The 57,671-nt window shown below is 67.1% G+C and carries 52 protein-coding genes, 1 tRNA gene and 1 pseudogene (1 of these 54 running past the window's edge); 28 read left to right on the top strand and 26 right to left on the bottom strand.

Annotation, left to right across the window (positions count from 1 at the left end):
- A partial coding sequence (locus CEX87_RS08860) for a DUF222 domain-containing protein (RefSeq protein ID WP_142301077.1) occupies nt 1-280 on the bottom strand: 280 nt, incomplete at its 3' end.
- Nucleotides 281-460: 180 nt separating this feature from the next.
- Between CEX87_RS08860 and CEX87_RS08865 the strand changes: the two genes are divergently transcribed.
- The gene (locus CEX87_RS08865) at nt 461-2,980 is read left to right on the top strand and encodes a sensor histidine kinase (protein WP_094286795.1); all 2,520 of its coding nucleotides are present in this window, start codon (nt 461-463) and stop codon (nt 2,978-2,980) included.
- Nucleotides 2,981-2,986: 6 nt separating this feature from the next.
- On the opposite strand, the gene CEX87_RS08870 is transcribed toward CEX87_RS08865, so the two are convergent.
- Entirely contained in the window at nt 2,987-3,850 is an 864-nt protein-coding gene (locus tag CEX87_RS08870) for an alpha/beta fold hydrolase (RefSeq protein ID WP_064399593.1), read from the bottom strand.
- 40 nt (nt 3,851-3,890) lie between these two features.
- On the opposite strand from CEX87_RS08870, the gene CEX87_RS08875 reads away from it, so the two are divergent.
- The 8 genes and pseudogenes from CEX87_RS08875 to narI all read left to right on the top strand — a co-directional run.
- A complete protein-coding gene (locus tag CEX87_RS08875; RefSeq protein ID WP_064399592.1) occupies nt 3,891-5,759 on the top strand; it encodes a propionyl-CoA synthetase in 1,869 nt (622 codons plus the stop codon).
- Nucleotides 5,760-6,102: 343 nt separating this feature from the next.
- Entirely contained in the window at nt 6,103-6,585 is a 483-nt protein-coding gene (locus CEX87_RS08880) for a DUF4383 domain-containing protein (protein ID WP_064419074.1), read from the top strand.
- An 86-nt stretch (nt 6,586-6,671) separates the two neighbouring features.
- The gene (locus tag CEX87_RS08885) at nt 6,672-7,094 is read left to right on the top strand and encodes a DUF4383 domain-containing protein (protein ID WP_064399590.1); all 423 of its coding nucleotides are present in this window, start codon (nt 6,672-6,674) and stop codon (nt 7,092-7,094) included.
- A gap of 125 nt (nt 7,095-7,219) precedes the next feature.
- Complete coding sequence (locus CEX87_RS08890; RefSeq protein WP_269845535.1) at nt 7,220-8,398, top strand: nitrate/nitrite transporter; 1,179 nt, start codon at nt 7,220-7,222, stop codon at nt 8,396-8,398.
- Nucleotides 8,395-12,090 carry a nitrate reductase subunit alpha gene (locus CEX87_RS08895; RefSeq protein WP_198957189.1) on the top strand — a complete coding sequence of 1,232 codons (3,696 nt, stop codon included), beginning with the start codon at nt 8,395-8,397 and terminating at the stop codon, nt 12,088-12,090. The genes CEX87_RS08890 and CEX87_RS08895 overlap by 4 nt, the downstream gene beginning before the upstream one ends.
- Nucleotides 12,087-13,754 carry a nitrate reductase subunit beta gene (gene narH, locus CEX87_RS08900; RefSeq protein WP_064399587.1) on the top strand — a complete coding sequence of 556 codons (1,668 nt, stop codon included), beginning with the start codon at nt 12,087-12,089 and terminating at the stop codon, nt 13,752-13,754. The genes CEX87_RS08895 and narH overlap by 4 nt, the downstream gene beginning before the upstream one ends.
- Nucleotides 13,751-14,404: a nitrate reductase molybdenum cofactor assembly chaperone gene (narJ, locus tag CEX87_RS08905; protein WP_064399586.1), complete on the top strand. Its 654-nt coding sequence runs from the start codon at nt 13,751-13,753 to the stop codon at nt 14,402-14,404. The genes narH and narJ overlap by 4 nt, the downstream gene beginning before the upstream one ends.
- Nucleotides 14,403-15,137 (top strand): annotated as a pseudogene (gene narI / locus CEX87_RS08910) (respiratory nitrate reductase subunit gamma); the annotation flags it as partial. The gene narJ and the pseudogene narI, both read left to right, overlap by 2 nt.
- 16 nt (nt 15,138-15,153) lie before the next feature.
- Here the strand turns inward: narI and CEX87_RS08915 are convergent.
- Nucleotides 15,154-15,822 (bottom strand): helix-turn-helix transcriptional regulator, encoded by a 669-nt coding sequence (locus CEX87_RS08915; RefSeq protein ID WP_064419070.1) that lies wholly within the window; start codon nt 15,820-15,822, stop codon nt 15,154-15,156.
- A 92-nt stretch (nt 15,823-15,914) separates the two neighbouring features.
- On the opposite strand from CEX87_RS08915, the gene CEX87_RS08920 reads away from it, so the two are divergent.
- From CEX87_RS08920 to dosR, 6 genes are all read left to right on the top strand, one after another.
- Entirely contained in the window at nt 15,915-16,367 is a 453-nt protein-coding gene (locus CEX87_RS08920; protein WP_094286797.1) for a DoxX family protein, read from the top strand.
- Nucleotides 16,368-16,531: 164 nt separating this feature from the next.
- Complete coding sequence (gene fdxA / locus CEX87_RS08925; protein ID WP_094286971.1) at nt 16,532-16,870, top strand: ferredoxin; 339 nt, start codon at nt 16,532-16,534, stop codon at nt 16,868-16,870.
- 63 nt (nt 16,871-16,933) lie between these two features.
- Complete coding sequence (locus CEX87_RS08930) at nt 16,934-18,343, top strand: WS/DGAT/MGAT family O-acyltransferase (protein ID WP_064399581.1); 1,410 nt, start codon at nt 16,934-16,936, stop codon at nt 18,341-18,343.
- Nucleotides 18,344-18,349: 6 nt separating this feature from the next.
- Nucleotides 18,350-18,802, top strand: a complete 453-nt coding sequence (locus CEX87_RS08935) for a pyridoxamine 5'-phosphate oxidase family protein (RefSeq protein WP_064399580.1) — start codon at nt 18,350-18,352, stop codon at nt 18,800-18,802.
- Nucleotides 18,783-19,787 carry an Acg family FMN-binding oxidoreductase gene (locus CEX87_RS08940; protein WP_094286799.1) on the top strand — a complete coding sequence of 335 codons (1,005 nt, stop codon included), beginning with the start codon at nt 18,783-18,785 and terminating at the stop codon, nt 19,785-19,787. The genes CEX87_RS08935 and CEX87_RS08940 overlap by 20 nt, the downstream gene beginning before the upstream one ends.
- Nucleotides 19,788-19,809: 22 nt before the next feature.
- Nucleotides 19,810-20,448, top strand: coding sequence for a hypoxia response regulator transcription factor DosR/DevR (gene dosR / locus CEX87_RS08945; RefSeq protein WP_064399579.1), 639 nt, complete (start codon nt 19,810-19,812; stop codon nt 20,446-20,448).
- Here the strand turns inward: dosR and CEX87_RS08950 are convergent.
- The 10 genes from CEX87_RS08950 to CEX87_RS08995 form a co-directional block, all read right to left on the bottom strand.
- Nucleotides 20,445-21,422, bottom strand: a complete 978-nt coding sequence (locus CEX87_RS08950) for an Acg family FMN-binding oxidoreductase (protein ID WP_064426357.1) — start codon at nt 21,420-21,422, stop codon at nt 20,445-20,447. The genes dosR and CEX87_RS08950 overlap by 4 nt on opposite strands.
- Before the next feature lie 106 nt (nt 21,423-21,528).
- A complete protein-coding gene (locus tag CEX87_RS08955; protein ID WP_064399577.1) occupies nt 21,529-22,470 on the bottom strand; it encodes a Ppx/GppA phosphatase family protein in 942 nt (313 codons plus the stop codon).
- A complete protein-coding gene (locus tag CEX87_RS08960; protein WP_064426358.1) occupies nt 22,463-22,960 on the bottom strand; it encodes a DUF501 domain-containing protein in 498 nt (165 codons plus the stop codon). Before CEX87_RS08960 ends, CEX87_RS08955 begins: the two co-directional genes overlap by 8 nt.
- Entirely contained in the window at nt 22,953-23,648 is a 696-nt protein-coding gene (locus CEX87_RS08965; protein ID WP_094286801.1) for an FtsB family cell division protein, read from the bottom strand. Before CEX87_RS08965 ends, CEX87_RS08960 begins: the two co-directional genes overlap by 8 nt.
- Nucleotides 23,649-23,662: 14 nt before the next feature.
- Entirely contained in the window at nt 23,663-24,952 is a 1,290-nt protein-coding gene (eno, locus tag CEX87_RS08970) for a phosphopyruvate hydratase (RefSeq protein ID WP_064399575.1), read from the bottom strand.
- 86 nt (nt 24,953-25,038) lie between these two features.
- Complete coding sequence (locus tag CEX87_RS08975; RefSeq protein WP_064419064.1) at nt 25,039-25,770, bottom strand: lytic transglycosylase domain-containing protein; 732 nt, start codon at nt 25,768-25,770, stop codon at nt 25,039-25,041.
- A 103-nt stretch (nt 25,771-25,873) separates the two neighbouring features.
- Nucleotides 25,874-26,944: a nucleoside triphosphate pyrophosphohydrolase gene (locus CEX87_RS08980; RefSeq protein WP_064399573.1), complete on the bottom strand. Its 1,071-nt coding sequence runs from the start codon at nt 26,942-26,944 to the stop codon at nt 25,874-25,876.
- A 168-nt stretch (nt 26,945-27,112) separates the two neighbouring features.
- Nucleotides 27,113-27,718 carry a hypothetical protein gene (locus CEX87_RS08985; protein WP_066807872.1) on the bottom strand — a complete coding sequence of 202 codons (606 nt, stop codon included), beginning with the start codon at nt 27,716-27,718 and terminating at the stop codon, nt 27,113-27,115.
- Nucleotides 27,719-27,975: 257 nt separating this feature from the next.
- The gene (gene mfd, locus CEX87_RS08990) at nt 27,976-31,611 is read right to left on the bottom strand and encodes a transcription-repair coupling factor (RefSeq protein WP_094286803.1); all 3,636 of its coding nucleotides are present in this window, start codon (nt 31,609-31,611) and stop codon (nt 27,976-27,978) included.
- A gap of 76 nt (nt 31,612-31,687) precedes the next feature.
- Nucleotides 31,688-32,293, bottom strand: coding sequence for a TetR/AcrR family transcriptional regulator (locus CEX87_RS08995; protein ID WP_064350709.1), 606 nt, complete (start codon nt 32,291-32,293; stop codon nt 31,688-31,690).
- Nucleotides 32,294-32,452: 159 nt separating this feature from the next.
- Between CEX87_RS08995 and CEX87_RS09000 the strand changes: the two genes are divergently transcribed.
- From CEX87_RS09000 to CEX87_RS09020, 5 genes are all read left to right on the top strand, one after another.
- Nucleotides 32,453-32,524, top strand: a tRNA-Gln gene (locus CEX87_RS09000).
- Between the two features lie 84 nt (nt 32,525-32,608).
- A complete protein-coding gene (glmU, locus tag CEX87_RS09005; protein ID WP_094286804.1) occupies nt 32,609-34,087 on the top strand; it encodes a bifunctional UDP-N-acetylglucosamine diphosphorylase/glucosamine-1-phosphate N-acetyltransferase GlmU in 1,479 nt (492 codons plus the stop codon).
- A gap of 98 nt (nt 34,088-34,185) precedes the next feature.
- Nucleotides 34,186-35,166: a ribose-phosphate diphosphokinase gene (locus tag CEX87_RS09010; protein WP_064399569.1), complete on the top strand. Its 981-nt coding sequence runs from the start codon at nt 34,186-34,188 to the stop codon at nt 35,164-35,166.
- Between the two features lie 12 nt (nt 35,167-35,178).
- Complete coding sequence (arsC, locus tag CEX87_RS09015; RefSeq protein WP_094286973.1) at nt 35,179-35,523, top strand: arsenate reductase (glutaredoxin); 345 nt, start codon at nt 35,179-35,181, stop codon at nt 35,521-35,523.
- Between the two features lie 32 nt (nt 35,524-35,555).
- On the top strand, nt 35,556-36,203 hold the full coding sequence (locus CEX87_RS09020; RefSeq protein WP_233151319.1) for an LpqN/LpqT family lipoprotein: 648 nt from the start codon (nt 35,556-35,558) through the stop codon (nt 36,201-36,203).
- An 81-nt stretch (nt 36,204-36,284) separates the two neighbouring features.
- On the opposite strand, the gene CEX87_RS09025 is transcribed toward CEX87_RS09020, so the two are convergent.
- Nucleotides 36,285-37,127: a hypothetical protein gene (locus tag CEX87_RS09025; RefSeq protein WP_094286808.1), complete on the bottom strand. Its 843-nt coding sequence runs from the start codon at nt 37,125-37,127 to the stop codon at nt 36,285-36,287.
- Nucleotides 37,128-37,242: 115 nt separating this feature from the next.
- On the opposite strand from CEX87_RS09025, the gene CEX87_RS09030 reads away from it, so the two are divergent.
- The 3 genes from CEX87_RS09030 to pth all read left to right on the top strand — a co-directional run bounded on the left by CEX87_RS09030 (nt 37,243) and on the right by pth (nt 39,518).
- Entirely contained in the window at nt 37,243-38,115 is an 873-nt protein-coding gene (locus CEX87_RS09030) for an oxidoreductase (RefSeq protein ID WP_094286810.1), read from the top strand.
- Between the two features lie 140 nt (nt 38,116-38,255).
- Nucleotides 38,256-38,933 carry a 50S ribosomal protein L25/general stress protein Ctc gene (locus CEX87_RS09035; protein WP_064399565.1) on the top strand — a complete coding sequence of 226 codons (678 nt, stop codon included), beginning with the start codon at nt 38,256-38,258 and terminating at the stop codon, nt 38,931-38,933.
- A 6-nt stretch (nt 38,934-38,939) separates the two neighbouring features.
- Nucleotides 38,940-39,518 (top strand): aminoacyl-tRNA hydrolase, encoded by a 579-nt coding sequence (pth, locus tag CEX87_RS09040; RefSeq protein ID WP_064419056.1) that lies wholly within the window; start codon nt 38,940-38,942, stop codon nt 39,516-39,518.
- Between the two features lie 2 nt (nt 39,519-39,520).
- On the opposite strand, the gene CEX87_RS09045 is transcribed toward pth, so the two are convergent.
- The 4 genes from CEX87_RS09045 to CEX87_RS09060 form a co-directional block, all read right to left on the bottom strand.
- A complete protein-coding gene (locus tag CEX87_RS09045; protein WP_416171894.1) occupies nt 39,521-40,240 on the bottom strand; it encodes a cutinase family protein in 720 nt (239 codons plus the stop codon).
- A 60-nt stretch (nt 40,241-40,300) separates the two neighbouring features.
- The gene (locus CEX87_RS09050; RefSeq protein WP_064426983.1) at nt 40,301-41,329 is read right to left on the bottom strand and encodes an epoxyqueuosine reductase; all 1,029 of its coding nucleotides are present in this window, start codon (nt 41,327-41,329) and stop codon (nt 40,301-40,303) included.
- 61 nt (nt 41,330-41,390) lie between these two features.
- Complete coding sequence (locus tag CEX87_RS09055) at nt 41,391-42,551, bottom strand: Rv3169 family protein (RefSeq protein WP_233151320.1); 1,161 nt, start codon at nt 42,549-42,551, stop codon at nt 41,391-41,393.
- Between the two features lie 9 nt (nt 42,552-42,560).
- Nucleotides 42,561-43,493 (bottom strand): metal-dependent hydrolase, encoded by a 933-nt coding sequence (locus CEX87_RS09060; protein ID WP_094286814.1) that lies wholly within the window; start codon nt 43,491-43,493, stop codon nt 42,561-42,563.
- A 120-nt stretch (nt 43,494-43,613) separates the two neighbouring features.
- On the opposite strand from CEX87_RS09060, the gene CEX87_RS09065 reads away from it, so the two are divergent.
- Nucleotides 43,614-44,186, top strand: coding sequence for a TetR/AcrR family transcriptional regulator (locus CEX87_RS09065; RefSeq protein WP_233151321.1), 573 nt, complete (start codon nt 43,614-43,616; stop codon nt 44,184-44,186).
- Here CEX87_RS09065 and CEX87_RS09070 read toward each other — a convergent pair.
- Nucleotides 44,161-45,003: an alpha/beta fold hydrolase gene (locus tag CEX87_RS09070; protein ID WP_064426985.1), complete on the bottom strand. Its 843-nt coding sequence runs from the start codon at nt 45,001-45,003 to the stop codon at nt 44,161-44,163. The genes CEX87_RS09065 and CEX87_RS09070 overlap by 26 nt on opposite strands.
- 82 nt (nt 45,004-45,085) lie before the next feature.
- Here CEX87_RS09070 and CEX87_RS09075 point away from each other — a divergent pair, with 82 nt between their 5' ends.
- Nucleotides 45,086-46,135, top strand: a complete 1,050-nt coding sequence (locus CEX87_RS09075) for a phosphotransferase family protein (protein WP_094286816.1) — start codon at nt 45,086-45,088, stop codon at nt 46,133-46,135.
- On the opposite strand, the gene CEX87_RS09080 is transcribed toward CEX87_RS09075, so the two are convergent.
- The 4 genes from CEX87_RS09080 to CEX87_RS09100 form a co-directional block, all read right to left on the bottom strand.
- A complete protein-coding gene (locus CEX87_RS09080) occupies nt 46,132-46,980 on the bottom strand; it encodes an ABC transporter permease (RefSeq protein WP_064399620.1) in 849 nt (282 codons plus the stop codon). The genes CEX87_RS09075 and CEX87_RS09080 overlap by 4 nt on opposite strands.
- 14 nt (nt 46,981-46,994) lie before the next feature.
- A complete protein-coding gene (locus CEX87_RS09085; protein ID WP_094286975.1) occupies nt 46,995-47,954 on the bottom strand; it encodes an ATP-binding cassette domain-containing protein in 960 nt (319 codons plus the stop codon).
- A gap of 114 nt (nt 47,955-48,068) precedes the next feature.
- Nucleotides 48,069-49,703: a fatty acyl-AMP ligase gene (locus tag CEX87_RS09090; RefSeq protein WP_064399555.1), complete on the bottom strand. Its 1,635-nt coding sequence runs from the start codon at nt 49,701-49,703 to the stop codon at nt 48,069-48,071.
- A 340-nt stretch (nt 49,704-50,043) separates the two neighbouring features.
- A complete protein-coding gene (locus CEX87_RS09100) occupies nt 50,044-51,018 on the bottom strand; it encodes a 4-(cytidine 5'-diphospho)-2-C-methyl-D-erythritol kinase (RefSeq protein WP_064399554.1) in 975 nt (324 codons plus the stop codon).
- A 79-nt stretch (nt 51,019-51,097) separates the two neighbouring features.
- Here CEX87_RS09100 and CEX87_RS09105 point away from each other — a divergent pair, with 79 nt between their 5' ends.
- Nucleotides 51,098-51,895 carry a serine/threonine-protein kinase gene (locus tag CEX87_RS09105; RefSeq protein WP_064399553.1) on the top strand — a complete coding sequence of 266 codons (798 nt, stop codon included), beginning with the start codon at nt 51,098-51,100 and terminating at the stop codon, nt 51,893-51,895.
- Here the strand turns inward: CEX87_RS09105 and rsmA are convergent.
- From rsmA to CEX87_RS09120, 3 genes are all read right to left on the bottom strand, one after another.
- Complete coding sequence (gene rsmA, locus CEX87_RS09110; protein ID WP_064399552.1) at nt 51,882-52,790, bottom strand: 16S rRNA (adenine(1518)-N(6)/adenine(1519)-N(6))-dimethyltransferase RsmA; 909 nt, start codon at nt 52,788-52,790, stop codon at nt 51,882-51,884. The genes CEX87_RS09105 and rsmA overlap by 14 nt on opposite strands.
- A complete protein-coding gene (locus CEX87_RS09115) occupies nt 52,787-53,914 on the bottom strand; it encodes a resuscitation-promoting factor (protein ID WP_064399551.1) in 1,128 nt (375 codons plus the stop codon). Before CEX87_RS09115 ends, rsmA begins: the two co-directional genes overlap by 4 nt.
- Before the next feature lie 90 nt (nt 53,915-54,004).
- A complete protein-coding gene (locus CEX87_RS09120; protein ID WP_064399550.1) occupies nt 54,005-54,853 on the bottom strand; it encodes a TatD family hydrolase in 849 nt (282 codons plus the stop codon).
- A gap of 24 nt (nt 54,854-54,877) precedes the next feature.
- Here CEX87_RS09120 and metG point away from each other — a divergent pair, with 24 nt between their 5' ends.
- Both metG and gdhA read left to right on the top strand, forming a co-directional pair.
- Nucleotides 54,878-56,461, top strand: coding sequence for a methionine--tRNA ligase (gene metG, locus CEX87_RS09125; protein WP_064419044.1), 1,584 nt, complete (start codon nt 54,878-54,880; stop codon nt 56,459-56,461).
- An 8-nt stretch (nt 56,462-56,469) separates the two neighbouring features.
- A protein-coding gene (gene gdhA, locus CEX87_RS09130) for an NADP-specific glutamate dehydrogenase (RefSeq protein WP_064399548.1) crosses the window boundary here: on the top strand, nt 56,470-57,671 show its 5' portion. The gene runs 148 nt beyond the window's last position; 1,202 of the gene's 1,350 nt are visible here — the first part of the coding sequence; its start codon is at nt 56,470-56,472; the stop codon falls past the right edge of the window.

Consider the following 57,671-nt stretch of genomic DNA (forward strand, 5'->3'; position numbering starts at 1 on the left):
GCGCTTCGGCCACCCGCCGATGCGCCTCAGCCTTAGAGATGCGCAACAACACCGTCAACGCCCCGGCCACGCTGGGCTCCCCCAACTCCGCCAACGGGGCCTGCTGGAGCCCGGCCACCATGCTGTGCCCCACCGCGGCTTGGCGCCGGGTGAACCTCTCCCACTGCGCGGTGACCCTCAACTGCTCAGCGGTGCTCAACGTGTCGAACGACTCGGCGATCAACCCGGACAGCTCGCGGTCCATCGCCGCGATCCGCTGGCTGACCCGTTCCACCGACATACTCGAACACTAGTTCGACCCACCGACAACCCAGCCCCATCTGTGACTACTGAAACCAAAGAGACGCAAGTGATTTCGCACGCCCCTAGGAGCTAAAGGGCCGGCGAACACAGGGGCGCGACCACTCAGCGACGACAAGGAGGTTTGAGCCACGCATTACACAACGTAAATTGGGAAGCGATGGGAATACTGGGACGAAAGACCGGGGACCTGCGCGTCTACCTCGGCGCGGCGCCCGGTGTCGGCAAGACCTACTCCATGCTCGCCGAGGCGCACCGCCGTCTCGAGCGCGGAACTGACGTGGTTGCCGCCGTAGTCGACACCCACGGCCGACGCAAAGTCGGCCAGCAGCTCGCGGGCATCGAGGTGATACCTGCGCGCGTCGTAGAGGACTCCAGCAGGCCTGGCACGCAGTACCAGGAGATCGATGTCACCGCGATCATGCAGCGGCGGCCCAAGGTCGTGCTCGTCGACGACTTCGCCCACACCAACGCCCCGGGCAGCAAGAACAAGAAGCGTTGGCAGGACGTCGAAGAACTGCTCAACGCCGGCATCACGGTGATCACCACCGTCAATGTCCAGAACCTGGAGAGCGTTTCCGACCTCGCCGCCCAGATCACCGGAGTCGAGGAACCCGACCGCATACCCGACGAGGTGGTGCGCGCCGCCGATCAGATCGAGTTGGTCGACATCACGCCGGAAGCGTTGCGGCGCAGGCTCGCTCACGGCAATGTGTACCCGCCCGAGCGTGTCGATGCCGCACTTTCGAACTACTTCCGACCCGAAAACCTCACGGCGCTGCGACAATTGACCCTGCTGTGGCTCGCCGATCAGGTCGACGCCGCGCTGGCCAAGTACCGCTCCGACAAGAAGATCAGCGATCGATGGGCACCCCGCGAACGTGTGGTGGTGGCGGTAACGGGCGGCCCCGAGTCCGAGGTCCTGGTGCGACGGGCGTCCCGCATCGCCTCCCGATCGGGCGCCGACCTCAGAGTGGTGCACATCGTCGACGGCGGCGGCCTCACGGCCATCTCGGATCAGCAGAAGAAGGCCGTGCGGGAACTCGCCGCCAGCTTGGGCGCGACCATGCATACGGTGGTCGGCGACGACGTCGCTTCCACTCTGATCGCCTATGCGCACGACATCAACGCCACACAGTTGGTGGTCGGAACATCTCGACGTTCGCGGCTGTCGCGCATGTTCGACGAGGGCATCAGCGAGGCCGTCGTCCAGCAGGCCGGCGGTCTGGACGTGCACATGGTCAGCCACGACCAGGCCAGCACCGGCATCTCGTGGTCCCGGCTCTCGCCACGACAGCGCCGGCTCACGTCATGGCTCGCCGCTATCGCAATCCCGGTCGCGGTCTGCGCGCTGACATTGCTGCTGCCGGAGGGGTTCCTGCACATCGGCGGCCCGGGCGCGCTGTTCTTCATCGGGGTGCTGGGCACGGCGATGCTCGGCGGGCTCGCCCCGGCCGTCACGGCCGCCGCCCTGTCCGGAGCGCTGATCACCTACTTCCTGGTGGCTCCGGCGAACGCGTTCTCCGTCCACGACAGCGACGGCTTTGTCGCGACGGTGATCATGCTGCTCCTGTCCGTCGCGGTCGCCGCCCTCGTCGACCGGGCCTCGAGACGGGCGCGAGAAGCGCGGCGAGCCAGTCAGGAAGCCACGCTGCTGGCGCTGTTCGCCGACGGCGTGCTGAACGAAGCGGACCTCGACAGCCTGCTGGAGCGGGTCCGCGAAACGTACTCCCAGCGCGCCGTGAGCATCGTGAGAAGCAAGACCGGCGAACTGCTCGCCCACACCGGCACCGACCCCTGCACCGACGTCGACGACGCCGACACACCCGTCGAGATCGACGACGACGAGTACTGGATGCTGTTGTCCGGACCGGCGTTGACGACGCGCGACCGCCGCGTCCTCAGCGGCGTCGGCAAGCAGGCCGTCAACCTGATCAGGCAACGGGAGTTGGCCGAGGCGAACAAGGCCGAGGTCGTCGGCCAAGCGGACAAACTGCAGCACGCGCTACTCACAGCGGTCAGCCACGACCTGCGCACTCCGCTGGCGGCCGCCAGGGCGGCGACGTCCCGGATCCGCAACAGCGACGTCGACTTCTCCGGCGACAACACCGCCGAACTCCTTGCCACGGTGGAGGAGTCCGTCGATCAGCTGACCTCACTGGTGGCCAACCTGCTGGACTCGGCGCGCCTGGCCGCCGGCGCAGTTCGACCGCAGATGGCGCGCGTCGAACTGGAGCACGTCGTCCAACGCGCGCTGCTCGGAATTCGCGCGGACACAGACGAAATCACCCGACCGGGCAGTGAACGGGTGAAGGTGGAGATCGACTGCGACGCGGCCCTGGCCGACCACGAACTGCTGGAGCGCGTCCTGGCCAACCTGATCGACAACTCGCTGCGCTACGCCGACGGCAGCCTGGTGCGGGTTACCGCGGGCCAGGTGGGTGACCGGGTGCTCATCGCCGTCGTCGACGAGGGTCCCGGTATTCCGCGAGGCAGCGAAGAGCAGGTGTTCGCCCCGTTCCAGCGGCTCAGCGACGACGACTCGATCGGCATCGGAATCGGCCTGTCGGTTGCCTCGGGATTCGTCGAGGCGATGGGCGGAACGATCTCGGCTTCCGACACCCCCGGCGGGGGCCTGACCGTCGAGATCGACCTGCCCGCCGCGCCGAACCAGGTGTGATGGCAACTAGGCCTGGGCGGTCTCCTCGGCCAGGGCGATCAGCGCCGCGCGCACCAGATCGGGTCTCTCGTCGACGATGAAATGACTGGCGTCGACCATCTCCAGTCGGTAGTCGTCGGCATCCGCGGTCTCCTCCGCTGCCAGAGATGGATGGACAGCCGCGTCATCGCGCCCGAACAGACACCGGATCGGCACGGTGGCGCGCGACGGCTTCGGCCCGCGGCCGGCGGCCGGTAACTCGCGGAGCAGGAAGCTTCGGTACGTGTCGCGCGCGGCCCGGGCCACCACCGGATCTCGGAATCGATCGGCGTACACCCGCGCGGTCTCCGGGTCCAACCGCGAGCCGGCCTTGAACAGCAGGTCGAGGAAGCCCGTGTGCCGCAGCACCGCAACGCCGAACGTGGCCAGCGGCACCTGGTACCAGAACCGCCACAGCTGTGGTGCGACGACGCGCGGGCCCACCCACGGGTGGGCCATGTTCGTCGCCAGGTAGCCGTCGAAACGCTCCGGCGCCGTCAAAACCATGCGGTACCCGACGTACGCGCCCCAGTCGTGGCCCACCAGCAAGACCCGGTCCAGACCCAGCGCGTCGAGCAGTGCCAGTACGTCGGCGGCGACGTCGTCCTTCTCCCACCGGTGCGGCGCAGGACCCGACCAGCCGTAGCCGGGCAGGTCCGGCGCGATGATCCGCAGTCCCGCGGGCGGGTTACCCAAGAGATCGCGGTACACCCAATGGTGTTGCGGCCACCCGTGCAGCGCGACGACCGGGCGCCCGTCGGCGGGGCCCGCCTCGGTGACGTGGAAGCGCACACCGCGGGCGGTGAGGTGAGAACGGCGCACTCCTTCGATCGGCGGAGGAGCAGAAGCCATAACGCGACTATAGGAACTGCCGTCGCGCTACCGTGCCGGTATGGCCGGATACCGAGCGCTGTTCGACGCCAGCATCGCTGATCCAGAAGGATTCTGGGCCGATGCCGCACGCGCGGTGACGTGGACACGTGAGCCGAAACAGATCCTCGACGACTCCAACCCGCCGTTCTACCGCTGGTTCGCCGACGGTGAGCTGAACACCTGCGCGAATGCGCTCGACAGGCACGTCGACGACGGCCGGGGCGATCAGCCCTCGCTGATCTACGACTCACCGGTCACCGGGACGCAACGCACCTACACCTTCAGCGAATTGCGTGATGCGACAGCGAAATTCGCCGGCGGCCTGCGCGGTCTGGGTGTCGAAAAGGGCGACCGCGTGGTGATCTACATGCCCATGATCCCCGAGGCGGTGATCGCCATGCTGGCGTGTGCGCGCCTGGGGGCGATCCACTCGGTCGTGTTCGGCGGGTTCGCCGCGCACGAACTCGCGGCGCGCATCGACGACGCGCAACCGAAAGTCGTCGTCTCCGCGTCCTGCGGTATCGAACCGTCCCGCATCGTCGCCTACAAGCCGATGCTGGACGCCGCACTCGAGATGTCCGAGCACCCGCCGCGCAACTGCGTCATCGTGCAGCGCGATCGGCAGCGCTGCGAGTTGGCTCCGGACCGCGACCTCGACTGGGAGGACGTCGCGGCCGCAGCGGCCGTCGACCCCGTGCCGGTGGCCGCGACCGATCCGCTCTACGTGCTGTACACCTCCGGGACCACGGGTAAGCCCAAAGGCATCGTCCGCGACAACGGCGGGCATGCGGTGGCGCTGCTCTGGAGCATGCGCAACGTCTACGACATCGAACCCGGCGAAGTCTTCTGGGCCGCATCTGATGTCGGCTGGGTGGTTGGCCACTCCTACATCGTGTACGGACCGCTGCTGCTGGGTGCCACGACGGTGCTCTACGAGGGCAAGCCGATCGGCACGCCGGATCCCGGTGCGTTCTGGCGGGTCGCGTCCGAGCACGGGGTCAAGGCACTGTTCACGGCCCCGACGGCCGTGCGCGCGATCCGCAAGGAGGACCCCGACGGCGAGCACATCGGTCGCTACGACCTGTCGAAGATGAAGTACTTCTTCCAGGCCGGCGAGCGACTCGACCCGGACACCTACGCGTGGTCGGCGCAGAAACTCGGTATCCCGGTCGTCGACCACTGGTGGCAGACGGAAACCGGGTGGGCGATCGCCGCCAACCCGATGGGTCTGGAACCCATGCCGATCAAACCGGGATCCCCGACGGTTCCGATGCCCGGCTACGACGTCAGGATTCTGCACGTCGACGGCTCGCCCTGCGCTGCCAACGAGGAAGGCGACATCTGCATCCGGCTCCCACTTCCGCCGGGCACCCTGCCCACCCTGTGGGGCGACGACGACCGATACAAGGCCTCCTACCTGTCCGAGCATCCGGGTTACTACCTCACCGGTGACGGCGGCTATCTCGACGAGGACGGCTACCTCTTCGTGATGGGCCGCATCGACGACGTCATCAACGTCGCCGGACACCGGTTGTCGACGGGATCCATCGAAGCCGTGCTGGCCACTCATCCGGCGGTCGCCGAATGCGCCGTCATCGGCGTCCGCGACGACATCAAGGGCCAGGTGCCGCGCGGCTTCGTGGTGCTCAAGTCGGGTGCTTCAGACGACGGGCTGGCCGAGCAACTCATCGAGTCGGTGCGCGAGAACATCGGCGCCGTAGCGTGTTTCAAACTCGTCGACGTCGTGCCCGCGCTGCCCAAGACGAGGTCCGGAAAGATTCTGCGCAAGACGATGCGGGGCATCGCCCACGGCCGCGAGGAGCCGTTGCCGTCGACGATCGAAGACCCAGCGGTGATCGAAGCGCTCAAGCCGATCCTGAAGAACTGAGCCGCCCCGGCGCTGCTCGGATCGGCCTATATTCGTTGGTGAGTGCGTGCCTGCCCGATGCACGCGGCTCACAACAAAGGAGTTGATTCGCGATGCGTACATCTGCGGTCAAGGCCAAGAGCGGCTGTACCTGCCACTGCCACAAGTGCGATCAAGGTCATCACTGCGGGAACCCACCCAACTGTTACATCAAGAAGTAGCCCGGCACCGGACGTGATCGGTCCAGGCGAGACCAGAAGCGCCTGAGCCGCGGCTTCCGCCCTGCCGATCTCGGTACGCGCGGCCACGTTTGCGCCGCCTTTCCGCGGGTAGCCCTGCGCTCACGCGAGGAAAGGAACTCATCATGGTCAGCAGCCACCCACCGGGCCCGACGGCCGCCTCCCGGTACGGCTCACATGTTCAGAAGGCTGCCCTTGCCGTCGGCGCAGTGTTCCTGTTGGTCGGCATTTTGGGCTTCATCCCGGGGATCACGACGAACTACGACACCATGACGTTCGCCGGCCACCACTCCGGGGCCATGCTGCTCGGGATCTTCAACGTTTCAATCTTGCACAACATCGTGCATCTGCTGTTCGGTGTGGCCGGCGTCCTGATGGCGCGCACGTTCGATGCAGCCCGCATCTACCTGATCGGCGGCGGCGTCATCTACCTGCTGCTCTTCCTGTACGGCTTGGTCATCGACCATGACAGCGCGGCGAACTTCGTGCCGTTGAACACCGCCGACAACTGGCTTCATCTGTTCCTCGGGGTCGGCATGATCGCGCTGGGCGTGCTGCTGTCACGCCGCCGCGACGCCAATACCGCGTTGAACCGGAACACGCGGTAGAGGTCCACGCCTCGCGCCGGTTAGCGACGGCCGCCGGCGGGTATCACCTGCGAGTCCGTCAATATCGGCTTGGACGGAGGCGAGGGATGGCAAGACCACCGAAGTACATGGCCGTGCAGGCGGCGGCGGTGATCGCCGGCGTCGCCCTGATCCTCCTCGGCGTCCTCGGGTTCATTCCGGGCGTGACCCAGGACTACGACCGGCTGGCGTGGGCCGACCACCGATCCGGAGCCAGCCTGCTCGGCATGCTCTCGGTGTCCGGGCTGGGCAACGTGGCCAACCTGGTGATCGGCGCGCTCGGGCTGCTGATGGCACGCACGTACGCGGCCGCTCGGGCGTACTTCCTCGGCGCCGGACTGGCTTACTTCGCGTTGTTCGCATACGGATACGCGGCGGCCAACGCGTTCGACTGGATGTGGTTCGGCCTGGGTGTCGTCATGTCGATACTCGGGCTGACACTCGCCGGTCAGCACGACCCGACCAAGCGCCGCAGGAGAATTCGCGCCTAGCGCGGGCCTGTACTACATCGTGTAGCAGCGCTTTACCCGAAAGCCACGCGGGCGCCTTCCACACGTGGTTGTCTGGGTGAGTGAGCACGGCGACTACGACGCCGCACACCGGCGCGCGGCGGGGCATCAACCTAGCGCTGGCCACCTGGGTCTCGGCCATCAACTTCTGGGCATGGAACATGATCGGCCCGCTGTCGACGACGTACGCGGGCGATCTGTCGCTGAGCAGCTCCGAGGCCTCGATGCTGGTGGCCACACCGATCCTGGTGGGCGCACTCGGCCGGATCGTCGTGGGTTCGCTGACCGACCGGTTCGGCGGGCGCGCATTGTTCATCGCGATCACGTTGATCTCGATTGTTCCGGTGCTGGCGGTCGGCGCTGCGGGCTCGGCAGGCTCCTATCCGATGCTGCTCGTGTGCGGCTTCTTCCTGGGCATCGCAGGCACGATCTTCGCCGTCGGGATCCCGTTCGCGAACAACTGGTACGAGCCGTCGCGGCGCGGGTTCGCCACCGGGGTCTTCGGGATGGGGATGGTGGGCACCGCGCTCTCGGCGTTCTTCACGCCCCGGTTCGTCGGCTGGTTCGGGTTGTTTTCCACCCATGTCATCATCGCGGTCGCGTTGGCGGTCACCGCGGGGCTGTGTCTGCTGTTGATGCGCGACTCCCCGACCTTCACCCCCAATACCGACCGGGTGATGCCCAAGCTGAAGGCGGCGGCCAAACTTCGCGTCACCTGGGAGATGTCGTTCCTGTACGCGATCGTGTTCGGCGGGTTCGTGGCGTTCAGCAACTATCTGCCCACCTACATCAAGACGATCTACCACTTCTCGGCCGTCGATGCCGGCGCGCGCACGGCCGGGTTCGCGCTGGCCGCGGTCCTCGCCCGTCCGGTCGGTGGTGCGCTGGCCGACCGGATCGCGCCGAAGTACGTCGTGCTGGGTTCCTTCGCCGGCACCGCGCTCATGGCATTGATCGCCATACTGCAACCGCCGCCGGACGTGTGGTCGGCCGTCACCTTCATCGCGCTGGCCGTGTTCCTCGGTATCGGCACCGGCGGCGTGTTCGCATGGGTGGCCCGCCGGTCGCCCGCCAAGTCCGTCGGCTCCATCACCGGAATCGTCTCGGCGGCCGGTGGTTTGGGCGGATACTTCCCACCGCTGGTGATGGGCTCGACCTACGACTCCGCCGAAAACGACTACTCGATCGGTCTGATCCTGCTCGTGGTGACCGCGTTGATCGCGTTCGCTTACACCGCACTGCGGCTGCACGCTCATGAGCCGCAACCGAAGGAGGCCACACAGTGACGATCACCCCGCCCCACATCGGCGGCCCGATCGAAGAACTGCTCGAACGCAGCGGCCGATTCTTCACTCCCGGTGAGGCTTCCGACGACGGGCGGACCATCCACCGCCGCGGCGGTCGCGAAGGCGACGTTTTCTACCGCGACCGCTGGAGCCACGACAAGGTGGTCCGCTCCACGCACGGCGTCAACTGCACCGGCTCGTGCTCGTGGAAGATCTATGTCAAGGACGGCATCATCACCTGGGAAACCCAGGAGACCGATTACCCGTCGGTGGGCCCGGACCGACCGGAGTACGAGCCGCGCGGATGTCCGCGCGGTGCGGCGTTCTCCTGGTACACCTACTCGCCGACGCGGGTCCGTTACCCGTACGCGCGTGGCGAACTCGTCCGGATGTACCGCGAGGCGAAGTCGCGTCTGTCGGATCCGGTCTTCGCATGGGCCGACGTCCAGAATGACCCCGAACGCCGCAGGCGCTACCAACGGGCAAGGGGTAAAGGCGGTCTGGTGCGAGTCAGTTGGGCCGAGGCGACCGAGATGATCGCCGCGGCCCACATCCACGCGATCAAGCAGTACGGGCCCGACCGGATTGCGGGATTCTCCCCCATCCCCGCGATGTCGATGGTCTCCTTCGCCGCGGGATCGCGATTCATCGAACTGCTCGGCGGCGTGATGACGTCCTTCTACGACTGGTATGCCGACCTACCCGTGGCCTCCCCGCAGGTCTTCGGCGACCAGACCGACGTACCGGAATCCGGCGACTGGTGGGATGCCTCGTATCTGATGATGTGGGGTTCCAACGTGCCGGTCACCCGCACACCGGACGCGCACTGGATGACCGAGGTGCGCTACCGCGGCACGAAGGTCGTCAGCGTCAGCCCCGACTACGCAGACAACACCAAGTTCGCCGACGAGTGGATGCCGTGCGCCGCGGGCACCGACGGTGCGTTGGCCATGGCGATGGGCCACGTCGTGCTCTCGGAATTCTTTGTCAAACAGCGCGTCCCGTTCTTCGTCGACTACGTCCGCAAGTTCACCGACCTGCCGTTCTTGGTCAAGCTCGAAGACCGCGACGGCAGGCTCGTCCCGGGTAAGAACCTGACCGCGGCCGACCTCGGCGGTGAAGTCGCGGCACAGGAGAACGCGGCCTTCAAACCGGTGCTGCTGGACGCGGCGACCGACTCCGTGGCCGTACCGCACGGCTCGTTGGGATTCCGCTTCGGCGACGACGGGGTCACCAAGTGGAACCTCGAACTGGGTGATCTCGTACCGGCGTTGACGGTGCTGTTCACCGAGGGCGGGGAGACAGCCGAGGTGGCGTTGCCGCGATTCGACACCTTCGACGGCCACGGCGAAACGCTGACCCGGGGCGTGCCGGTGCGACGGGTCGGTGAACACCTGGTGTGCACGGTGTTCGATCTCATGCTGGCCCAATACGGCGTGGCCCGGCCCGATCTACCCGGTGACTGGCCGACCGGCTATGACGATCCCAAGCCGTACACTCCTGCCTGGCAGGAGTCGATCACCGGAGTGGCTGCGTCACAGGCCATTCGGATCGCCACCGAGTTCGCCCGCAACGCCGAGGAGTCCGGTGGGCGGTCGATGATCATCATGGGCGCCGGAATATGCCAATGGTTCCACGGCGACGCCACCTACCGGGCGGTGCTGGCGTTGGTGTTGCTGACCGGCGCGATGGGTCGCAACGGCGGCGGCTGGGCCCACTATGTCGGACAGGAGAAGTGCCGCCCGGTGACGGGATGGTCGGCGCTGGCGATGGGCACCGACTGGTCGCGGCCGCCGCGACAGATGCCGGGCACCTCGTACTGGTACGTCCACACCGATCAGTGGCGCTACGACGGCTACCGGGCCGACGCGCTGTCCAGTCCGCTGAGCCGCGGCCGGTTCCGGGACCGCCACACCATGGATGTGCTCGCCGCATCGACGGCCATGGGCTGGAGCCCGTTCTATCCGCAGTTCGACCGCTCGAGCCTCGACGTCGCCGACGAGGCCCGCGCCGCCGGTCAGGACATCTCCACCTACGTCACCGAGAAGCTCGCCGACGGTGGACTCAAGCTCGCCGTCACCGACCCGGACAACCCGTCGAACTGGCCTCGGGTGCTGTCGGTCTGGCGGGCCAACCTGCTGGGCTCGTCGAGTAAGGGCAACGAGTACTTCCTGCGTCATCTGCTCGGCACCGACTCGAACCTACAGGCCGAGCCGACGCCGGAGGCGGTGCGGCCCAACGACATATCGTGGACCGACGACATCCCCGAGGGCAAGCTCGACATGTTGATGTCGATCGACTTCCGGATGACGTCGACGACGTTGCTGTCCGACGTGGTGCTGCCCGCCGCCACCTGGTACGAGAAACACGACCTGAACACCACGGACATGCACCCGTACGTGCACGCGTTCAACCCCGCCGTCGACCCGCCGTGGGAGACCCATTCCGACTTCGAGGCCTTCGGTGCGATCGCCCGGGTGTTCAGCGGGCTGGCGGCCAAGCATCTGGGGGTGCGCACCGACGTGGTGCTCGGCGCGATGCAGCACGACACACCCGGTGCGATGGCGTATCCCGGTGGTGTCGAGCAGAATTGGCGCACCGACGGGAGCATCCCGGTACCCGGTAAGACCATGGGTCCGATCGCCGTGGTGGAGCGTGACTATCCGGCGATCGCCCAGAAGTGGGCGGCGCTGGGGCCGCTGGTCGAGAAACTGGGGTTGACCACCAAAGGCGTCACCGTCCGACCCGACAAAGAGGTCGGCGAACTCGCGGCCAAGTTCGGTGTCATGAGTTCCGGTCGCGCAGAAGGCCGTCCGGCGATCAACACCGCGGAACGGATGGCCGAGGCGATCCTGGCACTGTCCGGCACCAGCAACGGACGGCTGGCCGTCGAGGGCTTCCGCGAATTGGAGCGCCGGACCGGGCGTCGACTGGTGCATCTGGCCGGTGGCAGCGAGGAGCGCCGCATCACGTTCGCCGACACCCAGGCGCGGCCGGTTCCGGTGATCACCAGCCCGGAGTGGTCGGGCAGCGAGACCGGTGGGCGTCGCTACGCACCGTTCACCATCAACATCGAGGAGCTCAAACCGTTCCACACGCTGACCGGCCGGATGCACTTCTACCTGGACCACGACTGGCTGGAGGAACTCGGTGAGCAGTTACCGGTCTACCGTCCGCCGCTGGACATGTCGCGGTTGTTCGGCGCGTCGGCGGTGGGTGACCACGACGGTGTGGGACTGACGGTGCGCTACCTGACCCCGCATTCGAAGTGGTCGATCCACTCGGAGTATCAGGACAACCTGTTCATGCTGTCGTTGTCGCGCGGCGGTCCGACGATGTGGATGAGCCCGGCCGATGCCGCGAAGATCTCGGTGCGCGACAACGACTGGGTCGAGGCGGTGAACCGCAACGGCGTGCTGGTGTGCCGCGCGATCGTGTCGCATCGGATGCCCGAGGGCGTCGTGTTCGTCTACCACGTGCAGGAGCGCACCATCGATGTGCCGCTCAGCGAGGCCACCGGGAAGCGCGGCGGTATCCACAATTCGCTGACCCGGCTGCTGATCAAGCCGAGCCATCTGGCGGGCGGGTACGCCCAAATGGCGTTCGCATTCAACTATCTCGGTCCGACCGGCAACCAACGCGACGAGGTGACCGTGGTGCGGCGTCGCAGCCAGGAGGTGGCGTACGAATGAGAGTCATGGCGCAGATGGCGATGGTGATGAACCTCGACAAATGCATCGGCTGCCACACCTGCTCGGTCACCTGCAAACAGGCGTGGACCAACCGGCCCGGCACCGAGTACGTCTGGTTCAACAACGTCGAAACCCGTCCGGGACAAGGTTATCCGCGGACTTACGAGGATCAGGAGCGGTGGCGTGGTGGATGGATACGCGACCGCAGGGGTCGGTTGAGGCTGCGCGACGGCGGGCGGCTGAGCAAGCTGTTGCGGATCTTCGCCAACCCCAAGATGCCCAGCATCAACGATTACTACGAGCCGTGGACCTACGACTACGAGAATCTGACGAACGCGCCGTTGGGTGAGCACATACCGGTGGCCCCGCCGCGCAGCTTGATCAGCGGTGAACCGATGAAGGTGGAGTGGTCGGCGAACTGGGACGACAACCTGGGCGGCTCACCGGAGATCGTGGCCGGAGATCCGGTGCTGCAGAAGGTGAACGAGCAGGTCCGCCTCGAACTCGAGCAGACGTACATGTTCTACCTGCCGCGGATCTGCGAGCACTGCCTGAACCCCTCGTGCGTCGCGTCGTGCCCGTCAGGGGCGCTCTACAAGCGTTCCGAGGACGGCATCGTGCTCGTTGACCAGGACCGCTGCCGCGGCTGGCGGATGTGTGTGTCCGGATGTCCCTACAAGAAGGTGTATTTCAACCACAAGACCGGCAAGGCCGAGAAGTGTACGTTCTGTTACCCGCGCATCGAGGTCGGGCTGCCCACGGTGTGCTCGGAGACTTGTGTCGGTCGGTTGCGGTATTTAGGCCTGGTGTTCTACGACGTCGACCGTGTGCTCGAGGCGGCGGCGACCGAGAAGGACACCGACCTCTACGAAGCGCAGAAGTCGATCATCCTGGACCCGCACGACCCCGAGGTCATCGCCGGCGCCCACGCGGAGGGCATTTCCGAGGAGTGGATCGAGGCCGCCCAACGTTCGCCGGTGTACGCACTGATTCACCGCTATCAGGTTGCGCTGCCACTGCATCCCGAGTATCGGACGATGCCGATGGTCTGGTACATCCCGCCGCTGTCCCCCGTGGTCGACGCGGTCGCCCGCGACGGCCATGACGGTGAGGCGCTCGGAAACCTGTTCGGCGCGTTGGAGGCGCTGCGCATTCCGATCGAGTACCTCGCCGGGCTGTTCACGGCCGGGGACACCGCGGTGGTCGAAGACGTGCTGCGGCGGCTTGCCGCGATGCGGTCCTATATGCGCGACATCAACCTGGGCCGGGAGACCCAGCCCCACATCCCGCAGGCGGTCGGCATGACCGAAGAGCAGATCTACGAGATGTACCGCCTGCTGGCACTGGCGAAATACGAAGAGCGCTATGTCATTCCGACCGCCTACGTCGCCGATGCCCACGCCCTCGAGGCGCAGGCGCTCGAAGAACCGGGCTGCTCGCTGTCGTTCGAGGGTGGACCCGGCATGTACGAGTCGGGTCCGTTCGGCGAGGCCAGTGGCGCCCCGGTGCCCGTCGCGGTGGAGAGCTTCCATGCACTGCACCACCGACAGACCAGTGAGGGCATCGCGGTCACCGAGTCGCGCCCGTCACGGGTCAACCTGCTCAACTGGGACGGCCGGGGGGAACCCAGCGGAATCTTCCCCGAGCGGAGCGCGGATCAATGAAATTGCTCAGGAGCAGACGGGAATCGACCCTCGAGCACCGCCTCGTGTGGCAGGCGGCCGCCTTGCTGTTGACCTATCCGGACGACCAGCAGGCCGAACGGCTGGCCACCGTCGAGGAACTGCTGACGCACGTTCCCGCCGCCCCGGCAGACCTGCTCGCGACCACCGTCGCGGCATTGCGCGACAGGGACCCGATGCAAGCGCAGGCCGACTATGTGGACACCTTCGACATGCGGCGCCGCACCACGATGTACCTGACGTACTGGACGGCGGGCGACACCCGCAACCGCGGCAACCACATGCTGGCGTTCGCTCGCACCTACCGGGAGGCGGGCGTCAGCCCGCCGGAACGCGAGGCCCCCGACTACCTGCCCGTGGTACTCGAGTTCGCCGCCACCGTCGACCCCGAGGCGGGGCGGCGCCTGCTCGTCGAGCACCGTGCCCCGATCGACTTGCTGTGTGATGCGTTGCAGCAGTCCGCATCGCCGTACGCATACGCCGTGGCCGCCATCTGCGAAACGCTTCCGGCCCGTACCGAGCAGGACATCCAACGGGCTCAGCGACTGGCCGCCTCGGGACCGCCCGCCGAATCCGTTGGTCTACAACCCTTTACATTGACCGTGCCGCCACGACGCGCACAAGGAGTTTGACATGTCGGGCTGGGTGATCTTCTGGGACGTGGTGCCGTACGTGACGCTCGCGATCGTCGCGGTCGGGATCTGGTGGCGGTACCGCTACGACAAGTTCGGCTGGACCACCCGTTCGTCGCAGCTGTACGAATCACGGCTGTTGCGCATCGGCAGCCCGATGTTCCACTTCGGCATCCTGGTGGTGATCGTCGGACACATCATCGGTCTGGTGATCCCCGAATCATGGACAGACGCAATCGGGCTCAGCGACCACGCCTACCACATCCAGGCGATGGTGCTCGGCGCGATCGCCGGCGTCACCACGCTGACGGGTATCGCGTTGCTGGTGTTCCGCCGCCGCACCACCGGACCGGTCTTCCTCGCCACCACCGCCAACGACAAGGTGATGTACCTGGTCCTGGTGATGGCCATCGTGGCAGGCCTGGCGTGCACCCTGATCGGTGCGACCCCCGTCGGCGCCGAACACGACTACCGACAGACGGTGTCGCCCTGGTTCCGGTCCATCTGGATTCTGCAACCGCGCGGCGACCTGATGGCCCAGGCGCCGCTGTGGTTTCACATCCACGTGATCATCGCGCTGGTGCTGTTCTGCCTGTGGCCGTTCACGCGGCTGGTCCATGTGTTCAGCGCACCCATCGGTTACCTGTTCCGGCCCTACATCGTCTACCGCAGCCGCGATGTCGTCGACAAGGGTGAGTTGGTCGGTTCGCGCCCGCACCGCCGCGGTTGGTGACCTGCGGGCGGCCATGTCAACCCGAGGCGCCGTGCACCAGCACGCAGCACCGGCCTTGTCGAGGACTGAGCTCCGCGCGCGCGTCGGGCGCTGAACTGCCATCGATCACACCCTCGACGAGCTGAAGGTTCAGCCCGCAGACCACCTCCAGGTGGTCCTTGGCCACCGAGTGAAACGGGCAGTTGCGCAGGGTGATACAGCCCTCGGCATCCGACTGGGGTAAGTATCCGCAGGCGCGCAGCGCGACCACCACGTCACCGTCGGCGTCGACCGCGGCTTGGCGCCCGGTTTCGCGGGCGGCCGCGCTCAGGGCCGAGCGCACCGCCCCTCCGGCGTCCTGCTCGATCGACGAGACCAACAGCCGAGCGAGCAGCAGATAGTCGCGCGGCGGAACGCTGACCACGATCTCGTCTGCGGTCCTGGCGTAGAGCTTGGCCGGCCGTCCGGCGCCGGGACCGCCACGGCCGGCGGGGCGCTGATAGCTGACCGCCAGCAACCCACCGTCGGCGAGTTTGTCCAAGTGATAGGCGGCCAGGGTGCGGCCGATGCCGACCGCCGCGGCGGCCGCCTCCCTGGAAACCGGCTCTTCGCGCTCAACGACGAACTCGTACAGCCGACGGCGAATCGGGTCGTCCAGGCTGGTCAACGCCGCCAACGAGGCAGGGTCGGCGAACTGCGGGGGCACGTCCAAACTCTATCACCAAAAACTCTTGACAAACTGAGGCGGAAGGTGTGCTCTAAAAGACATAACATTTATTTATAGAAAGGAACGGCGCCATGCCCACCTCGAATGCGCCATCAACCGACCACTCGAAGAGCCCGCTGCTGCGCGCCCGAACCGATCCCGTCTACGCGGCCTACCTGATCCTGCGGATCGGGTTCTCGGTGCTGCCGATCGTGATGGGCCTCGACAAGTTCACCAACGTGCTGACCGACTGGGAGGGTTACCTCGCGCCGTGGATCGTCGACATCAGCCCGTTCACCGCGCACCAGACGATGTTGGTCGTCGGCGTGGTCGAGATCGTGGCCGGCATCGTGGTCGCGGTCAAACCGCGATACGCCGCGTACGTCGTCGCCATCTGGCTCGCGGGCATCATCGTCAACCTGCTCACCTACCCCGGGTTCTACGACGTCGCGTTGCGCGACTTCGGCCTGCTGCTGGGTGCGTTGACGTTGGGCCGGCTGGCCTCGGTGTACGACGCGCCGCTGCACACCCCCGCTACGCGTTGAGTCAGGCGCCGCCGACGTTGGGCGTGGCACGAGCTGGGATGTCCGTCGAGCTCGTGCCCACGCTCGACCGCACCGGCTTCGGCGCTGCGCCAGGGACTTTGGTCCTCGAAGCAACAGGCTTTCGACCCGCGACGACCGCGTCCGGCTGTTCTTACGCTGGGGCCATGACCTATGTGATCAGCAGTGCGTGTGTGGACGTGATGCACAAGTCCTGTGTGCCGGAATGCCCGGTCGATTGCATCTACGAGGGCGCGAGGTCGCTCTACATCAATCCCGAAGAGTGCGTGGACTGCGGCGCGTGCAAGCTGGCGTGCGAAGAGGGCGCGATCTATTTCGAGACGGATCTGCCCGACGACGAGCACGGCCACCTCGCCGACAACGCCGCGTTCTTCACCGACGTCCTGCCGGGCCGCGATGCGCCCCTGGGCGCTCCGGGCGGCGCCGCCAAGCTCGGCCCGGTCGGCGCCGACGCACCCCTCGTCGCCGGCATGCCGCCGCGCTGACCACGGGCGAAGTAGGGACCTAAGGCCCTACTGCCACATCCGCCGGTCGCCGACAGTAAGGGTATGGAGCAGCTCACCACACTGGACGCGGGATTCCTACACGCCGAAGACTCCGACCCTCACGTGAGCCTCGCGATCGGGGCGATCGCCGTGCTCGCCGGGCCGATGCCCGAATTCGATTCGCTCGTCGCCGATCTCACCGAACGCGTGATGGCCGTTCCGCGCTTCCGGCAGATCCTGCGCACCCATCCACTCGACCTCGGCGCACCGGAGTGGGTGGAGGACGCGGGAGTCGACGCCTCCCACCACATCCGCCGGGCGGCGCTGCCCCGGCCCGGCGACGATACGGCGCTGTTCCGCTGGGCCGCCGAAGTGATGGAGCGGCGCTTGGACCGCGACCGGCCCCTGTGGGAGTGCTGGGTCGTCGACGGCCTGGCCCACAACCGCTGGGCGATCCTGATGAAGATCCACCACTGCATCGCCGACGGGGTCGCGGCGACCCATCTGCTCGCCCATCTGTGCGACGGACACGGCACCGAGACGTTCGCGACGGCACTCAGCGGCGCCCAACCGAAGCCGAAACCCTGGCGCCTGCCCGCTCTTTCGCTCAATCCAGTCGATTGGATGGCATCTGCGTGGCGTACGTCTCGCGACGTGACCACCACCGCGACCCAGGCGCTACACGGGGCCGTCGAGATCGCCGGCGGGCTGCTGCGGCCGGCCTCGCCGTCGTCGCTGACCGGTCCGGTGACCGATATGCGGCGCTACGCCTCCGTCGAGGTTTCGCTGCCCGACGTGCACCACATCTGTGAGCGGTTCGACGTCACGGTCAACGATGTAGCGCTGGCAGCGATCACCGACAGCTTCCGCACCATCCTGCTGCGCCGCGGCGAGAACCCCGGGCGCACGTCGCTGCGCACCCTGGTGCCGGTGTCGGTGCGGTCCGCCGATGCGGCGGGCGAACCCGACAACCGGGTATCGGTGATGCTGCCCTACCTCCCCGTCGAGAAGGACGACCCGATCCAGCAGCTGCAAACCGTGCACGCACGACTGGGCAAGTCCAAGGCGAGCGGACAGCGCGAGGCCGGAAACCTCTTCGTCACCGCGGCCAACGCGATTCCGTTCCCGCTGACGGCGTGGGCGGTTCGGGCCCTGACCCGGCTCCCCCAGCGGGGCATCGTGACACTGGCCACGAATGTGCCCGGCCCCCGCAAGCGGATGCGGCTCAAGGGCCGCGAAGTCATTCGGCTGCTGCCGATTCCGCCACTGGCACTTCGACTGCGAACCGGCATCGCGATCCTCAGCTACGCCGACCACCTGTCGTTTGGCATCATCGGCGACTACGACGCCGCGCCCGACGTCAACGAACTCGCCGACGGCATCGAGCGCGCCGTTACCCGACTGGCCGACCTGAGCAACGGACACTGGCGTTGCACGCCCGTCGGCACCCTCGCTCTGGTCCAAGGAGGCTGAAAGACGATGACCAAAGGTCAAGAACTGGAGACCCTCAACCGCAGGCAATGCCTGGACCTACTACAGGGCGTGCGGGTGGGCAGGCTGGTCTTCACCGAGGACGCTCTGCCCGCGGTGCAGCCGGTGAACTTCCGGCTCTGGCATGACGACGTCGTGATCCGGGTCGCGGGCGGACCGAAGTTGGCCGCCGCGACCGACAACCAGGTCGTGGCCTTCCAGGCCGACGAGCTCGACGCGGACCTGCGTACCGGTTGGAGCGTCACCGTCGTCGGGCACGCCGAACCGATCACCGACGTCGACGAACTGGTCGAGTTGTCAGGAACATTCCTGCAGCCGTGGGTCGACGGTCGCCGGGACCACTTCGTGCGGATCCGCACCGAGAAAATGACCGGCCGCAGGTTTCGCGAACGCGGCCTCCCGCAGTACCGGAGCACCGACCATGACGCCGTCACGTCTTGAGGCCGAAAAGGCTTCCACGCCCACGACGATCGACATCGAAGTCGTCGTCAACGCGGTCGAGTTGGCGTGCCGGGCCCCGTCGTTGCACAACAGCCAACCGTGGCGATGGGTGATCGGCACGACCACGATCGAGCTTCATGCCGACCGCTCCCGGGTGATCCGCTCAACCGACAACTCGGGGCGTGAAGCCCTGATCGCCTGCGGTGCAGCGCTCGACCACTTCCGCGTAGCGATGGCCGCCGCCGGCTGGGACACCTCGGTCGAGACGTTCCCCGACCCCGACAGGCCCGAGCATCTCGCGTCGGTGCGCGTCTGCGCCCCGGCACCCGTCACACCGAGCGCACGCGAGCGCGCCGACGCCATCCTGACCCGCCGCACCGACCGTCTGCCGTTCCGGGCGCCCGATGACAGCCTCGACGTCGTGCTGTCGAATCGACCCGAGGGAACCTTCGTCGACACACTGCAGGCCGCAACGCATGCCGAGCTGGCCGAGGCTTCCCGGCTCACCGAGTCGCTGCGTTCGCACGACGATCGCTACCACGGTGAATTGCAGTGGTGGACCACGCCTTTCCGGCTGTCCGAAGGCATTCCGCCCAGCGCGCTGGTGTCGGAGTCCGAACGGCGGCGCGTCGGCGTCAACCGAAGCTTCCGGCCCAGCGGCCACCTCGACCGCCGCAGCGGAACCGCGCTCGACGAGGCCGACGTCGTGGTGTTGTCGACACCGGCGGACACCCGCGAGGACGCGTTCATCAGCGGTCAGGCGCTGTCGCGGGTGTTGCTCGACCTCACGGCCGCCGGGTTGGCAACCTGCACGATGACCCATCTGACCGAGGTGGAGGCCGGGCGCGACGCCATCCGCCGGCTGACAGGACGCGACGCGGTCCCCCAGGCCTTGATTCGAGTGGGTAAAGTGCCGACGATCGAAAACACGCCGGCACCGACGCCGAGACGGGCGGTGCGGGAAGTGCTGGAGATTCGCCGTTGAGGCGCTGATCGGAAGGGCTCACATGGTCACGGTCTTCCTGGTCGACGACCATGAAGTCGTCCGACGCGGACTGGTCGACCTGCTCGGATCAGACCCAGAACTCGAGGTGGTCGGCGAGGCCGGATCGGTCGCCGAGGCGATGGTCAGGATCCCCGCGGTCCGGCCCGATGTCGCCGTCCTCGACGTGCGGCTCCCCGACGGCAACGGAATCGAACTGTGCCGCGACCTGTTGTCCGATCTGCCCGACCTGCGCTGCCTGATGTTGACCTCGTACACCTCCGACGAGGCCATGCTCGATGCGATCCTGGCAGGCGCCAGCGGGTTCGTCATCAAGGACATCAAGGGCATGGAGCTGGCGCAGGCAATCAAGGATGTCGGCGCCGGCAGATCGCTTCTCGACAACCGCGCCGCGGCGGCGCTGATGGCCAAGTTGCGCGGCTCGGCCGACCGCAAGGATCCCCTCTCCGGGTTGACCGACCAGGAGCGCACGCTGCTCGGGTTGCTCGGCGAAGGCCTGACCAACAGGCAGATCGCGGCACGGATGTTCCTGGCGGAGAAGACCGTCAAGAACTATGTGTCACGGTTGCTCGCCAAACTCGGTATGGAGCGCCGGACGCAGGCCGCGGTGTTCGTGTCCAAGCTGGACCGTCGGCAGGACTAGTCCAACCACCGAACCACATCGGCCAGCGCGCGCCGCGGCGTGGACGGCAGCGGGTCGGCGTTCACCGGCGCCCAACCCACGCGCAACAGCATCTGGGGGTAGCCGTAATCGCCGAAAACGTCTTCCCGCACGGCTTCCCGCGTCTCGGCGATCTCCAGCGGTTCGGTCACCGGGCAGCTCGCCAGGCCCAGTGCCGTCGCCGTGAGCAGGACGAGGCTGCATGCCTCACCCGCGCGCAGCCGCGCCAGCGGGGTGTCTTCCTTGGTTCCCAGCGCCAGCACCGTCGCCGAGTCGTCCTCGGGTGAGGCGTCGGGCGGCTGGGCCAGGGCGGGGCCGGCGAAGTGCCTGGCAGGTATCGCTGCGTGGGGATCCGACACCGGGGTGTTCCTGGCGGGCACACCGGCCACCGACGCGTGCCGTCCGCTCCATGCGGTCAGCTCGCGCAAATACGCGTCGTCGGCGGCGTGCTCCCGAACCGCTTGCGCCACAACATGTTGCAACTTGGGCAGCTGTGCGACTTCCCTGAGCATGACGCCGTAACGCGCCGCCCTCGCACCCATCAAGGCGATGTCGGCCTCCGGGACGGACCAGGAGTTGTAGAGGCGACGGTCGGTGCGGCGCCGCGGGATCGCCGCGGCCAGAACGATGTCGAGTTCGCCTGCGGCTTGCCGGCTCAGCTCGATGGCGGCCAGGTGCTGCGGTTCTGCCGGGTTGGGGAACCGGTGAACCCTGGCGTGCCAACCGAGCGCCGCCAGCGCGACGACGGCGTGGTGCAGGGCGATCCCGCAACTGAGGTGCAGGTCGCGGCTGTCTGGATCGGCACTCGGTAGCCGACGGTCCAGATCGGCGTACAGGTGCAGGCTTTCGTCGCCCACCCGCCACTGCCACGGCTGCGAGTTGTGAATGGAGGGCGCCCTGGTGGCCAGCGACAACGCGGTTCGCACGGTGTCCCGGTCGGGGAAGTGAACGTTCATGGCGGTCCTGCTCTCCTGTGTAAGTGTTCCTGTATCCACAGTGGCCGCCACACAGGGTCCGCAGCTAGTGACCAAGGTCCCCGATGCGGGGGGACGAGGTCGACAGTCAGCCGGCGATCGACAGCGCGATGCCGTCGAGGATGTCGTGCTCGCTGACCGTCAGCTCCTCGATACCCGCCCGTTGTTGCAGTGCGGCAGCCAGCTCCTCGACGATGATCGCCCCGCCGCCGATGACGTCGACGCGGCCCTCATGCATCGGCCCCAGCTGCGCGCGTTGGGCTCGCGGCATCGCGATCAGCCCCTCGCACACGTTCAGCAGTTCGCCGAACCGAACACGGGACAGGTGAATCGCATCCGAGTCGTAGACGGGCATCTTCTGCGCCAGCGCCGACAGCGTCGTCATGGTGCCGGCCACTCCGACCCAGGTACGGGCCTGTTCGACGGGCACCGCCCGGAACGCCTCGTGCAGCCCTTCGCGCACCACATCACGCGCCGCGGCGATCTCCTCTGCGGTCGGCGGGTCCGAGTGCAGGCAGCGCTCGGTGAGCCGGACGCATCCGATGTCGGCCGAATAGCCTGCGGTCATCTCGTCGCTACCGAGCACCACTTCGGTCGACCCGCCGCCCAAGTCGACGACCACGAACGGCGCTGCCGCCGAGTCCAGTTCGCCAACCGCACCGTTGAACGAGAGCGCGGCCTCCTCGGCGCCGGTGATCACCTCGGCTACCGCACCGGGCACAACGGCGCCCAGCACCGCGGCCGTCATCGCGAAGAAGACGTCGCGGTTCGCGGCATCCCTGGTCGCCGAGGTCGCCACCATCCGGACGTCGTCGACGCCGTGGTGGCGCATCAGCTCGGCGTAGTCGGCCAACGCCGACTCCGTGCGCGACAGTGCCTCCGGCGCGAATTGCCCTGTGGCATCGACACCTTGACCCAATCGGACGATGCGCATCTCGCGGTGCACGTCGGCCAGCTTGCCGTCGACCTGGTCGGCGATCAGCAGGCGGATGGAGTTGGTACCGCAGTCAATCGCGCCGACCCTACTCATGGGCCCACCTTTCCGGATCGATGATGCCTTCCATCGCGGGATCGTCGGCCAGCGCCGCCAGCGCTTCGTCGCCGAACGGATTGACGCCCGGACCCTTCGCCAGCGAGTGGGCGATCAGCACGTGCAGGCACTTGACCCGGTCCGGCATGCCGCCTCCGGAGAACGTCGTCCCGAGAGGTTCGATCGCGTCGCGCTCGGCGAGATAGGACTCGTGCGCCTTGCGGTACGCCCGCGCCAGCTCGGCGTCGCCTTGCAGCCGCTCGGTCATCTCCCGCATCATGCCCGACGATTCCAGCCTGCTCGCGGCGGCGGTCAACACCGGGTGGGTGAGGTAGTACAACGTCGGAAACGGCGTGCCGTCAGGCAGTTTCGGCGCGGTCTTGACGACGCCGGGCTCACCGTTGGGACACCGGTAGGCAATCTGAAGGACGCCGCGCGGCGCGCGTCCGAGCTGGCGCTCGACGGCGCCGAGGTCTGCGGGGTCAACCACCGGGAGCGGGTGGGGGCGGAGGCGGCGGTGGGGGCGCACCGGGTGCGGTCGGTGGTGGACCGGGTGTGATCCCATGTGGCTCATCGGCGATCGTGTGCCACAGCGCGGTGTACCACGGCTGACCGCGGTTGACGGCTTCTGGTTCCTGATCGGGTGTGCCGGGCACCACCGCACCGGGAGGCAGCTGCACCTGATACGGAATCTCGCCGGGCATCACGAAACCGAGCCGTTCGCGGGCCTGCGCGGCGATGAACACCGGGTCGGCCAGCTTCACCTTCTGCTGTTCGAGCTCGGCGATCTGGGTCCGCAGTTGCTGTTCGGTCGCTTTGAGTTGCTTCATCTCCGTGCGCTGTGCGAAATAAGTGCGGACCGGCCCGGCGATCGTCAGCGTCAGCACGCACACCACCACCGCGAGGATGGCCGCGCGCCGGGCCGCGGACCCGAACCGCTGCTCGGACTGCTGCTCGGCCGATTCCGCGATGGCGCGGCGGATGACGACACCGGTTTCCTGGGATTTGGCCGGGGCATCGGTCGCTGCCTCGGTCGCGGGCCGCGAGTCGGTGGTACGCGGCTCGCGACGTGCGGCGACCCGCGGACGGCCCCTCCCCGCACCGCCTGCCTTGCCCGACTTCCCGGGTCGGGAGGTCGGTGACCGGCGCTTGGGGTCGGGCCGTTTCGCTTCGGGCACGGGCCGTTACCGGACTATCTGGCTTCCATCGCGAACCGCGGGAAGGCGAGGTCGCCGGCGTAGCGGGCGGCGTCGCCGAGGTTCTCCTCGATGCGCAGCAGCTGGTTGTACTTGGCGACGCGCTCACTGCGGGCCGGGGCGCCGGTCTTGATCTGACCGCTACCCACCGCAACCGAGAGGTCCGCGATCGTGGTGTCCTCGGTCTCGCCGCTGCGGTGGCTCATCATCGTGCGGTAGCCGCTGTTGTGGGCGAGCGCCACCGCATCGAGCGTCTCGGTGAGCGTGCCGATCTGGTTCACCTTCACCAAAAGTGCGTTGGCGGCGCCCTTTTGAATACCGTCCTCGAGTCGCTCCGGGTTGGTGACGAACAGGTCGTCGCCGACCAGCTGCACGCGATCCCCGATGGCCGACGTCAGCGCGACCCAGCCGTCCCAGTCGTCTTCGGACAGCGGGTCCTCGATCGACACCAGCGGATACGTGTCGAGCAGACCCGCGTAGAAGGTGCCCATCTGTTCGGCGGTGCGCACCTCATTCTCGAACTTGTAGCCCTGTCCGTCGGAGTAGAACTCGGTCGCGGCGACGTCGAGTGCGAGCGCTACATCCGAGCCGGCCTTGAACCCGGCTGACTCGATGGCCGACAGGATCAGGTCGAGCGCGGCCGTGGTGCCGGCCACGTCGGGCGCGAACCCGCCTTCGTCGCCGAGACCGGTCGCCAGGCCCTGCGCCTTGAGCACCGACTTGAGCGAGTGGTACACCTCGGTGCCCCAGCGCAGCGCCTCCTTGAACGACGCCGCGCCGATCGGGGCCACCATGAACTCCTGCACGTCGACGCCGGTGTCGGCGTGTGCGCCGCCGTTGAGGATGTTCATCATCGGCACCGGGAGGATGTGGGCATTGGGGCCGCCGAGGTAGCGGAACAGGTCGAGGTCGGCCGCCTGAGCCGCGGCCTTGGCCACGGCCAGCGAGGCGCCCAGGATCGCGTTGGCCCCGAGGCGTGATTTGTCGGGTGTGCCGTCGAGGTCGAGCAGCGCCTGGTCGACGAGGCGCTGGTCGTCGGCCTGCAGCCCGATGATGGCCGGCGCGATCTCGTCGAGGACGGCCTCGACCGCCTTCTCGACGCCCTTCCCGCCGTACCGTGAGCCGCCGTCGCGGAGTTCGACGGCTTCGTGCTCGCCCGTCGAGGCGCCCGACGGCACGGCGGCGCGGGCGAACGACCCGTCGCCCAGCAGAACCTCAACCTCGACCGTCGGGTTTCCCCGGGAGTCGAGGATCTCTCGGGCTCCGACCTGATCGATAGTGGGCACTGGCGTCTCCTTGGTGTCCTCGGTGTGGGGGCGAGAGTTTTCGCGTCAACCGACGAGCCTAGAGCCTTCCTGTTCGGCAGGCGTGTCTAGAGGGGGTGCCCGTTGGCGTAAGCGGTCGCCCAGTCCCGCACGGTCCGCGCGTACTGGTCGGAATGGTTGTAGGCACGCAGCGCGTTCATCCATCCGCGCGGGGTGGCCAGGTCCTTGCCGGTCCAGCACAGGTAGCCCGCTGCCGACAGCGCCGCATCGTCCATGTTGTCGGCGCTGATCTGCCCGTCGTTGTTGGCGTCGACGCCGTAGTGGCCCCACGTCTCGGGGATGAACTGCATCGGGCCCATCGCGCGGGCATGCTTCGAGTCGCCGTCATGGCTGATCGCGGAGTCGTCGAAGATCTCGAGGTTGCCGTTGGTCCCGTCGAGCCACACCCCTCGGATGGGTGGTTCAACATCGCCGTTAGCGCCGATCGCCGCGCCGCGGTACGTGCCGTGGTGGCTTTCCACCTGCCCGATCCCGGCCAGCGTCGTCCAGGCCAACTTGCAGTCCGGGTTCTCCACCTCGGCCACCCGGGCCGCATAGGCGTACGCCTCGAGCGCGGCGACCGGTATGCCCAGCTTGGGGGCGCGTTCGGCGGCCCATTCGTGAAGCTGATCGGCCGGGCGGCCCTTGGCGTAGGTGTCGATCTGAGGCACCGGGTCGCCCGGCGGCGGCGGTACGCCCTCAGGGATGGGCGTCCCGAGCTGCCACGAGCAGCTAGAAGCCAAGAGCAGCGCCGTCGCTCCTAGAACGGCGACAGCACGCAGCCAACGCACCGGCGACACCAAACTCCCTCAACCAACTTCGGTCGCTGCCCATGGTCCCACGTGTTCGGGACGTCGCGGCTCAGCGTCGGGAGCGATTCGGGTGCACAAATTCTTCACGGGGTCAGGACGCCGAATCGGCAACTTCGGCCTCAGCAGCCTCATCGGCCACCTCTGCTTCTTTGGTCTCATCGGCGTCGTCATTGGTCTCATCTGGTTCAATCGCGTCATCCTCGCCGTCTGTTTCGTCCGCGCGATCGGACGGCCAGTGCGCGCGCCACTCGTCTTCGGTCACGACGCCGAGTGGGCTGGCGTCGAGCTCCTCTGGCACATCGTCACCTCGACGGTCGACGGCGATCGCCCGCTCCGCGCGTCGCACCGTATCCATGAACTCCAAAACAGCTGAACGCAAGGTGTTTTCGGCATCGCTACCCACCGCTACCGTCACCGACGTGACCGCATGGGGGATCAGGTCCGCAGGCAGCCCAGCGGCACTCACCCGCTCGATCACCTTCTGCGCCAACGCCAAAGCGGGCTGAGCCGTCGGCACGTCGTCCATCGTGGAATGCGCCCGCTTCGCCTTCTTCTCCAGCGCCTTGCGCTCCTCCCACTGGGCGAGCTGGTCGTCCAGCGAGATCGGCTCCCCGGCCAGCACCGCGGGTACGCGGTTGCCCAGCTTGCGTACCAGCGCGTCGGCGACGTCGTCGATGCCGAACGAATTCTGTGGTGCGTCTTCGGCGATGCGGGCGTGAAAAAGGACCTGTAGCAACACGTCTCCGAGTTCGTCGCGCAGCGCGTGAGCGTCGCCGCTGTGCACGGCGTCGAACACCTCGTAGGTTTCCTCGAGCAGGTAGCGGCGCAGCGAGTCGTGCGTCTGTTCGCTCTCCCAGGGCCCGGAGGTGCGCAGTTTGTCCATCATCGCGACGGCGTCGACCAAACGTTCACCCGGCGCGGCCTCGGGCGCCGAGATCACCCTGTCTCCGGCCGCCAACCGGGCCTTGACCGCGGGGTGCTCGGGATCCGAGGACAGCAGCACCGGCGCGTCCTCGCCGTCGTATGCCGGCCGCGCCGAGGGCAACGACCAGGGCACCTTGATCGGCATCTCCTCGGTGTACTGGACGTCGCCGGCCAGCAGGGCGATCGCGTCGATCGGGATCAGGGACGGGCGTCGGGGGTCGACCAAAACGACGGTCATCGGGTTACACCCCCTCACGCGTTTTGTCCGAATCGCTGACCTCGGTTATACCAACACCTCGTCCGCCCCCGAAGCGCGCAGAACCTGGCTCCCCGCTTTCGTGCGCCCCGACCGGCGATGGCCGCCCTGCCTGGCGGCAGGACGGCCATCGTGCCCCTATCTGGTTGCTCAGGACACCGGCTCGAACGGCTCGTCCGGGAGGACCCAGTGGCCCGGCTTCTCATCGAAGAACGGGTTGACGACCCCATTCACATCCGGAAGCTTCTTCAGCTGCCCGGGCGGAATTCCGTAGAACGGGTTAGGAACCCCGTTGATGAACGGCGAGTTCTTCAGCTGCCCCGGCGGGATGTGCCCGTGCGGGAGCTTGAAGTAGTTGTCCACCTCAGGGAACTGCACCTCGGGCAGCTCCACATCGGGAGCGTTCACGCTCGGAACATCCACATCGGGCAGGTTCACCCGCGGAACATTCACATCGGGAACGTTCACACCCGGCACGTTCACATCAGGAACGTTCACACCCGGCACGTTCACATCAGGAACATTCACACCCGGCACGTTCACATCAGGAACGTTCACAGCCGGCACGTCGACATCCGGCGCGTTGACAGCCGGAATGTTCACATCGGGAACGTTCACGCTCGGAACGGGCACCGGAGGCGGCTGCGGGATGTTGATGTGCGGTTGCGCCTGTGCCAGACCTGCGCCCAGGCCAAGCGCGCCGAGTCCGAGTGCACCGGTCATCGTGGTGGTCACTGCCAGTTTCTTGAAGTCCATCGAAAACTCCTTCGCCTTGCGTCATCGCGACACGCACCGATTGCTCGGTGGCATCGTGTGATGTTCGGTTTAGGAAATTGCTTAACCACCTGTTTCAGGTGATCGACGCCCTCGGTTTGGACGACTTCCCTCGGTTTAGAAGGCAAGCAACACCTTGACCCCCCGACGGGTATGTCGGACCGGCATGACGGTGCGTTAACAGCGCTTCTGGATTCGGGCCGGGCGCGGCACTCTTGAAAACCCTCCTGACCAGGCAATCAACCAGACGAAATCGGGCTCGAAATTATGTCGACGCTGCCCTGTGGTTTCCCATCCAACGCCAAGATCAGGTCGGCGACCATCTGCACCAACTCGAGGTCGCGGATGCGCGGTGCGCCGATGCCGTTGCCGGCACGCGGGATAGGCACCTGCACCGTCGACGTGGTCGCCCGGTAACCGGCGCTCGGGTACATCCGCTTGAGCCGGAGTTGTTGCGAATCCATCAGCTGCAGCGGGGAGAGCCGAACCGTCGACTCCGACACCGAGCTGACTTCGGTGACGCCGTAGGCCTTCAACAGCAACCGCAGACGCGCGACGGCCACGAGGCGCCGCGCGGGTTCGGGTAGCGGACCGTAGCGGTCGACGAGTTCTTCGACGACGGCGTCCACCGCCTCCTGATCCGCGGCCGCCGCCAGCCTGCGATAGCCCTCCAACCGGAGCCGGTCGCTGCCGATGTAGTCCGGTGGCAGGTGCGCGTCGACGGGCAGATCGATTCGTACGTCCTTCGGTTCTTCCGGTGCGGCAACGGTTTCACCGTCCGCGGCGGCACGATAGGCCTCGACAGCTTCGCCCACCAGACGCACGTAGAGGTCGAAGCCGACACCGGCGACGTGTCCGGACTGTTCGGCGCCGAGCACGTTGCCCGCGCCGCGAATCTCCAGGTCCTTCATGGCCACTGCCATGCCCGCGCCGAGCTCGTTGTTCTGCGCGATGGTGGCCAGCCGGTCGTAAGCGGTCTCGGTGAGCGGAACCTCCGGCGGATACAGGAAATACGCGTACCCGCGTTCACGGCTACGACCGACCCGGCCCCTGAGCTGATGCAACTGGGACAGACCGAAGGTGTCGGCGCGTTCGACGATCAACGTATTGGCGTTGGAGATGTCCAGGCCTGTCTCGACGATCGTCGTGCAGACCAGAATGTCGTATTCGCGATTCCAGAAACCTTCGACTGTGCGCTCGAGCTGTTCCTCGGGCATCTGGCCGTGCGCGACGACCACGCGCGCCTCGGGCACCAGTGCCGAAACACGCGCGGCCGCTTGGTCGATGGTCCTGACCCGGTTGTGGATGTAGAACGCCTGCCCGTCGCGCAGCAGTTCGCGGCGCAGCGCGGCGGCGATCTGTTTGTCGTCGTGGGGCCCGACGTAGGTCAGCACCGGATAACGCTCCTCGGGCGGAGTGAGGATCGTCGACATCTCCCGGATACCTGCCAGGCTCATCTCCAGCGTGCGCGGGATGGGGGTGGCACTCATGGTCAGCACGTCGACGTGGGTCCGCAACGACTTGATGTGCTCTTTGTGCTCGACGCCGAAACGCTGTTCCTCGTCGACCACGATCAGGCCGAGATCCTTCCACGTCACGCCCGTCTGCAGCAGGCGGTGTGTACCGATCACGATATCGACGCTGCCGTCCTTCATGCCCTCGAGCACCGCGCGCGATTCGGCCGGGTCGGTGAACCGCGACAAGCCCTTGACGGTGACCGGGAACCCCGCCATCCGCTCGGAGAAGGTCTGCAGGTGCTGGTCGGCCAGCAGCGTCGTCGGCACCAGCACCGCGACCTGCTTACCGTCCTGCACCGCCTTGAACGCCGCCCGCACCGCGATCTCGGTCTTGCCGTAGCCGACGTCGCCGCAGATCACCCGGTCCATCGGGATCGGCTTTTCCATGTCGGCCTTGACCTCGGTGATCGCGGTCAGCTGATCGACGGTCTCGGTGAAGCCGAACGCGTCCTCCATCTCGGCCTGCCACGGGCTGTCAGGGGCGAACGCGTGGCCGGGCGAGGCCTGTCGCTTGGCGTACAAAGACACCAGTTCGGCGGCGATCTCGCGAACTGCGCGGCGTGCCTTGGTCTTTGTGTTGGTCCAGTCACTGCCGCCCAGCCGCGACAGCGTCGGCGACTCCCCGCCGACGTAGCGGGACAACTGATCAAGCGAGTCCATCGGCACGTAGAGCTTGTCGGTGCCGCCACCCCGTTTCGAGGAGGCGTATTCGAGCACCAGGTACTCGCGACGGGCGCCGCCGACGACACGCTCGGTCATCTCGACGAACCGGCCGATGCCATGTTGGTCGTGCACCACCAGGTCGCCTGCGGTCAGCGCCAGCGGGTCAACGACGTTGCGCCGCTTGGCCGCAAGCCTCTTGCCTTCGGCGGCGGTCGCGCGGTTGCCGGTGAGGTCGCTCTCGGTGATCACCACCAGCTTCGCGCCCGGCATCACGACACCGTCGTGCAGTGGGCCCTTGAGCACGCCGACGACGCCGTCCTTGAGCGAGCCACCGGGCTCCAAAAGTCCTGCCGGAACATCGGATTCGGCAAGCTGCTCGACAACGCGCTGCGCGGTGCCCGCGCCGGCCGTGACGACCGCGGCGCAACCGCCGGTCGCAACGTGGGCGCGCAGCATGGCGAAGATCTCGCCGATACTTGCTTGCGAACCGCGCGCCGACGGGGCGGGCCGGATATCCACCTCGAATCCGGCTTCGTCGGACAGCTGGCTCAACGTCCACCACGGATGTCCGCCCTCGCGGGCGGCGGCGCGCGCATCGTCGAGTTCGACGAAACCCGACGCACCCAAAGCCTCGAGGTCGATCGGGGTGTCACCGCCCACCGCCGCCGTCGACCAGGACGCCTCCAGGAACTCGCCGCCCGTCTTGATCAGATCGGCGGCCCGGGTGCGGACCTTCTCCGGATCGCAGATCAGCAGCGGCATGCCGTCGGGCAGCAGATCCGACAACGTCGACAGCGCGTCGGGACGCAACAGCGGGAGCAGGGCTTCCATCCCGTCGACCGGGATGCCCTCGGACAGCTTGGCCAGCAGGTCGGGCACGGTGCCGGGCAGCGTGTTCTCGTGAACGGGGTGCTCGCGGGCCAGTTCGACGGCGCGCTCGCGGACGTCGTCGGTCAGCAGCACCTCACGGCACGGAACGGCGATGACGGTTTCGATGTCGATCTCGGGGATCGACCGCTGATCGGCGACCGCGAACATCCGCATCTCGGACACCTCGTCGCCCCAGAACTCGATGCGGACCGGATGCTCGTAGGTTGGCGGGAACAGGTCGAGAATGCCGCCGCGCACCGCGAACTCGCCGCGCTTGCCGACCATGTCGACGCGGGTGTAGGCGAGTTCGACCAACCGGGCGATCAGACCGTCGAACTCCGCCTCGACGCCCACGCTCAAGGTCACCGGTTCCACGTCGGCCACGTCGGGCACCATCGGCTGCAGCAGCGAGCGCACGGTGGTGACCACCACTTGCAGCGGCGGGCCTAGACGCGCGTCGTCGGGATGGGTCAGCCTGCGCAGCAACATGAGCCGAGCGCCCACGGTGTCGACTCCCGGGGACAGCCGCTCGTGCGGCAGCGTCTCCCACGAGGGGAACATCGCGACGGTTTCACCGAACACGCCACGCAGTTCGGCGGTCAGATCGTCGGCCTCGCGCCCGGTGGCGGTCACGACGACCAGCGCAGAGGCGTGCGCGATCGCGGATGCGACGAAAGCGCGGGCGGCGGCCGGGCCGACGATGGCGAGATCGGCGGGCTTGTCGGCGGCGCGGCGCGAGATCTCGGCGAGGGAGGGATCTCGTAGGGCCAGTTCGACGAGCCCGGCGATCGGGGTTGGGACGGACAGGGTCCCCGATGCGGTCATGATGCTTCCATCGTAGGCACGCGCCGAAAGGCTTGCCGCGACGAGGGTTTGCGCGGATCCGCTGACGAGATCTACGTCACTCGTCGAGCAACGGCGGATCGTTCTCCAGATGCATCAGCCCGTTCCAGCACAGGTTGACCAGATGCGCTGCGACGACCTCTTTCTTGGGCTCGCGTACGTCGAGCCACCACTGCGCGGTCATCGACACCGAGCCGACCAACGCCTGGGCGTAGAGCGGCGCCATCTCCGGGTCCAGTCCGCGGCGGGAGAAGTCGCCGGCCAGGATCGAGGACACCTGGTTGACGGCCTCGTTGAGCAGCGTCGAATAGGTGCTGCCTGAGGTGATCGACGCCGGGGAGTCACGGATCAGGATGCGGAAGCCGTCGGTGCGTTCGTCGACGTAGGTCAGCAGGGCGAGCGCGACGCGTTCGATGCGCAGCCGCGAGCGGTTGTTGGTCATCCGGGTCAGCGAGGAGGTGATCCCGTCGAGCAACGCCGACATCTCGCGGTCGACGACCACCGCGTAGAGGCCCTCTTTGCCGCCGAAGTGCTCGTAGACGACGGGCTTGGAGACGTTCGCGCGCTGGGCGATCTCCTCGATCGAGGTGCCCTCGTAGCCGCGCTCGGCGAAGAGCTTGCGCGCGACCTCGATGAGCTGGTGGCGCCGCTCGGCGCCCGTCATCCGCGCCCGCGGTGCCCTGACCTCCTTGTCGGGTGCTGCCACGGTCACCAGGGTAGATGCAGATGTAGTGGTCGGGCGGCGATCAGACGGCGAGGCGCCTGCCGTCGGGAACAAACGAAGAGGGGTCCGGCGATTGGACTAGCATCACGAGTTGTCCGATCCGTCGTGGTGTAATCGGCAGCACCTCTGATTTTGGTTCAGATAGTTCAGGTTCGAGTCCTGGCGACGGAGCAATTTGGCCGCGATTGTGCGCTCACATGCGGCGTGACCGGCGTGTCGCGCATGAAACCGCACATCCGATAGGCAGGAGACCGGATGACGGCAGCCCCTGAAACCGCGGTGGTCGTGCTCGCGGCCGGCGCCGGAACCCGGATGCGATCCGACACCCCGAAGGTGCTGCACACCCTGGCGGGTCGCAGCATGCTCGCCCACGCACTGCACGCGGTGGCCAAGGCGGCGCCGCGGCACCTGGTCGTCGTGGTCGGCAAGGACCGGGACCGGGTGACGCCCGAGGTCGAGCGGCTGGCCGCCGAGCTCGGCCGCCCGATCGACACCGCGACCCAAGAGCAGCAACTCGGCACCGGACACGCCGTGCAGTGCGGTTTGGCGGCACTGGCGGCCGACTTCGCAGGCACGCTGGTCGTGACCTCGGGTGACGTGCCGCTACTCGACGCCGACACGCTGGCCGACCTGATCGGCACGCACAACAGCCGGGCGACGGCGGCGACCGTGTTGACCACCACGCTGCCCGACCCGACGGGTTACGGCCGCATCCTGCGCACCCAGGACGGCGAAGTGATGGGCATCGTCGAACAGGCCGACGCCACGCCCGAGCAGCGGGCCATCACCGAGGTCAACGCCGGGGTGTACGCGTTCGACGCCGCCGCGCTGCGGTCGGCGCTGCGCCGCTTGAGCTCGGACAACGCCCAGCAGGAGCAATACCTGACCGACGTCGTCTCGATCGTGCGGTCCGACGGTCTGGTCGTACGGGCCAAGCACGTCGACGACTCGATGCTGGTGGCGGGGGTCAACGACCGCGTGCAGCTGGCCGAACTCGGCGCGGAGCTGAACCGGCGCATCGTCGCCACCCACCAGCGGGCCGGGGTCACGGTGGTCGATCCCGCCACGACGTGGATCGACGTCGACGTGACCATCGGCCGCGACACCGTGGTCAAGCCGGGCACCCAGCTGCTCGGCGACACCCGCATCGGCGGGCGGTGTGAGGTCGGGCCCGACACCACGTTGGCCGACGTCACGCTCGGTGAGGACGCGACCGTATGCCGCACGCACGCCACCTCGTCGGTCATCGGGGACGGCGCGACGGTCGGGCCGTTCACCTACCTGCGGCCGGGCACCGTGCTGGGCGCCGACGGCAAGCTCGGCGCGTTCGTCGAGACCAAGAACACGACGATCGGCACCGGCACCAAGGTGCCGCATCTGACGTACGTCGGCGACGCCGACATCGGCGAGCACAGCAATATCGGGGCGTCGAGCGTCTTCGTCAACTACGACGGCGAGACCAAGAGCCGCACCACGATCGGCTCGCACGTCCGCACGGGGTCGGACACGATGTTCGTCGCCCCGGTCACCGTCGGCGACGGCGCCTACACCGGGGCGGGCACCGTCGTGCGTGACGACGTGCCGCCGGGTGCGCTGGCCGTGTCCGCCGGCCCGCAGCGCAACATCGAGGGTTGGGTGACGCGCAAGCGGCCGGGGTCGGCGGCGGCGCGGGCCGCGGAGCAGGCATCGGCCGGCGAGGGCGGGCAGGCTGCGGACGAGGTCGAATCCGGGTGAGCGGCCCCGGCCGTTCACGATCTGGCCACCCGGGCACGGCCGGCGCGTCAAGCTACGTAGGATTAGCCGGTATCGATCCCCGACCTTGAGGGCGCAGTGTGGGCACCGAGTGGACCGACAATCGCAAAAACTTGATGCTGTTCTCGGGTCGGGCGCACCCCGAACTCGCTGAACAGGTCGCCAAGGAACTCGACGTACCCGTGACGGCGCAGACCGCTCGGGACTTCGCCAACGGCGAGATCTTCGTCCGGTTCGACGAATCCGTTCGCGGTTGCGACGCCTTCGTGCTGCAGAGCCATCCGGCGCCACTGAACCAGCACCTGATGGAACAGCTGATCATGATCGACGCGCTCAAGCGCGGCAGCGCCAAGCGGATCACCGCGATCCTTCCGTTCTATCCGTATGCACGGCAGGACAAGAAGCACCGCGGGCGCGAACCGATCTCGGCACGGTTGGTCGCCGACCTGCTCAAGACCGCGGGTGCCGACCGGATCGTCACCGTCGATCTGCACACTGACCAGATCCAGGGCTTCTTCGACGGACCGGTCGACCACATGCGGGCGCAGAAGCTGCTCACCGGGTACATCGCCGAGCATTACTCCCACCACGACATGGTGGTCGTCTCCCCCGACTCCGGCCGGGTTCGCGTCGCCGAGAAGTGGGCGGACTCCCTCGGAGGCGTCCCGCTGGCGTTCATCCACAAGACGCGCGACCCACTCAAACCCAACGAGGTGGTGTCCAACCGCGTCGTCGGCGACGTGCGGGGCAAGACCTGTGTGCTGACCGACGACATGATCGACACCGGCGGCACCATCGCCGGCGCGGTCAAGCTGCTCAAGGCCGACGGCGCCGGCGACGTGATCATCGCGGCGACACACGGCGTGCTGTCGGATCCGGCCCGCGAGCGGCTGGCCGATTCGGGCGCCTGCGAGGTGATCGTCACCAACACGCTGCCCATCGGCGAGGACAAGCACTTCGCGCAGTTGACCGTGCTCTCGATCGCCCCGTTGCTGGCGAACACGATCCGCGCGGTGTTCGACAACGGCTCGGTGACAAGCCTTTTCGACGGGTCGGCATAAATGTCGGCTCCGATGTGCAGCGCGACGATCTACCACAATCCCAAGTGCTCGACCTCGCGCAAGACGTTGGACTTGTTGCGCGAGAACGGGATCGAGCCTGAGATCGTGCAGTACCTGAAGACGCCGCCGACCCGCGCCGAGCTGGAGAAGATGATCTCCGACGCCGGCATCGACGTGCGCACCGCCGTGCGTAAACGCGAATCCCTCTACGGCGAACTGGGTTTGGCGGACGCCTCTGACGACGAGCTCCTCGACGCGATGGCCGCCAACCCGATCCTGATCGAGCGACCGTTCGTTGTCACGCCGAAGGGCACCCGGTTGGCCCGGCCGATCGACGCGGTACGCGAGATTCTGTGAGCCGTCGAGGCTTTCGAGTTCTTGCCGCTGCGGTGGCGGTTGTCGGTGCGATCGCCGCGGTGTCCGGCTGCGGCACCGAACCGCCCAACTATCAGTCGGTGTGGTCGACCTCGTCGTCGCCGCCGTCGACCACCGCCAACCCCGACGACAAGCCGGTGCCCGTCGCGGCGTTCCTGGAACAGGCCGGGGTGACCGGCCAGCCCGTGTTCCCCGAGAAGCTCACCGATCTGACCGTCTCGTTTCCGACGCCTGCCGGGTGGGAGCCGTACTTCAACACCAACTTCGCGCCGGGAACCAGGGTGATCGCCAAGGGTGAGACTTACCCGATCGCGATGCTGGTGGTGATGAAGTTGACCGGCGATTTCGATCCGCGCGAGGCGATCAAGCACGGCTACGTCGATGCCGAGATGTCGCAGAACTTCAAGCGCCTCAACGCGTCCATGGACGACTTCAAGGGTTTCCCGTCGGCGATGATCGAGGGCAGCTACGACCTCAACGGCACCCGGATGCACAGCTACAACCGCATCGTCATCGCGACCGGCGCACCGCCCGCCAAGCAGCGCTATCTCGTCCAGTTCACGGTGACGAGTTTCGCCCAGAAGGCCGCCGAAGAGGCCCCCGACATCGAGAAGATCATCGGCGGCTTCAACGTCGCGGTTCCCAAGCCGCCGCCGAAGTAGCCCCAGTTTTTGCGCGAAATGGCATTCCAGCAGGAAAAGTGCGAGTAGCGGCCTGCGGGAATGCAATTTCGGGGATTGGGATCAGGGTCGCCAGCCGCGGGACACCAGCGCGTCCCACGCCCTTCTGACCAAGTACTGCGGATGGTCTTCCTTTATCGCTCTGAGCACGATCCAGCCGAGCCGTTCGATCTGCGGTATCACTCGCAGGTCCTTGACGTACTGAGCGCGCGACGTGCGGTGCTGATCGCCGTCGTACTCGGCGACCACCCCGAAATCCTCCCAGCCCATGTCGACTGTCCGAAGTAGGTTCCCGAACTCGTCGACGATGGGGATCTGGGTGCTCGGCTTGGGAAGTCCGGCGTCGATGAACAGCAGCCGAAGCCAGGTCTCGCGGGGTGACGCGGCACCGCCGTCGACCAGCGGTAGCAACTCCTTGAGCCGTTTGACACCCCGGGCGCCCTGATACCGCTTGGCCAGGAGCAACACGTCCTCCATCGAGAATGGCTGCGCGCGCATGAGGGCGTCGAGCCGCGCGATTGCCTGTCCACGAGGCAGGTGCCGGCCGAGGTCGAAGGCGGTACGCGCGGGAGTCGCGAGGAATAGCCCTTGCCAGACGAACTCGTCGCCCGTTATGCGTTCATTGCGGGTGATGATGCCTTTCGGGGGCCTGGCACAGTCGTAGACCAATTCGATCGCGGTGTCGTCGACCCACTCCGCGCCGTGAAGTGCTGAGGCCGCGACGCCGGTGACGATTCCGCCGCGTTTGGACCACAACCATGCTGCGAAGGTGCGATCTTCAACCGTTAGTTGCCGCCCCCGCCGAGCATGGACATCCGGATACACCGGCCGGTACCACCGGGCCAGTTCATGTCGAGTGACGATGCCGTTGGCGACTGCTTCCGACCCGATGAATATCTCCCCCATGGCCAGATTGTGCTGACCAGCCCCGACAATGCCGCGAAATTGCATTCCAGCAGCGAAAGTGCGAGTGGAGACCTGCTGGAATGCCATTTCGCGGTACGTCACTAGGGTGGTCGGCATGAGCGACTGGACCGCCGCGGATCTGCCCTCCTTCTCCGGACGCACCGTCATCGTCACCGGCGCCAACAGCGGCATCGGCTTGATCACGGCGCGCGAACTGGCCGGAGCAGGCGCCAAGGTCATCCTCGCCGTGCGCAACACCGCCAAGGGTGACGAGGCCGCGGCGACGATCACCGGGGACGTCGAGGTCCGCAAGCTGGACCTGCAGGACCTGGCGTCCGTGCGCGCGTTCGCCGACGGTGTGGACGCCGTCGACGTGCTGGTCAACAACGCCGGCATCATGGCCGTCCCGTACGCGTTGACCGTCGACGGCTTCGAGAGCCAGATCGGCACCAACCATCTCGGCCACTTCGCCCTGACCAACCTGCTGCTGCCCAAGATCAGCGACCGGGTCGTGACGGTGTCGTCGATCATGCACATCTTCGGCCGGATCAACCTCAAAGACCTCAACTGGAAGGCCCGGCCGTACCTGGCGTGGCCGGCGTATGGGCAGTCCAAGCTCGCGAACCTGCTGTTCACGAAGGACCTGCAGCGTCGACTCGACGAGGTGGGCTCGCCGATCCGGGCGATCGCCGCACACCCGGGCTACTCCGCCACCAACCTGCAGGGCCAGACGGGCAACCCGATCGGGACCCGCTTCTGGCTCGCCGCCAACCGGATCTTCGCCACCGAGCCCGACTTCGGTGCCCGCCAGACCCTGTACGCGGTGGCCGAGGACCTGCCGGGCGACACGTTCGTCGGCCCGCGCTTCGGCAGCCGCGGTCCCACCGGGCCGACGGGCTTCCGCAGCCCGCTGGCTCGCGACGGCCGGATGGCGACGGCACTGTGGGAGCTCTCCGAGCAGCTCACCGACACCGCGTTCCCGCTCTGATTTGGGGCGCAGCACCGTTTCCGGCTACCCTGGCCGGTGATCACGGCGAGGGTGGCCGCGCCAGCGGAGGCCACCGTTATCGACGCGAACCTTGTGGTTGAGCCCCGCCGTGCTGAGCACACGACAGGAGCACCCACATCATGGCGAAGAACGCCCCCAACAACCTGACCGCGGCGGTCCGCACCGAGACCGGCAAGGGCGCATCGCGCCGCGCCCGCCGCAACGGCAAGGTGCCCGCGGTCCTCTACGGTCACGGCACCGATCCGCAGCACCTCGAACTCGACGGCCGTGACTTCGCGGCCGTGCTTCGCAACTCGGGCACCAACGCGGTGCTCACCCTCGATATCAACGGCAAGGAGCAGCTCGCGCTGACCAGGGCTCTCGACATCCACCCGATCCGCCGCACCATCACGCACGCCGATCTGCTCGTCGTGCGCCGTGGCGAGAAGGTCGTCGTCGAGATCAACGTCGTCATCGAGGGTGACGCGGTGCCCGGGACCCTGGTCACCCAGGAGACCAACACGATCGAGGTCGAAGCCGACGTGCAGTCGATTCCGGAGAACGTCGTCGTCTCGGTTGAAGGCGTCGAGGCGGGGACGCAGTTCACGGCCGGCTCACTCGAGCTGCCGTCGGGTGTCACGCTGGTGACCGACCCCGACTCGCTCGTGGTCAACGTCGTCGTCGCGCCGACGGCCGAGGAGCTCGAGGCCGAGGGCGGCGGTGAGACGCCGGAGGAGGCGGAAGCCGACGTCGCCGAGGTCGCCGACGAGGGCGAGGGCGACTCCGCCGAGGCGGCTCCCGCCGAAGAATCCGAGTAGTCCGGCATGGCCGAACCACTACTCGTGGTCGGCCTGGGCAACCCGGGACCGCAATACGCCACGACGCGGCACAACCTCGGGTTCCTCGTCGCCGACATCCTCGCCGATCGCATCGGCTCGGGATTCAAGGTGCACAAGAAGTCCGGCGCCGAGGTGGTCACCGGCCGCCTCGCCGGACGCTCGGTGGTGCTGGCCAAACCGCGTACCTACATGAACGAGTCGGGTCGGCAGGTCGGACCGCTGGCCAAGTTCTACTCGGTGCCACCGGCCGACATCGTGGTGATCCACGACGAGCTCGACATCGACTTCGGCCGGATCCGGCTGAAGTTCGGTGGCGGTGTGGCCGGGCACAACGGGCTACGGTCGGTCGCTTCGTCGTTGGGTAGCAACGACTTTCAGCGCGTCCGGATCGGTATCGGTAGGCCGCCCGGCCGCACCGAAGGCGCGAAGTTCGTGTTGAGCACCTTCACCTCCGCGGAGTGGAAGGACGTCCCGACGATCTGTGAGCAGGCCGCTGACGCCACCGAGATCCTGGTGGCACACGGCGTGGAGCCGGCGCAGAACATCGTGCACGCCTGGGGCTGACGTCAGCCTCCGGTGTGGCCGGACAGCGTGGTGATCGGCGCGGCGGCACCGAGGCGGTCGGCGGTGAACTGCGCCGCCTGCGCAGTGAGCCCCGACTCGACGTAGCGGCTGTGCGCCGCGACGTCGTTTCCGTTGGAGCACACCGGATCCGCGCCGTTGCACAGGTCGATGGTCTTGGCCCCGTACGCCGGGCTCAGCGCGGTGAGCGGACCGCCGAGCAGGCGGACGGAGGGATTGCCGAACACCGCGACCGCGGCGACGCGGTCGGCGACCGTGGCGGGCATGGGCTGGGTGAAGCCGAGTGTCGGCGTGTTCGCCAGGGCGATGGCGTCGATGACGGCGGCACCCTGTGAGTACCCACCAAGCACGATCCTGGTGTCCGGGCAGGCGGTGGCGATGTTCTGGACGAACAGGCTGGCGTCGTTGGCGCCCTCGGCGGCGCGCAGGAAGTCCCGTGTCGCGGGATAGTTGACCGCGTAGACGGCGACGGACTTGTCGCTCACGAGCGGTCGCAACGTGTCGACGAATGCCTGGCCGACGCGGCCGACGCCCGCCGGTTCCCCGGTGCCGCGAGCGAACACCACTTGCACATCGGGACACTCCCCGGTGGGCGCCGCAGCGGCCGGTGCTGCCGACATCACGAGCGGAGCACCCAGTGCCGCACCCGAGATGAATACTGCCGCAACCATGATCATCAGCCGACGCAGCGGCAGTCTCGTCATCATGCATGGCCAAACGCCCAGTCGACGACGATGTATTCCGCGCGCGGTCGGCGGCCTGCGTCACACCCCCCGGATGCCGCTGCCGACGACCTTCACGTGTTTGTGGGGGAACCGGCGTTCGGCGTGCTCTTTGGCCGCGGAGTCGGGCAGCACGTAGAGCGTTTCCTTCTTCTCCTGCAGCGGCCGCAACACCAGGTCCATGAACCCCTTGCGGTCATCGAGATACGGTTCGATGACATCCTCGCCCGCCGGGCACACCGCCAGGCAGTATGCGGCCTTGTAGTTGGCCTTGAACGACAGGCTCTGCCACATCGACGCGTTCTCCGAATCGCTCACGCGGGAGCGGAAATCGGCGCCGTCCTCGCTGTCGGCGACGGTCTGCACCCAGTCGGTGAAACCGCCCATGAACTCGCGATAGTTGTGTACCGAGCAGGCGAGGAAGTCGAAATCACCGTCTTTCTTGATCGCGCCGACCGGGCATGCCGCGACGCACAGCTTGCACTCCAGGCACGGTGAATAGTCCAGCGGCTCACCGTAACTCGAAACAGGCGCAGCGAGAAGAATTGTGCCGAGCAGGATGAAGTTCCCGAACTTCGGATGGATGACGTTGCGATGGATGCCCATCACGCCCAAGCCCGCCGCCACGGCGATGGGCTTGTGCGCGACCACCCAGATGCGGCCGGGGTACCGGTCCATCTCCATCGGGAACGACATCGACGGATTGACCGCCCGGTATCCCGCGTCCTGAAGCACCCGCGTGATGCGGTGGGCGGCCTCGTTCATGATCTCGCCACTGCGGTGGAACTCCTGGTTGGCCACACTGCGGGCCGCCGAGCGGACGTTGTCGCGGTTCATCCGCACCACGAGCGCGATGTAGCTGCGCACGCCGGGCAGGGCCGCGTCGGCGTGCTCACGCTCAGCGGCCAGGTCCGGGTTGTCGACGCTGACGAATGCGACGTCGTCGACCCCGGCGTCCAGGCATACCCGGCGGAGCCAGTCGGCATCGACGATGCCCGGGTTCGTCGCCTTTCGCGAGCGCACCTTGCGCACGGTGGGGTGGTCGTCCAGTCGGCCGGCGTTGTGCACCATGCTAAGTATAGTACACAATACTCAGATGGGCGCGCCCAGAGGCGTCACGCTCGTTTCTGGTTCAGAGGAACGAGTTCTCGGCGGTGAGCCCTCGCTCCGGGAACTCCCCCAGCGCAAACGTCTCGGCGTTGCCGAGCCCGGAACCGCCACCCACCGGATCTTCCACGCGGACCAGCAGATCCCGCAGCTGATGCAGCTTGCGCGCGTTCTCCGCGGTGTCGCAGTCGGTCACGTGGTAGCCCTCCACGCGCAGATCGCCCACCCACTGGCCGTAGACCCAGTCGTTCCAGCCGTAGTAGCCGGCCGTGCCGAGGTGAAAGCCCGTCGGTCCGGCCGCGGTGATCGTCAGCGGTCGCCGCGATCCGTCGGAGTCGATCAACGTGACGGTGCCGTGGGTCAGTCGCCGGTTCTCGTCGTTGAAGTGCAGATCCTGTTCCACCGAGACAAACCGGTGCGATGTGCCGTCGTCGTTCTGTTGCTCTGCCTGGCAACGTATTTCGAGAAAACCGTCGCCACGCTCCTCCTGATACATCACGAACAGCGAGTACGCCGATCCGTCGGGGCGCGTCAGCGTCATCGGCAGCCAGGTCATGAACATCTGCTTGATCTTGCGCCCACCACGAGGCAGGCCGGGGATGGGTTTACCGACCCCGGGTCGCAGGCCCCAAGAATGGTCGCGCACCGATATCCACTCGTCGGGCCGAATCTCGGTGCGACGACCTTCGACCTCGACCCAGCCGGACGCCACGCCGATCTGGTGGTAGCGCAACACATTATGGGAGACGCGGTAGCCGTCCGGGCTGCGGTCGGGCCACGGATCCTCCAGCGCCGCATCGAAGCTGCCCTGCATGACGACGTCGAAGGAGATCGGCGCGTGTTCGGACGGCTCGAGGCTCACCTGAATCGACCGCAGCGGCTCGAGCACGCGATAGCGGATCGGCCCGACGGCGGTCGAGGAGGGATCGGCCGACAGGCGGCGCCCGCCGCGCACGGTCCACTGCTCGGTGCCGCGGCACACCCCGGCCGCACCGTCGAACACGCCGCGGTTGGTGTACTTACCGACGCCGAGCACGACCTGCAGCGAGTTGTCCCGTGCATGCGCGAGCGTCCAGATCTTCTCCGTCCACGACGGATCCGATTGGCTGACCGTTGCGAACGTGTCGACGATCTGGTGGGTGAGCGACTCGTCTTCGGGCACCAGACCGCCGTAGTTCGTCGTCAACAATCGATGTCACCTTCCCGTGGTGGACGACGACCGGGCGAACGTCGTCATATCTGCGCCGTCGTCGTAGGCGCGCATCCAGGTCTGCGCCCACGCGGGCAGCGGCTGATCGGCCGGATCGTGGTACGGCGTCTGCGAAAGCGCCAGCCGCCACACCATTTTCGCCAGGTCGGCGGTCGGCACCGGTTGGAAGATCGTGGGTGCTCCCCGGCCGTCGCGTCGGCGGCGCAGGATGGGCAGGCGGTGTTTGAGTTCACCGGTCAGAAAGTCACCCGACAACAACTCGCGGGTGGAGACGCCGCGATCCTCCATCGGGACGACCTCGTCGAACACCGTCGCGATCGCGTCGGCGATGGCGGCGACATGGCTGAACGTCCTCTTGATGTGCTTGACGCGGGACCACGGGTGGGGGTTGACGTGATTGCACAGGATCAGCCCCGAACTGCGGTGCTCGATCTCCTCGACGAAGTGCCACATCATCAGCGAGGCGACCCGGACATCGCCCCCGCCGAACAGCGAATCTCGGTGGTCCAGAATCACTTTGAACAGCGGGGTGAACGTGGCTTCGAGGTTGGCGACGTAGGCGAGGTGGAAGGCGACCGGCTCGTTCCTCAGCAGCTCGTCGTAGGCCGCGCAGGCGTCGGCGTAGCACTGCTCGAGGTCGGGGTAGCGGTCGATCAGCGCGAGCATGTGCTTGCGATGCGCGGCGGCATGCTGGGCTTCCTGCTTGAGGAACCCCTCGGCTTCCTCCGCGACGCCGGGACTTTCGGCCAACCGGTCAGCGGCCATCCGCACCGCGCTGACGATGTAGCGCTCGAAGGGCACCGCGATGAACGTGAACGCATTGCAGAACAGTCCGAAATTCGGGTTGGCCGGCTGCCACATGAACGGCACTGAGGCGTCGAACTCCCATCCGATCTTGCGGACGACGAGGTCGGTCACCGTTGCTCTCCTCCGCACCGGACGTGGCACTGCGCATCCGGTAACTCACCCGTCAATGGGGTGCTCGGGCTTGATGTAGCGCTAGTGTGACATTTGACCCTGCAGATGTAAAGGTTGATCGTGGCCCACACCGAGGATTCCGAGCAGTCGACGCGGCGGCGCATCCTCGCGGCCACTTTCGTCGTGCTGGCTCGTGACGGTCGGCGGAAGCTGCAGCTGTCCGATGTCGCCGCCCAAGCGGGCGTCTCCCGCCCGACGCTGTACCGCCACTTCGGTTCCAAGGAGGGTTTGCTCGAGGCGTTCGGCCTCTACGAACAGGACAATTTCGATGCGGGAATCGCGAACGCGATGGCGGGCCTCGTGGACAGCGACCGCCTCGATGCGGCGTTGCGCTTCATCGTCGAGTTCCAGAGCACCTACTCCCTCGGATCGCTCGCCGATACCGAACCCGATCACGTGCTCCATCAAATGAGGCGGGTGCTGCCGATCATGCACGAGCGGATCGCACGGATCATCCCCGGCGACAACAAGGACGTCGCCGCGGCGGCCGTGGTGCGCATCGCGGTGTGCCACTACCTGCTCGGAGGAGCCAGCCCCGAGAACTTCCTCGCCGAACTGCGCCACGCCGCAGGTCTCGACGCCGCGCGCAACGGCCGTTCCGCATCGCTCAGCCCGCGTCCAGCCAGTCGCTGATCTTGGCCGCGATCAGCTCGGGCTGTTCGAGGTGCAGGAAGTGTCCGACCCCGTCGATGACTTCGTGCGACGACCCAGCGGTCGGCAGGTACTCGTCCAGTTTCCCGAGCAGCTCGGCGCCTATCGCCCCGTCGTTGCGGCCATGCAGATAGAGCGTCGGGACCGGGGGCGGCACGGCCGTCGCCGCGGTCTCGTCGGCGACTTCGGGATCGCCGAACTCCGGATTGAACGATGCGCGGTACGGCCCGACGACGTCGGCGACGTTCTCGGCGGTGACGTGCCTGCGCAGTTCGGCGATGTCTTCGGCGCAGTCGTATCCCGGTGACCAGTCCGCCCACAGGGACTCCCAGAATCCCGGCGCGAGCACCGCCGCCTCGGCCAACCCGACCTGCTGGATGAACCAGATGTAGAACGACCGTTTGAGCTGCCGATAGGTGAACAGGCCGGTCGCCAGCACACCGATCGGCGGTACGGCGAGCGCCACGAAACGCCCGAACACCGGGGCGGGGCCCGCGACCACGCCGTAACCCGCGTGCGCACCCCAGTCGTGACCGATCAGCACCGCGCGGTCATCGGCTCCCCTCGCGTGGGCGACCCGGCGTACGTGGCGCACGTACGTGCCCACGCTGACCGGGTGCCCGATCGGTGCGTCGTATCCGGGGAGCCACGGTGCGATGACGCGATAGCCGTGGCCGGCCAGATGCGGTCCCAGGTGGCGCCACGTGAACGGGGTGTCGGGGAAGCCGTGGACCAGGACAGCCAGTGGCCGGTCGTGGTCGGAGATGTCGCCGAAGGTGAGCGCCTGCGGTCGGGTCACTTCGCGAGCGTATTACATATGGACCATCGGATGTAACAGGGTTCTTCTTTACATCTCACCGGCAGCGTGTAAGCCTTTCTCCATGGCGGGCATCGCTCTGGTCAGACGCGACCTCGAGGCCACCCGTGCCAGGCTGCGGGACTGGTTCGCCAACCGGCACACCGACGAGGTCGTCTTATCCGAACTACGGCCGGCGAACCGGGCCGCGGGCTGGTCGAGCGAAACGCTGGTGTTCAGCGTCGAAACCGGCGGACGCACCAGCGAGCACGTCATCCGGATACCGCCTGCTGGCGGCGGCATCTTTCCCGAGTACGACCTCGACGCGCAGTCCGCGACGCAGCGACTTCTCCACGAACACGGTGTCGCGACGCCGTCACCGATCGTCTACGAGCCCGACGAGTCGTGGATCGGGTCGAAATTCCTTGTAATGCCACGGATCGTCGGCCACACACCGTCGGACACCAGCTATGCCACGCGCGGTTGGCTGCACGACGCCGGCATGACCGTGCAGCGCCGAGTGCACGACTCATTCCTGGAAACGATGGCGCGCCTGCATCGGGTGCCGCCCGAACAGGCCCCGTGGCTGACCCGACCCGAGGGAGTCGGCGTCAGCGCCGAACTCGAATGGTGGCGGGAGTACGTCAGATGGGGCACCGATGACCAGGTCCCCGATGTCATCACCGAAGCTTTCGACTGGCTGACACGCCGCACACCCTCCGCCACAACCCATTTGAGCATCTGCTGGGGCGATGCGCGGTTGTCCAACGCGATCTTCGACGACTCCGGCGAACTTGTCGGCGCGCTGGACTGGGAGCAGGCCTGCGTCTGCCCCGCCGAAGCCGATGTCGCGTGGTGGCTGGCCACCCGCAAGCAGATGCTCGAGGTCAACGGCTTGGACCTCGACCCCGAACTGGAAGGCTTCGACAGCCGCGCTTCGGTTGTCGGACGCTACGAGGAGATGCTCGGAAGGCCGCTCGCAGATCTCGACTGGTACGAGATATTCGCGATGGTCCGCATGGGGTGTTGCATCCTGCGGACGCAGGTCCTGTTGCGGGCGACCGGGCAGTCGGAGCACTTCCTCACCCGGGCGCCGATCCTGCCCGCATGGACGGTGGCCGCGATTCGCGCCTAGCTGCCGGTGCGGCGGGCGTAGGCGCGTAGGGCGAACGGCGCGAAGACCGCCGTCAGCAGCAGGGACCACAGGATGGTGGCCAGCACCGGATGGTGCAGCGGCAGCTGCGCACTGTCGGGCGCGGGTCCGCCGTTGCCCCACAGTTCGCGCATCGCCTGAGCCAGCGACGACACCGGGTTCCACTCCGCGATGACCCGCAGCCAGTGAGGCATCGGCTCGGTCGGGACAAATGTGTTGGCCAGGAACGTGATCGGGAACAAGACGGTGAACATCACGCCGTTGACGGCCTCGACGGTGCGCAGCAGTGAGCCGATCAGGATGCCGAACCAGATCATTCCGAAACCGAAGACCAGGACCAGAGCGAAGGCCAGCACCGCCTCGGCGACGCTGCCGCGGATGCGCCAGCCGATCGCCAGGCCCGTCAGCGCCATCACCACCACGCCCAGCGACGAGTGGATCAGGCTGGCGATGCTGCGACCGATGAGCACCGACGATCGCGAAATGGGCAGCGAGCGGAACCGGTCGATGATGCCCTTCTCGATGTCGGCGGTGATACCGGATGCCACGACGAATGCCGAGAACACGATGGTTTGCGCCTGGATGCCCGGCAGCAGGAACTCACGGTAGTTGGTGCCTCCCGGGTTGGGTATCGACGCGCCGAAAACGAACGCGAACAGCAACACGAACATGATGGGCTGGGTGGTGACGTCGCTCAGCATCTCGGGCATGCGCTTGGTGTGGATCATGTTGCGCTTGACCATGATCCAAGACTGCTGGGCGATGTTGGTCCGTCGAATCGCGACCCGTCGCCTGGGGGCGTGTGCCGGTGGCGCCACGGTCGTCATGTCACCTCCGATGGTCATGTACCGTCCTCCTCCTCGCTGCGGTGACCGGTCAGCGAGAGGAAGACGTCGTCGAGGCTGGGTCGCGACAACCCGATGTCGTCGACGGCGATGTCGTTGTCGCGCAGCATGCCCGCGACGCGGATCATGTCATCGAGACCCTCGGCGGCCGCGGTCAATTCGCGTGCACCTGCGTTGACGAACACTTCGCTACCGTCCGCGGCGAGCAGCGCCTCGGCCGCGGAGAGGTCCTCGGCGTTCGTCACGGTGACGACCAGGCTGGCGTTGCCTGCCTGCTGTTTGAGCGCAAGCGGCGAACCCTCGGCGATGATGCGCCCCCTGTCGATCACCAGGATGTTGTCGGCCAGCTGATCGGCCTCTTCAAGGTACTGCGTGGTCAGCAGCAGCGTGGTGCCCCCGTCGACGAGACCCCTTAGCGCGTCCCATAATTCACTGCGGCTGCGAGGGTCCAGGCCGGTGGTCGGCTCGTCGAGGAACAACACCGGCGGCGATGCGAGCAGGCTCACCGCGAGATCGAGCCGGCGACGCATACCGCCCGAGTAGGACTTCACCACGCGATCGGCGGCGTCGGCAATCGAGAACTGTTCCAGCAGTTGATCACCCAGCTTGGTGAGGTCCTTCTTGCGGATGCCGTAGAGCCCGCCGATCATCCGGATGTTCTCGCGGCCGGTGAGCAGCTCGTCGACGGTGGCGACCTGCCCGGTCAGGCCCATGTTGCGGCGCACCTGATCGGGTTCGCGGACGACGTCGTAGCCGGCGACGCGGGCGGTGCCGCTGGTCGGTGCGGTCAACGTCGTCATCATCCGCACGGTGGTGGTCTTGCCGGCGCCGTTCGGGCCCAGCAGCCCGAGCACCGTACCGGGGGGAACGGTGAAGCTGACACCGTCGACGGCCGGTTCGCCGTCGCCGAAGCGCTTTACAAGATCGATCGCCTCGATGGCGGGAGCGGAAGGCATGACACCGAACGTATCGCCACTCACGGACTGCTCATTACGTGGCGAGCGACCGCAAATTGCAGGCGCTACGCGGCGTGCCCGTGTGCAAACACGGCCGCTCGCGCACCTAGGGGACTAGGTGACGAGCGAGACGGAGTTGCTGCGGCGCAGCTTGCCCGACGGTGTCTTCGGGATGGTGCCGGGTCCCAGCACGACGACGTTGCGCGGACGCACGTCGACCTCGCCGACCACCTCGTGGGCGACCTGCTGCTCGATCCGGCGCACCTCGACGGGATCCTGCCAGGCGTTGGACTCCACGGCGACGGCGAACGTCTCCCGCGAGTGGCCCGCGTCGAGGCGCACCGCGACGGCGCATCCCGGCCGGACCCCCTCGACACGGCATGCGGCGCGCTCGATGTCGGTCGGGTAGATGTTGCGGCCGGCCATGATGATCACGTCCTTGACCCGGCCGCACACGACGATGTTGCCTTCGTCGGTGATGTAGCCGAGGTCGCCGGTGTCGTACCAGCCGTGCTCGTCCTGCGCCGGGATGAATCCGCCCATGGTGATGTAGCCCGGAGTCAGGGATTCACCGCGAAGCTCGATCACACCGACGCCGCGCGGCGGCATCACGTTGCCCTGCTCGTCGATGACGCGGGCCTCGAGGTCGCGCAGCAGGGGTCCCAACGAGGCCAGCCGACGGGTGTTGCCCTTGGTCGCGGGCACGGCGCGGCGCAGCGCGGCCAGCAGATCGGCGTCGACCTCGTCGACCACCAGACCCGCGCCGCACGGAGAGAACGACACCGCCAGCGTGGTCTCGGCCATGCCATAGGCGGGCAGAATGGCGTCGGGCTTCAGACCGAACGGCTTGCCGGCGTCCAGCAGGTCCTCGACGTCGGCGGGCTCGACGGGCTCGGCGCCCGACAGCGCGAACCGCAGCGTGGACAGGTCGAACTCACCCGGCTTGGCCTGACGGCGCAACCGCTTGGCGAACAGCGCATAGGCGAAGTTCGGCGCCGCGGTCATCGTGCCCTTGTACTTGTCGATGAGCTTGGCCCACAGCAGGGTGTCGCGCAGGAAGTCCAGGGGGGTGACCTTGACCAGTTCCGCGCCGAAGTACATCGGGATGGTCAGGAAGCCGACCATGCCCATGTCGTGGAAGCACGGCAGCCAGCTGACCATGACGTCCTTCTCGACGTCGTACTCGGCGCCGATGAACATCGCCTCGGCGTTGGAGTAGATGTTGCGGTGCGTGATCTGGACCGCCTTGGGCGAGCCCGTGGAGCCGGAGGTCAGCTGCATCAGCGCCAGATCGTCCTCGCCGACGTCGATCGGGTCGATCGGATCGGAGGCCATCAGGTCCGACACGGTGAGGACCGTGATGCCCTGCTCTTGGAGCACCGGGATGGCGACCATGAAGGGTTCGGAGACGATGACGGCCTTGGCCTCGATCATCCGCACCACGTTCATCGTGTCCTCGGCCCAGACCGCGAGGTCGGTGCGCGGGGTGGGCTGGTGCAGCATGGTCAGGCTGGCGCCGCGCATCCACAGGCCTTGGGCGGTCGGGGCGATCTCCACGGGGAAGCCGGCCAGCACGCCGACCGCGTCGCCGAGTCCGATACCGGCCTTCTCGAGGCCGCCTGCGATGCAGCGGGCGCGCTCGTGCACCTCGCCCCAGGTGTGGCGGACGGGTTCGTACGGTTCACCGGTGACCATGCCCGTCGTCACGGTGCGGGCATTGCGGTACATCTTCTCGGTGAATCGGCTCACGACACCCTCCTCGGTTCCTGGAGCCGCTGCGCCTGCGGCATGAGGCTCAGCGCAAAAATCCTCGTCATATGCTCCGCCTGATCAGGGATGCGGTCGCGAAGGCGCGCACACGAGTCGGGAGCGGTTTCGTCTCGAATTGGTGATGCACCGAGGCCTTCGCCATATCCGACGAGGCGCCCACCGAGGTCCCGGCGGGAAAGAAAGTCGTCTCCGATGCATGACAGCTAATCTTCACCATCGGCCATCTTAGGCAACTCTTAAGTAGCCGCCAAACTCTCGCGATTATTGAGAACTGGGTCACACCCTCTCGTGACCGAACTGTTCCCCGGGCGACACGAGGTCACGCCGAGGTCGACGGCGTCGGCACCACCCGCGCACCCTGGACGGGCCCGCTGGCCACTCGCACGGTGCGACACACGCCCGCGCCCGCCAACTGCGCGCCGACGTCGACCGCTTGACCCGCCGAGGCGCACAGAAAAGCGCACGTCGGCCCGGACCCGGACACGATGCCTGCCAATGCTCCGGCCTCGGTGCCCGCGCGCAGCGTGCGGCGCAACCCCGGATCGAGGCTCAGCGCGGCGGGCTGCAGGTCGTTGCCGAGCAGCGGGGCGAGTTGAGCCGGATCGCCGGAGGCCAGCGCGGCCAGCACCGGTTCGGCATCCTCGAGGCGCGGCGGTGGTTCGCGATTCGGCCCCGCAGAGTCGCGCAGCCGGTCGATCTCGGCGAACACCGCCGGCGTCGACAACCCGCCGTCGGCAAAGGCCAGCACCCAGTGAAACGTCGTGCGGGCCAGCACCGTCGCCAGCTCCTCACCGCGCCCGGTGCCCAACGCGGTCCCCCCGTGCAAGGCGAACGGCACGTCGCTGCCCAGCCGGGCCGCCAGCGCATGCAGATCGCGGCGCGGCACGCCCAACTCCCACAGCGTGTTCATCGCGACCAGCACCGCCGCCGCGTCAGCGCTACCGCCGGCCATTCCGCCGGCCACCGGGATGGATTTCTCGATCGAGATCGCAACATCGGGTGCCCGCCCCACGTGTTCGGCCATCAACTCAGCCGCCTGCCACGCGAGGTTGCGCTCGTCGGCGGGCAGCGATTCGGCCCCTTCACCGGACACTTCCAGCGACAGCATGTCGGCGTTGCTGACGGTGATCTCGTCGAGCAGCGAGACGGCGTGGAACACGGTGGTGAGCTCGTGGTAGCCGTCGTCGCGGCGGTCACCCACCTCCAGATAGAGGTTGACCTTGCCGGGCACTCGCACGGTGACCGACCCCGTCGGCACCCACTCGGAGGCGGTGTTCCCGTTCCAGCCCGGCACGGCACGACACTATCGAAAGGAGTCGCCGACCAGTCGTCGTGTCGCGAGTCGGCGCAGGAGGCGGCACTAGTGTGAGCTCGTGCTGTCCGCCGGTGACCGGTTCGACGACTACGTGGTCGACGAGGTCCTCGGCCAGGGCGGATCGGCCACGGTCTACCTGGCGCATCCCGCGGACAACCCGCAGCGGGTGGTCGCGTTGAAGGTCCTCGCCGAACACGCTCGCGATCGAGCGCACGTGGCCCGGCTGCGGCGTGAATTCGAGTTCGCCGACCGGCTCGACCACCCTCACATCGTCACCGTGTACGAGCGGGGCCCGGGGTGGCTGACGATGCAGTACGTCGCGGGCGGCGGAGTGCAGAAGCTGCCGACGGTCCCCGACCGCCTCGCCGCCCTCGGCCAGATCGCCGACGCGCTGGACTACATGCACAACCGCGCGATCGTGCACTGCGACGTCAAACCCGCCAACATCCTGGTCGAGCCCGACCGCTCGCACGCCGTGCTGATCGACTTCGGGGTGGCGGTCGAGATCACCGACGACATCGGCCGCCGCCCTTCGCAGGTGGAGGCCTCGCTGCCGTACTCGGCGCCGGAGCTGATCGCGGGCCGGGCGCCGACAGAAGCCACCGACGAATACGCGCTGGCCTGCACGGCGGTCGAACTGATCACCGGGTCACCGCCGTTTCGGGACGATTCCCGAGTCGGGTTGGTCGAGGCGCACCTGCATCGCCCGCCACCACGGTTCTCAGCTGAATTCGACTGGCTGCCACGCACCTTCGACTCGATCGTGGCCAAAGCCCTGGCGAAGGCGCCCGCGGACCGCTACCAGTCGTGCCGGGAGTTCGTCGCGCTGATCGTGCGTGCGGTCAGCGGACGCTGATCGAGCCCTTGGTTTCCCGAACCACCGGCTTGTCGACCTCTTCAGACCGTTGCAGCAGCCGGACGAAGTCGGCGATGGACAGGGTCTCACCGCGGCGCGAGGGATCGATGCTGGCCGCGAGCAGCCTGCGGGCCGACTCGTTACCCGAGCCCGCCCATTCGGCGAACGCGTTGCGCGCCGTCTTGCGCCGCTGCGCGAACCCGATGTCGATCAGCTCGAACACCTGCTCACGGAAGCTCTCGTCGGTCGGCCACGGCGACGTCTCGTAGCGCTCGATGCCGACCAGACCCGAGTACACCCGGGGGATCGGCCAGAACACCGTCGGCGACACCATGCCGTGCCGGCGGACCTTGCCGAAGAAGCGCACCTTGGCACTCGGAACGCCGTAATCCTTGCCGCCTGGTTCGGCCGCGAGCCGCTCGGCCACCTCGGCCTGCACCATCACCATCACGGTGCGGATCGAGGGGAACTCGGCCATCAGATGCAGCAGCGCCGGCACGGCGATGTTGTAGGGCAGGTTGGCGACCAGGGCCGTCGGCTCCTCGTCGAGTTCTTCGCGGCGCAATCCGAGGATGTCGCGGTTGAGCACGCTGAGCCGGTTGATCTCGCTGTGCGAATGCTCGGCGATGGTGGTCGGCAGTTGCCGGGCCAGCACGGGGTCGATCTCGACGGCGGTCACCCGCGCGCCGCGGTCGAGCAACGCCAGCGTCAGCGAGCCCAGTCCGGGCCCGACCTCGAGAACGTGGTCGTGCTTGTGGACACCGGACGCCGAAACGATTCGCCGTACGGTGTTGGCGTCATGGACGAAGTTCTGGCCGAACGATTTGCGCGGCCGAAAGTCGATCGCCTTCGCCAGTTGTCGTATCTCGGTCCGCCCGAGTAGTCGAATGGTCAGCGCGCACCAATCCTCCCGCTACAAGTCGGCCACGCGCCCCACCCTTGTCGCGCCCGAGTGACTTCAGCAATCGCGATTTGTTCTTCTCTTGTTGCCAAGTCGGCTCTCGCAGCATAGCGCAGACCGCCGTTGCGCTCCCATGTGTTTTGGTCGAATTGAACGCCGCCGTAATATCCGTTGCCGGTGTTGATCGCCCAATTACCTCCGGCTTCGCACCGGGCAAGGGCGTCCCAGGTCGCTGCGTTGGACACCGGCGGCACCTCGGTTCCGGGTTTGGTGCCCACTCGCACGACCCCTTCACGGGCCGGCGTTACAACGACATTGGCTACTGGCAACCTGCCGGTCTCCACACCGTTGAGTTTCGCCACGGCAAAGATCACGTCCTGGGTGCCCGGCATCCCGGGGTCCTCGACGACCTCGCGGCTCTGGTTCAGCGTCGGATCCTCGATGCGCTTGAGGCCGGGCGGCAGCGGCACACGCTCGGCGATCTTGTCGATCCGGTTGCGCGTCACCTGCACGTGCATACCGTCGGTGACGGGGGCCGATGCGGCCGGAACCACGGCGTCACGCTGCTCGAGCGGGGCGCCCGCCTCGGCGAGCAGACCCGCGACGTTCGGGGCGGCCAGGGTGACGCTGCGCGTCGCTCCGCCGTCATCGATGTACACGGTCTTGGGACTGACCACGGGCAGCGACATTCCCGCCAGCGGAACCCGGCTGGCGCGCGAGGCGGCCGCGGGCGCCTTGTCGGTCATCTCCAGCTGGGCGAGAGCCTCGTCGACCGTCGACGCGGTCGTCCACACCTGCTTGCTGTCCTCGCCGTCCAGTGAGAGCTGAAGCGGACGGCTGCGGCGCAGCACGATGGTGTCGGCCTGGTTCACCGGCTGATCGGCGGCAGGGAACAGGTCATCGCGGTCGCCGACCTCGAAGCCGTTCTCCTCGACCACGTCGATCACGCGCGACTTCATGGTCGCCACCGTCGTCGACGACCCGTCGACGGTCAGCGTGACGGTCTTGTGCGCAGCTATCGCGTAACCGCCGGCGAAGGTGAGTGCGAGCAACGTCGCACCGACCAGCAGACGAAGTAGCGGTGAACGCGCCTCGTGGAGCTTTGTGAAAGTGTTCAAAACGTCGTATATCCCCGACTATCGGACGGAACTCCGCGCCCTTGCGGTGCTTCGCTTTCGGTCACAGCACGGTAACGGAGAGGCCTCGAGTCAGCAACTCGCAAGGCCGTACGCGCGCTCGGCTGTGGTGGTGGTTTCGCGTGCGACGGCCTCCGCCGGCTTACCGACGATCTCCGCCACCGCCCGCACAGTGTAGGGAAGGCAGTACGGCTCGTTGGGCGCGCCGCGGTACGGGTGGGGCGTCAGGAACGGCGCGTCGGTCTCGACCAGCATTTGCCCGGGCGGAATCAGCTGTGCGGCTTCGCGCAGGGCTCGGGCGTTCTTGAAGCTGACGGTGCCCGACAGGCTCAGTAGCCAGCCCTGGTCGATGCACCGACGCGCCATCTCCGGTCCCGAGGAGAAGCAGTGGAAGATCACGATGTCAGGGGCGCCCTCGGCGGCCAGCACGTCGAGCACTTGGTCGTCGGCCTCACGGTTGTGGATCATCAGCGGCTTACCGGTCCGCTTGGCGAGGTCGATGTGCCAGGCGAACGCGTCCCGTTGGGTGGCCGGTTCCGCGCAGCCTTCAAGCTTGCCGGGCCAGTAAAGGTCGAGGCCGGTCTCGCCGATCGCGACGACGCGGGGATGCCCGGCCAGTCGCTCCACGACGGTCTTGGCCTCGTCGGTCAGGGCGTCGGCCCGCGTCGGATGCAGGGCGACGGCGGCGTAGACCCGCTCGTCGGCGTCGGCGGCCTCGGTGGCCCAGCGCGCGGAGTCGAGGTCGTCGGCGATGGTGACGACGGCCCGGACGCCGACCGCTGCCGCGCGGTCGACGATCGCGGTGACCTCGGCCGCGTCCGACGCACCGCATGCGTCGAGATGGGTGTGCGCGTCGATCAGCGGGCTCAGCGGATCCGGAGCGGGGGGCCGCTCCCTTCCGCCTGAGCGCTTCGCGTTCACTGCCACACCATAAGCTGAGTTGAAATGACTACCGCTGTCCCCGGGGCGCAAGCGCCAAGCCCAGGCGCGCCCTTCTACATCACCACCGCGATCGCCTACCCGAACGGCGATCCGCACGTCGGCCACGCCTACGAGTACATCGCCACCGACGCCATCGCCCGGTTCAAGCGGCTGGACGGATTCGACGTGCGGTACCTGACCGGCACCGACGTGCACGGGCTGAAGATGGCCGAGGCGGCGAAAACGCTGGGCATCCCCACGGCCGACCTGGCGCGGCAGAACTCGGATGTGTTCGAACGCCTGCAGGAGAAGCTGAACATCTCGTTCGACCGGTTCATCCGCACCTCGGACGCCGACCACTTCGAGGCCTCGAAGGAGATCTGGCGCCGGATGAACGACGCCGGCGACATCTACCTCGACTCCTACCAGGGTTGGTACTCGGTACGCGACGAACGGTTCTTCACCGACGCCGAGACGAACGTCGGCGCCGACGGCGTGCGGGTCGCTGTGGAGACCGGCGCGCCCGTGACCTGGACCGAGGAGCAGACGTACTTCTTCCGGCTGTCGGCCTACACGGACCGTTTGCTGGAGCACTATCGGACGCACCCGGAGTTCATCGAGCCCGAAGTGCGGCGCAACGAGGTCGTCAGCTTCGTCTCCGGCGGGCTCAGAGACCTGTCGATCTCGCGCACCACGTTCGACTGGGGCGTGCCGGTGCCCGACCATCCCGACCACGTCATGTACGTGTGGGTGGACGCGCTGACCAACTACCTGACCGGCGTCGGCTTCCCGGACACCTCGTCGGAAGCCTTCAAGCGATACTGGCCGGCCGATCTGCACATGATCGGCAAGGACATCATCCGGTTCCACACCGTCTACTGGCCCGCGTTTCTGATGTCGGCGGGAATCGAGTTGCCGCGCAGGGTTTTCGCGCACGGATTCGTGCTCAACCGCGGCGAGAAGATGAGCAAGTCGGTGGGCAACATCATCGACCCGGTGAACCTCGTCGACACGTTCGGGCTCGACCAGGTGCGCTATTTCTTCCTGCGCGAGGTGCCGTTCGGTCAGGACGGCAGCTACAGCGAGGACGCGATCATCGGCCGCATCAACGCCGACCTGGCCAACGAGTTGGGCAACCTGGCGCAGCGCTCGCTGTCGATGGTGGCCAAGAACCTCGACGGGATCGTCCCTGAGCCAGGGGACCTCACCGGCGACGACGCGGCTCTGCTCGAATCCGCCGACGCGCTGACCGACCGGGTGCGTGGCCATTACGACGCCGTCGCGATGCACCTGGCGCTCGAGGCGATCTGGTCGGTCCTCGGCGCCGCGAACAGGTACTTCTCCGCCCAGGAACCGTGGGTGCTGCGCAAGTCAGAGGCGGCGCAGGATCAGCGTCGGTTCGGCACAGTGCTATACACGACGCTCGAGGTCGTGCGGATCGCCGCGCTGCTGACGCAGCCCGTGATGCCCGACTCGTCGGCCAAGCTGCTCGATCTGCTCGGGCAGAACCCCGACGAACGAACCTTCGCCGCTATCAGCACCCGGCTGAAGCCAGGCACCGCCCTACCGGCCCCGACCGGTGTGTTCCCCCGCTACCAGGCTGAGTGAATCGAAAAGTGAACGGACTACACGAGAAACTGCACGACCTCTACGAAGAGGTCGCCAAACGCAACGCAGGCGAGACCGAATTCCATCAATCCGTCTACGAGGTGCTCAACAGCCTCGGACCGGTGGTGGAGAAGCACCCCGAATACGTCGACTCCGAGGTCATCCGGCGGCTGTGCGAACCCGAACGTCAGATCATCTTCCGGGTGCCCTGGGTCGACGACCGCGGCACCGTGCAGATCAACCGCGGCTTCCGCGTGGAGTTCAACTCCGCGCTGGGGCCGTTCAAGGGCGGCCTGCGGTTCCATCCGTCGGTCTACCTCGGAATCGTCAAGTTCCTGGGCTTCGAACAGATCTTCAAGAACTCGCTGACCGGCATGCCGATCGGCGGGGGCAAGGGCGGCGCCGACTTCGACCCCAAGGGCCGCTCCGACAGCGAGATCATGCGGTTCTGTCAGTCGTTCATGACCGAGTTGTACCGCCACCTCGGTGAGTACACCGACGTACCCGCCGGTGACGCCGGCGTGGGCACGCGTGAAATCGGTTACCTGTTCGGCCAATACAAGCGGATCACCAACCGCTACGAGTCGGGCACCCTCACGGGCAAGGGACTGACGTGGGGTGGTTCGCAGGTCCGCACCGAGGCGACGGGCTACGGGACGGTCTTCTTCGTCAACGAGATCCTCAAGGCCAACAACGACACGTTCGAGGGCAAGCGCGCCGTGGTGTCCGGTTCGGGCAACGTGGCGATCTATGCGATCGAGAAGATCCAGGAACTGGGCGGCACCGTGGTCGCGTGTTCGGATTCGAGCGGCTACGTCGTCGACGAGAAGGGCATCGACCTCGACGTCCTCAAGGAGATCAAGGAGGTGCGCCGCGGCCGGATCGCCGACTACGTCGAGATGCGCGGTGGCACCGCGGAGTTCGTCGCCGACCGCAACGTATGGGACGTTCCGTGTGAGATCGCGATACCGTGCGCCACGCAGAACGAGATCAACGGCGACGAAGCGCTGGCATTGATCGAGAACGGGTGCCGCGTCGTCGCCGAAGGCGCGAACATGCCGTGCTCACCAACCGCGCTCAAGCACTTCGCCAACGCGGGTGTGACGTTCGCTCCGGGCAAGGCGGCCAACGCCGGTGGCGTCGCCACCAGCGCGTTGGAGATGCAACAGAACGCCTCGCGGGACTCGTGGACGTTCGTCGAAACCGAACA

The organism is Mycobacterium lehmannii (genome assembly GCF_002245535.1).
GTDB classification, from domain to species: domain Bacteria; phylum Actinomycetota; class Actinomycetes; order Mycobacteriales; family Mycobacteriaceae; genus Mycobacterium; species Mycobacterium lehmannii.

Coding starts and splice junctions, on each gene's coding strand:
- CEX87_RS08865 (WP_094286795.1), top strand. CDS start 461: ATGGGAATACTGGGACGAAAGACCGGGGACCTGCGCGTCTACCTCGGC.
- CEX87_RS08870 (WP_064399593.1), bottom strand. CDS start 3,850: ATGGCTTCTGCTCCTCCGCCGATCGAAGGAGTGCGCCGTTCTCACCTC.
- CEX87_RS09080 (WP_064399620.1), bottom strand. CDS start 46,980: ATGACGACCGTGGCGCCACCGGCACACGCCCCCAGGCGACGGGTCGCG.
- dosR (WP_064399579.1), top strand. CDS start 19,810: ATGGTCACGGTCTTCCTGGTCGACGACCATGAAGTCGTCCGACGCGGA.
- CEX87_RS09085 (WP_094286975.1), bottom strand. CDS start 47,954: ATGCCTTCCGCTCCCGCCATCGAGGCGATCGATCTTGTAAAGCGCTTC.
- arsC (WP_094286973.1), top strand. CDS start 35,179: ATGTGCAGCGCGACGATCTACCACAATCCCAAGTGCTCGACCTCGCGC.
- CEX87_RS09030 (WP_094286810.1), top strand. CDS start 37,243: ATGAGCGACTGGACCGCCGCGGATCTGCCCTCCTTCTCCGGACGCACC.
- CEX87_RS08875 (WP_064399592.1), top strand. CDS start 3,891: ATGGCCGGATACCGAGCGCTGTTCGACGCCAGCATCGCTGATCCAGAA.
- CEX87_RS09045 (WP_416171894.1), bottom strand. CDS start 40,240: ATGACGAGACTGCCGCTGCGTCGGCTGATGATCATGGTTGCGGCAGTA.
- metG (WP_064419044.1), top strand. CDS start 54,878: ATGACTACCGCTGTCCCCGGGGCGCAAGCGCCAAGCCCAGGCGCGCCC.
- CEX87_RS08885 (WP_064399590.1), top strand. CDS start 6,672: ATGGCAAGACCACCGAAGTACATGGCCGTGCAGGCGGCGGCGGTGATC.
- narJ (WP_064399586.1), top strand. CDS start 13,751: ATGAAATTGCTCAGGAGCAGACGGGAATCGACCCTCGAGCACCGCCTC.
- CEX87_RS08985 (WP_066807872.1), bottom strand. CDS start 27,718: ATGGACTTCAAGAAACTGGCAGTGACCACCACGATGACCGGTGCACTC.
- CEX87_RS08950 (WP_064426357.1), bottom strand. CDS start 21,422: ATGAACGTTCACTTCCCCGACCGGGACACCGTGCGAACCGCGTTGTCG.
- CEX87_RS09025 (WP_094286808.1), bottom strand. CDS start 37,127: ATGGGGGAGATATTCATCGGGTCGGAAGCAGTCGCCAACGGCATCGTC.
- CEX87_RS08935 (WP_064399580.1), top strand. CDS start 18,350: ATGACCAAAGGTCAAGAACTGGAGACCCTCAACCGCAGGCAATGCCTG.
- CEX87_RS08995 (WP_064350709.1), bottom strand. CDS start 32,293: ATGACGGGCGCCGAGCGGCGCCACCAGCTCATCGAGGTCGCGCGCAAG.
- CEX87_RS08920 (WP_094286797.1), top strand. CDS start 15,915: ATGCCCACCTCGAATGCGCCATCAACCGACCACTCGAAGAGCCCGCTG.
- CEX87_RS09075 (WP_094286816.1), top strand. CDS start 45,086: ATGGCGGGCATCGCTCTGGTCAGACGCGACCTCGAGGCCACCCGTGCC.
- CEX87_RS08955 (WP_064399577.1), bottom strand. CDS start 22,470: ATGAGTAGGGTCGGCGCGATTGACTGCGGTACCAACTCCATCCGCCTG.
- glmU (WP_094286804.1), top strand. CDS start 32,609: ATGACGGCAGCCCCTGAAACCGCGGTGGTCGTGCTCGCGGCCGGCGCC.
- pth (WP_064419056.1), top strand. CDS start 38,940: ATGGCCGAACCACTACTCGTGGTCGGCCTGGGCAACCCGGGACCGCAA.
- narH (WP_064399587.1), top strand. CDS start 12,087: ATGAGAGTCATGGCGCAGATGGCGATGGTGATGAACCTCGACAAATGC.
- CEX87_RS08940 (WP_094286799.1), top strand. CDS start 18,783: ATGACGCCGTCACGTCTTGAGGCCGAAAAGGCTTCCACGCCCACGACG.
- mfd (WP_094286803.1), bottom strand. CDS start 31,611: ATGACCGCATCGGGGACCCTGTCCGTCCCAACCCCGATCGCCGGGCTC.
- CEX87_RS09050 (WP_064426983.1), bottom strand. CDS start 41,329: ATGGTGCACAACGCCGGCCGACTGGACGACCACCCCACCGTGCGCAAG.
- CEX87_RS08930 (WP_064399581.1), top strand. CDS start 16,934: ATGGAGCAGCTCACCACACTGGACGCGGGATTCCTACACGCCGAAGAC.
- CEX87_RS08980 (WP_064399573.1), bottom strand. CDS start 26,944: ATGACCGTCGTTTTGGTCGACCCCCGACGCCCGTCCCTGATCCCGATC.
- fdxA (WP_094286971.1), top strand. CDS start 16,532: ATGACCTATGTGATCAGCAGTGCGTGTGTGGACGTGATGCACAAGTCC.
- CEX87_RS09035 (WP_064399565.1), top strand. CDS start 38,256: ATGGCGAAGAACGCCCCCAACAACCTGACCGCGGCGGTCCGCACCGAG.
- CEX87_RS08880 (WP_064419074.1), top strand. CDS start 6,103: ATGGTCAGCAGCCACCCACCGGGCCCGACGGCCGCCTCCCGGTACGGC.